This is a genomic window from Thiocystis violacea (assembly GCF_016583565.1).
Classification (GTDB): domain Bacteria; phylum Pseudomonadota; class Gammaproteobacteria; order Chromatiales; family Chromatiaceae; genus Thiorhodococcus; species Thiorhodococcus violaceus_A.
In genome coordinates this window covers 1-57,671 of sequence record NZ_NRRF01000002.1, presented here as the reverse complement: position 1 = coordinate 57,671, position 57,671 = coordinate 1, and the positions used below count along the sequence as shown (strand labels likewise).

Annotated in this window: 35 protein-coding genes; 10 read left to right on the top strand and 25 right to left on the bottom strand. The window is 66.8% G+C overall.

Going from position 1 to position 57,671, the window contains the following annotated elements:
• Window positions 1–7: 7 nt before the first annotated feature.
• From CKO23_RS01065 to CKO23_RS01030, 8 genes are all read right to left on the bottom strand, one after another.
• On the bottom strand, window positions 8–3,487 hold the full coding sequence (locus CKO23_RS01065; RefSeq protein WP_200327894.1) for a class I SAM-dependent DNA methyltransferase: 3,480 nt from the start codon (window positions 3,485–3,487) through the stop codon (window positions 8–10).
• A gap of 97 nt (window positions 3,488–3,584) precedes the next feature.
• A complete protein-coding gene (locus CKO23_RS01060) occupies window positions 3,585–8,420 on the bottom strand; it encodes a PKD domain-containing protein (RefSeq protein WP_200327893.1) in 4,836 nt (1,611 codons plus the stop codon).
• The gene (locus tag CKO23_RS01055) at window positions 8,389–10,731 is read right to left on the bottom strand and encodes a FecR domain-containing protein (RefSeq protein ID WP_200327892.1); all 2,343 of its coding nucleotides are present in this window, start codon (window positions 10,729–10,731) and stop codon (window positions 8,389–8,391) included. The genes CKO23_RS01060 and CKO23_RS01055 overlap by 32 nt, the downstream gene beginning before the upstream one ends.
• 31 nt (window positions 10,732–10,762) lie before the next feature.
• On the bottom strand, window positions 10,763–13,282 hold the full coding sequence (locus CKO23_RS01050; RefSeq protein ID WP_200327891.1) for a putative bifunctional diguanylate cyclase/phosphodiesterase: 2,520 nt from the start codon (window positions 13,280–13,282) through the stop codon (window positions 10,763–10,765).
• Window positions 13,283–13,429: 147 nt separating this feature from the next.
• The gene (locus CKO23_RS26670) at window positions 13,430–14,047 is read right to left on the bottom strand and encodes an ATP-binding protein (RefSeq protein ID WP_369407997.1); all 618 of its coding nucleotides are present in this window, start codon (window positions 14,045–14,047) and stop codon (window positions 13,430–13,432) included.
• A 136-nt stretch (window positions 14,048–14,183) separates the two neighbouring features.
• Entirely contained in the window at window positions 14,184–16,964 is a 2,781-nt protein-coding gene (rapA, locus tag CKO23_RS01040) for an RNA polymerase-associated protein RapA (protein ID WP_200327889.1), read from the bottom strand.
• Between the two features lie 218 nt (window positions 16,965–17,182).
• Window positions 17,183–18,370: a hypothetical protein gene (locus CKO23_RS01035; RefSeq protein ID WP_200327888.1), complete on the bottom strand. Its 1,188-nt coding sequence runs from the start codon at window positions 18,368–18,370 to the stop codon at window positions 17,183–17,185.
• Between the two features lie 76 nt (window positions 18,371–18,446).
• Entirely contained in the window at window positions 18,447–21,770 is a 3,324-nt protein-coding gene (locus CKO23_RS01030; RefSeq protein ID WP_200327887.1) for a DEAD/DEAH box helicase, read from the bottom strand.
• A gap of 343 nt (window positions 21,771–22,113) precedes the next feature.
• Here CKO23_RS01030 and CKO23_RS01025 point away from each other — a divergent pair, with 343 nt between their 5' ends.
• Window positions 22,114–22,848 carry a peptidoglycan-binding protein gene (locus CKO23_RS01025; RefSeq protein WP_200327886.1) on the top strand — a complete coding sequence of 245 codons (735 nt, stop codon included), beginning with the start codon at window positions 22,114–22,116 and terminating at the stop codon, window positions 22,846–22,848.
• Between the two features lie 139 nt (window positions 22,849–22,987).
• On the opposite strand, the gene CKO23_RS01020 is transcribed toward CKO23_RS01025, so the two are convergent.
• On the bottom strand, window positions 22,988–24,328 hold the full coding sequence (locus CKO23_RS01020; protein WP_200327885.1) for a sigma 54-interacting transcriptional regulator: 1,341 nt from the start codon (window positions 24,326–24,328) through the stop codon (window positions 22,988–22,990).
• Between the two features lie 252 nt (window positions 24,329–24,580).
• Here CKO23_RS01020 and CKO23_RS01015 point away from each other — a divergent pair, with 252 nt between their 5' ends.
• Window positions 24,581–25,456, top strand: a complete 876-nt coding sequence (locus tag CKO23_RS01015) for a TauD/TfdA family dioxygenase (RefSeq protein WP_200327884.1) — start codon at window positions 24,581–24,583, stop codon at window positions 25,454–25,456.
• A gap of 171 nt (window positions 25,457–25,627) precedes the next feature.
• On the opposite strand, the gene CKO23_RS01010 is transcribed toward CKO23_RS01015, so the two are convergent.
• The 5 genes from CKO23_RS01010 to CKO23_RS00990 form a co-directional block, all read right to left on the bottom strand.
• On the bottom strand, window positions 25,628–26,014 hold the full coding sequence (locus tag CKO23_RS01010; protein WP_200327883.1) for a septal ring lytic transglycosylase RlpA family protein: 387 nt from the start codon (window positions 26,012–26,014) through the stop codon (window positions 25,628–25,630).
• A 274-nt stretch (window positions 26,015–26,288) separates the two neighbouring features.
• The gene (locus CKO23_RS01005) at window positions 26,289–28,019 is read right to left on the bottom strand and encodes a L,D-transpeptidase family protein (protein WP_242482142.1); all 1,731 of its coding nucleotides are present in this window, start codon (window positions 28,017–28,019) and stop codon (window positions 26,289–26,291) included.
• 134 nt (window positions 28,020–28,153) lie between these two features.
• Window positions 28,154–29,644, bottom strand: coding sequence for a SpoVR family protein (locus tag CKO23_RS01000; protein WP_200327881.1), 1,491 nt, complete (start codon window positions 29,642–29,644; stop codon window positions 28,154–28,156).
• Entirely contained in the window at window positions 29,641–30,909 is a 1,269-nt protein-coding gene (locus tag CKO23_RS00995; protein WP_200327880.1) for a YeaH/YhbH family protein, read from the bottom strand. Before CKO23_RS00995 ends, CKO23_RS01000 begins: the two co-directional genes overlap by 4 nt.
• A gap of 90 nt (window positions 30,910–30,999) precedes the next feature.
• Window positions 31,000–32,922 carry a PrkA family serine protein kinase gene (locus CKO23_RS00990; RefSeq protein WP_200327879.1) on the bottom strand — a complete coding sequence of 641 codons (1,923 nt, stop codon included), beginning with the start codon at window positions 32,920–32,922 and terminating at the stop codon, window positions 31,000–31,002.
• A gap of 731 nt (window positions 32,923–33,653) precedes the next feature.
• Between CKO23_RS00990 and ilvA the strand changes: the two genes are divergently transcribed.
• Both ilvA and CKO23_RS00980 read left to right on the top strand, forming a co-directional pair.
• Window positions 33,654–35,204 carry a threonine ammonia-lyase, biosynthetic gene (ilvA, locus tag CKO23_RS00985; protein WP_200327878.1) on the top strand — a complete coding sequence of 517 codons (1,551 nt, stop codon included), beginning with the start codon at window positions 33,654–33,656 and terminating at the stop codon, window positions 35,202–35,204.
• Window positions 35,205–35,388: 184 nt separating this feature from the next.
• Entirely contained in the window at window positions 35,389–36,042 is a 654-nt protein-coding gene (locus CKO23_RS00980) for an SOUL family heme-binding protein (protein ID WP_346014538.1), read from the top strand.
• Window positions 36,043–36,087: 45 nt separating this feature from the next.
• Here CKO23_RS00980 and hrpA read toward each other — a convergent pair whose 3' ends face one another.
• From hrpA to nifH, 11 genes are all read right to left on the bottom strand, one after another.
• A complete protein-coding gene (gene hrpA / locus CKO23_RS00975) occupies window positions 36,088–40,062 on the bottom strand; it encodes an ATP-dependent RNA helicase HrpA (RefSeq protein ID WP_200327877.1) in 3,975 nt (1,324 codons plus the stop codon).
• A gap of 64 nt (window positions 40,063–40,126) precedes the next feature.
• Complete coding sequence (locus tag CKO23_RS00970) at window positions 40,127–42,181, bottom strand: EAL domain-containing protein (protein ID WP_200327876.1); 2,055 nt, start codon at window positions 42,179–42,181, stop codon at window positions 40,127–40,129.
• 621 nt (window positions 42,182–42,802) lie between these two features.
• On the bottom strand, window positions 42,803–43,765 hold the full coding sequence (locus tag CKO23_RS00965; protein ID WP_200327875.1) for a hypothetical protein: 963 nt from the start codon (window positions 43,763–43,765) through the stop codon (window positions 42,803–42,805).
• 10 nt (window positions 43,766–43,775) lie between these two features.
• Window positions 43,776–44,552: a 4Fe4S-binding leucine-rich repeat protein gene (locus CKO23_RS00960; RefSeq protein WP_200327874.1), complete on the bottom strand. Its 777-nt coding sequence runs from the start codon at window positions 44,550–44,552 to the stop codon at window positions 43,776–43,778.
• 20 nt (window positions 44,553–44,572) lie between these two features.
• On the bottom strand, window positions 44,573–44,842 hold the full coding sequence (locus CKO23_RS00955; protein ID WP_200327873.1) for a DUF6129 family protein: 270 nt from the start codon (window positions 44,840–44,842) through the stop codon (window positions 44,573–44,575).
• On the bottom strand, window positions 44,839–45,546 hold the full coding sequence (locus CKO23_RS00950) for a dinitrogenase iron-molybdenum cofactor biosynthesis protein (protein ID WP_200327872.1): 708 nt from the start codon (window positions 45,544–45,546) through the stop codon (window positions 44,839–44,841). Before CKO23_RS00950 ends, CKO23_RS00955 begins: the two co-directional genes overlap by 4 nt.
• Before the next feature lie 153 nt (window positions 45,547–45,699).
• Window positions 45,700–45,900 (bottom strand): 4Fe-4S binding protein, encoded by a 201-nt coding sequence (locus CKO23_RS00945; protein WP_200327871.1) that lies wholly within the window; start codon window positions 45,898–45,900, stop codon window positions 45,700–45,702.
• 107 nt (window positions 45,901–46,007) lie between these two features.
• A complete protein-coding gene (gene nifT / locus CKO23_RS00940; protein WP_200327870.1) occupies window positions 46,008–46,226 on the bottom strand; it encodes a putative nitrogen fixation protein NifT in 219 nt (72 codons plus the stop codon).
• Between the two features lie 84 nt (window positions 46,227–46,310).
• Complete coding sequence (gene nifK, locus CKO23_RS00935; RefSeq protein ID WP_200327869.1) at window positions 46,311–47,882, bottom strand: nitrogenase molybdenum-iron protein subunit beta; 1,572 nt, start codon at window positions 47,880–47,882, stop codon at window positions 46,311–46,313.
• Between the two features lie 169 nt (window positions 47,883–48,051).
• A complete protein-coding gene (gene nifD, locus CKO23_RS00930) occupies window positions 48,052–49,536 on the bottom strand; it encodes a nitrogenase molybdenum-iron protein alpha chain (protein ID WP_200327868.1) in 1,485 nt (494 codons plus the stop codon).
• A gap of 118 nt (window positions 49,537–49,654) precedes the next feature.
• Complete coding sequence (gene nifH / locus CKO23_RS00925) at window positions 49,655–50,536, bottom strand: nitrogenase iron protein (protein ID WP_200327867.1); 882 nt, start codon at window positions 50,534–50,536, stop codon at window positions 49,655–49,657.
• Between the two features lie 177 nt (window positions 50,537–50,713).
• Here nifH and CKO23_RS00920 point away from each other — a divergent pair, with 177 nt between their 5' ends.
• The 6 genes from CKO23_RS00920 (at window position 50,714) to secF (ending at window position 57,353) form a co-directional block, all read left to right on the top strand.
• Window positions 50,714–51,568 carry an NAD(+)--dinitrogen-reductase ADP-D-ribosyltransferase gene (locus CKO23_RS00920; RefSeq protein WP_200327866.1) on the top strand — a complete coding sequence of 285 codons (855 nt, stop codon included), beginning with the start codon at window positions 50,714–50,716 and terminating at the stop codon, window positions 51,566–51,568.
• Between the two features lie 229 nt (window positions 51,569–51,797).
• Complete coding sequence (locus tag CKO23_RS00915; RefSeq protein WP_200327865.1) at window positions 51,798–52,583, top strand: HAD family hydrolase; 786 nt, start codon at window positions 51,798–51,800, stop codon at window positions 52,581–52,583.
• Complete coding sequence (gene tgt / locus CKO23_RS00910; RefSeq protein ID WP_200327864.1) at window positions 52,573–53,679, top strand: tRNA guanosine(34) transglycosylase Tgt; 1,107 nt, start codon at window positions 52,573–52,575, stop codon at window positions 53,677–53,679. Before CKO23_RS00915 ends, tgt begins: the two co-directional genes overlap by 11 nt.
• Before the next feature lie 352 nt (window positions 53,680–54,031).
• The gene (yajC, locus tag CKO23_RS00905; protein WP_200327863.1) at window positions 54,032–54,364 is read left to right on the top strand and encodes a preprotein translocase subunit YajC; all 333 of its coding nucleotides are present in this window, start codon (window positions 54,032–54,034) and stop codon (window positions 54,362–54,364) included.
• A gap of 168 nt (window positions 54,365–54,532) precedes the next feature.
• A complete protein-coding gene (secD, locus tag CKO23_RS00900; protein ID WP_200327862.1) occupies window positions 54,533–56,389 on the top strand; it encodes a protein translocase subunit SecD in 1,857 nt (618 codons plus the stop codon).
• Between the two features lie 13 nt (window positions 56,390–56,402).
• Complete coding sequence (gene secF / locus CKO23_RS00895) at window positions 56,403–57,353, top strand: protein translocase subunit SecF (protein WP_200327861.1); 951 nt, start codon at window positions 56,403–56,405, stop codon at window positions 57,351–57,353.
• The last annotated feature ends 318 nt before the right edge of the window (window positions 57,354–57,671 follow it).

Genomic DNA, 57,671 nt, shown 5'->3' with positions numbered 1-57,671 from the left:
TGTTTGCTCAGCCAGGGAGGTAGCGGCCGTCGTCCAGGCAGCGGGCGTGGCCGAGGCTGGCGAGGGTGTCGAGCAGCTCGGCGACCTTGGCCTTGGGGGCGCGGGTGAACCGCTTGGCCAGCTCGACGGGGGTGGCGGGGCCGGGACTGGCGGTCAGGGCCGCGCGCAGGGCCTGGAACTGCTCCGGCAGGGTCTTGGGCCAGGCGGGCTTGGGACCGGCGGCGGCGGGTACGATCGGCGGCACGGCCTCCTGTCCGGCCGCGCCGGCCTCCTCCGCGCCCTGGCTCGGACGCTGGAATTCCGGGCGCAGCCAGCGGACCAGGCCGCGCCGCTCCTCGGCCGCGCGCTCGGCGTTGAGCGCGACCAGGCGTTGCAGGATGCCCTCTTCCACCTCGGCCGCGGCCTCGCTGCCCGGCGCGGCGCCGAGCAGGGCGTCGGTCAGGTCGGACCAGCCGTAGGCGTCGAGCACGGCCGCGTCCAGCTCGTCGTGGAGCTGGCGGAGCACGGCGACCAGGCCCTGCGCGTGGATGGTCTTTTCCTTGGCGGTCAGCGGCTCGCCCCGGCGCAGACGGTCGAGGACGTTGTACATCCCGGTCATGGTCAGGTCCGGATGCAGGGCCTGACGCTGTTTGCGGTGGGCGTCGAGGTCTTCGCCGAGCTGGCGGATGCGGGACTTGATGGGTTCGGAGGCGTCGGGGAAGGGGAAGGTCTCGAAGCAGCGGGTTTTGACGTATACAGGGTCGTTGCCGACGCCAAGACGGCTGCCGGTCGCAAGCGCCCAGAAGACATGGATTCGGCTGGATAGCACACCCAGCTTCCAGGCGCCGGAAAGGGCGATGGCGATCAGCTTGTTGTCGGGCAGGATGGACTGGTCGAGGAAGACGAACGTGCGGTGCTTGGCGGTCTCGACCGTGGCGATGTAACGCGGCAGCCCGACCAGCGTGGGGCGGAAATCATTGCGCGGCTCGCCAAAGACCCACCAGTTCTCTCGATAGGCGGCTCGGTTGTTTGCATCCCGCTCCGGCTTCACCCGCTCCAGCACCCACTGATAGACCTCGGGGTAACGTACCCGGACCTCCTCGGCGGCAAGTCCGAAGAGGTCGATGACCATGACCCCGCGCGGACTCTGGGTCAGATCGCGACCGTTAAGATAGGCGCGAATGTGCCGTTCCAGCCCTAGCAGCCGGCCGAGCCCCAGCGAGGCGGCCTCCTCGCGCGTGACGATGAAGCCGGCGCCATGCAGCTTGACGCCGGGCGAACTGATGCCCTGATTGGCCCGCAGCGGCAGCGCGGCGGTGACATTGGCCCCAATCCGCAGATCGGCGTGGATAAATCCCGCCGTCCGCTCCAGATCCACATCCAACCCCTCGCCCTGACCGCCGCGCTCCGCCGTTACCCGGTCGAGCAAACCGTGCAGCTCGCCCGCCTGGCCGACCGTCATGCCGATGCGCACCGCCGCGCCGTCGGCGGCGTCCACCCAGGGATGATCCGGCACGGCGTAGAGCAGCGAGAGCGGCTCGGCGGCGGTCAGATGCCGCTCAAGCACCCGCCGATTGAAGGTCTGGCGTAGGCTGTTGGTGGTGATGAAGCCAAAGCGGCGAATCTGTGCGGCGCGGGCCAGCCCGGCCGCCTGGTCCCACCAATACATGACGTAGTCGGCGGACTCGGGAACTTCCGACCGCACCCCGCGCAGCGCGTCCACATAGCCGTCACCCAAGGCACGGCGCATGTTGGAGGCGCCAATAAACGGCGGATTCCCCACCACGAAATCCGCCTCCGGCCACTCGGCCCGGCGCGGATTGACATAGCGCTCCAGCGGCGTCCGCGCGGTCTCGTCCGGCACCGGCTCGCCGGTAATGGGATGAGTCTTCATGGTCCGACCGTCCCAGCGCGAGACGGGCTGGCCGGTCGCGTCCGTCACCCATTCCATGCGGTCGTAGGCGAGCACGGCGTCGCGGCACTGGATGTTGCGGAAGTCGCGGATGATGGGCTCGGGCGGGTGGACGCTGCCGTGGGTGCGCACGTGCCATTGCAGGTAGCCGATCCAGAGGACCATCTCGGCGATGGTGGCGGCGCGCGGGTTGAGCTCCAGCCCGAGGAGCTGATGCGGGTCGACGCTGACGCCTTCCATGTCCAGCAGGGTCTGGCCGGCGCCGAGGGATTCCAGGGTGTCCAGCACCTCGCCCTCCAGACGCTTGAGGTGCTCCAGGGTGACGTAGAGGAAGTTGCCGGAGCCGCAGGCGGGATCCAGCACCCGGACGTTGGCGAGCCGGACCTGGAAGCCGCGGGCGAGGCGCGCGGCCTCAACGTCCTTGCCCTGCTCGTGCAGGCTGACGGCGGCGCTCTGCACGGCGGTCCACTCCTCGCGCAGGGGCTCGATGACGGTGGGCAGGACCAGGCGCTCGACATAGGCGCGCGGGGTGTAGTGGGCGCCGAGCTTGTGCCGCTCCAGGGGGTCGAGCGCGCGCTCCAGCAGGGTGCCGAAGATGGCGGGCTCGACCTGGCGCCAGTCGGCGCGGCCAGCCTCGATGAGCAGGTCGATCTGGTCGCGGTCCAGCGGCAGGGCGCTGGGGTCGGCGAAGAGCCCGCCGTTGAAGCGCGGCACGCGCTCGCGCAGGATCGGCGAGAAGGGGCTGCCGGCGTTCATGTCGCGCCACAGGTGCTCGGCGAGCGGCACGAATTGGACGGGGTTGTCGCGCACTGACGCGAGCAGCTCGGTGAAGCCGGCCTGCTTGATGAGGCCCACGTCCTCGGCGAAGAGGGTGAAGAGACAGCGGATGAGGAAGGCGGCGGTCAGCTCGGGCGGGTGTCCGGCCGCTTCCAGCGAGACGGCGAGCCGCGCCAGGCGCGCGGCGATCTCACGGGTGACGCGGGCGGCGCGGCGGCTGGGGTCCAGGCTGAGCGGGTCGAGCCAGACGGCACGCAGGCGCGCGCGGATCTCGGCGTCGCGCAGGTCGGCGAGGCGGATGCGGTGGCCGCGCGGGTCCGGGAAGGGGATGTAGGCCCCGCCGCTGCGGCTGAACTCGCTGTAGAGCTCGATGCTGCGGCCGACGTCCACGGCGATGACGAAGGGCGGGCGGCCCTCTTCGCTCGGCAGGGCGCGGACGTACTGCACGGCCTGGCCGTGCGCGCGCAGCATGGCCTTGTCCCAGCCGGGGGTGTCCAGGTGCAGGCCGGACTGTTTGGCCTCAAGGACGTAGCAGGCGCGGCGGTAGAGGTCGATGAAGCCGTGGCTCTGGGTGCCGTCGCCGTGGTGGAAGACGACGCGGCGCTCGAAGCAATAGGCGTTGTCCTGATTGTCCTCGCGAGCGGGATCGGGCTGAGGCAGCTCCAGCAGGGCGCAGAGTTCGGTGAGGAAGAGCTGGTAGTTGGCGCGCTCGGTCCCGGTGGCACTGGCCCAGCGGGCGATGAAGGCGTCGACCGGCGCGGGCTGGGCGGCCGAGTTGTCGCGGATCTCGGGGTTGGCCGGTTTGGCGGTGTCATCCATGGCGAGTCGGCGGTGCTCCGTGGCGGACGCGGGCGATGCGAGGTTGGGCCGGCATGCTAGCGGCGGGCGAGTGCAGGCTCAAGCGCGGGCGTCGGCATCAAGGGGCCGGTCGCGCGTCTTCGACGCGGATCTGGGTCTGAGCCGTGGCCTCCGCGCAGTCCGTTCCCGAGTCGTCCCTGACCCTCAAGGTCACCTGATAGCGTCCCGCCTGGGTGAAGCGATGGGCGACCTTGGGTCCGCGCCCGCTGCCGCCGTCGCCGAAGTCCCAGAGGTAGACGAGCGGGTCGGCGTCCGGGTCGCTGGAGGCGGTGGCATCGAATTGGATGGCCTCGTGGGCGCCGTCCAGGTAGGCCACCTCGGACGAGGCTTGAATCCGCGCCGTCGGGGCGGCGTTGACGACCGCCTCCGCGAGGGCGCGGCCACGCGCGCAGCCACTCCCCGAATCATCGGTCACGATCAGCTCGACGGGATAGCGTCCGACGGCGGCGTAGCTGTGCGTCGCGGTGGCGCCGACACCCTGGTCGCCATCCCCGAAGCGCCAGTCGTAGCCGGTGATGCGGCCGTCGGAGTCGAGCGAATCCGAGGCGTCGAATCCGATCGACTGGCCGGGGCATGCGCTCAGCGGGCGGCGGATCGCGGCGATCGGCGCCCGATTGACCTGAATGTCGCGCACGGCCGTCGCCGTGGCGTTCGCGAGCCCGCTGTCGTCGGATAGCGCGAGGCTGAGGCTGTAGCGTCCGGGCTGCGTATAGCGATGCGCGGCACGCACACCCTCCCAGCGGGCACCGTCGCCGAAGTCCCAGACCCAGGCCGTCAGGCTCCCGTCCGGGTCGGTCGAGGCGCCGGCATCCACGCCGACCTCCTCGTCGGGACAGGGCGCCGCCGGACTGACGGCGATGCGCGGCACGGGCGGCGCATTCACCCGGACCTCCAGCCGATCGCTGTCCGCCGCGTTGGCGAGCCCGGAGTCGTCCGTCACACTCAGCTCGACGGTGTAGACGCCCGGCGTCTGGTAGCGATGCGTGAGCCGAACCCCCTCGCCCCGCGCGCCGTCGCCGAAGTCCCACCGATAGCCCTTGATCACGCCATCCGGGTCCAGGCTGGCGGAACCGTCCAGGACCAGGGGCTCGCCCTGGGCGACCTGCAGATCCGGCCCCGCGACCGCCTCGGGCGGGGCGTTCACCAAGACGGAATGCAATCGCCGGGTCTGACTGCAGAGCCCACCGAGGCCGTCGTCGACGCTGAGTACGACCTGATAACGCCCGGCCGTGGCGTAGGCATGGGTGACCCTGTCGCCCTCGCCCCGCGAGCCGTCGCCGAAGTCCCAGCGCACCGAGAGACCAGGATCCAGCTCGCCCGCCTGGTCATCGGCGGGGACGGCCTGGAGCGCGAGTTCGTGCTGGACGGGGACGGCGACAGGCCCGCGAATCGCGACCCGCGGGGCTTGCAGGACCCGCACCTGGAGCTGGTCGCTGTTGCGGTTGCTGCAATCCCCGACCCGATCCCCGGTGATGGTGAGCGTGACGCGGTAGTCGCCGGCACCCGCATAGAGATGGGTCGGCTGAGCGCCGCCGCCCTGCTCGCCGTCACCGAAATCCCATTGATAGGCGTTGACGACGCCGTCGAAGTCGCGCGAGGCGGTGCCGTCGAAGGTGATCGGCTGACCCGCGCAGACACGCCTGTCCTCGCCCGCGACGGCAACCGGCGCATCCACGACCGTCAGGCCGATACGCGCCTGAGCCCGGTTGCAGGACAGGGCCGAGTCGTCCTGCACGCCGAGGGTGACGGCATAGTGTCCGCCGGCGTCATAGCGCTTGACGGGACTCACCGTCTGCGCCGATGAGCCGTCCCCGAAGTCCCAGGCGTAGAGCAGCTGGCCGCCGTCCGGATCCTGCGAGCGCGTGCCGTTGAAGAGGACGAGATCGCCCGCGCACACCAGATCGGGCGCCTCGGCGACGGCGACCGGCGGGCGGTGGATCCAGATCTCCGCTGCCGCGCTGTCCGTGGCGTTCGCGAGCCCGGTCCCGTCGTCCACCCTCAGGGTCACGGGATAGCGCCCAGCCTGCGCGAAGCGGTGGACGACCCGCGCGCCGTGCCCGGGCGGGCTCGCGTCGCCGAAGTCCCAGAGAAAGCGCAGCGGATCCGCATCCGGATCGGAGGAGTCGCTGCCGTCGAGCCGCACCCGCAGCTCGCATTGGTCGATACGCGGGGCGAGCACGGCGCTCGGCGGATGGTTGACGCGGATACTGAGCGCGCCCTGGCTGCGTGCGTTGGCCGCGCCGCTATCGTCCGTCACCTCGAGCCTGGCCGTGACGACACCGGGCGTGTCGAAGCTCAGCTCGGCCTTGGGCGCTGCGATGGGGTCGGCGTCGTCGAGACGCCAGACAGCGGAGCGGATCTCACCGTCCGGGTCATAGGAAGCGCCCGCATCCAGCCAGACCGGGTCGCCGGGCGCGACCAGCTGGTCTGGCCCGGCGACGGCGACGGGCGCCGCGTTGATGCGCACCAGCGCATCCGCCGTCGCGAAGGCCGTGGCGTGGCCCGAGTCGTCGCGCACCTCGAGGCCCACATCGTAGCGACCGGGCCTGTCGTAGACATGCGTGACCCGGACCCCGCTCGCGCCCGAGCCGTCGCCGAAGTCCCAGCGATACTCGACCAGGCGGCCGTCCGGATCGAAGGAGCCGGCGCCGTCGAAGGTCAGCGTCTGGCCGGGCACGCCGAGCTGGTCCGGTCCGGCATCCGCCACCGGCCGTTCATTGAGGCGGACCTGCATGCCGTCCTCGGTCGTCGCCGAGGGGGTACCGGAATCGTCCGTCACACTGAGCCTGACGGCATAGGTGCCAGGTGCCGCATAGACGTGCCTTGGCGTCGCGCCCTCGCCGCTCTCGCCGTCGCCGAAGTCCCACCGCCAGGATTGGATCCGGCCATCCGGATCACGCGAGCCGCCGCCATCGAAGCGGACCTCGCTCGCGGTGACCCACTGATCCGGACCGGCGTCCGCGACCGGCGGATCATTGACGACGATCTTCAGCAGGGTCTCGTCCACCGCCGAGCTGGCCCCGGAGTCGTCGCGGACCCGCAGCGTGACGACATAGGTGCCCGGTGCCGCATAGCGGTGGACGACTGTCACGCCCTCGGCCGTCGCGCCGTCGCCGAAGTCCCAGCGGTGCTCGATCAGCGCGCCATCCGGGTCCTGGGAGGCGGCGGCGTCGAAGTTCAGCGGCTCGTCGACGGCGCCGCGCTCCGCACCCGTGGCGGCGGCGACGGGCGGGGCGTTCACCCAGACGCCGAGCCGATCCTGTGCCTCGCTGTTGCCGACACCGGCATCGTCGGTCGTCGTCAGCACGACCTGGTAGCGGCCTGGGCGCTCATAGGCGTGCTCGACGCGCGCGCCATCGGCGGCGGCACCGTCCCCGAAGTCCCAGCGGTAGCCCTGGATCTTGCCATCCGGGTCGCGGCTGGCCCCGGCGTCGAGGCGCACCGGCTCGCCGACCGCCACGACCTGATCCGGCCCGGCCTCGGGCAGCGGGGCGGCATTCACCCAGACCTGGGTCTTGGCCTCCGACTGGGTGCAAGGCCCGGGTCCGTCATCCTCGGCGCTCAGCGTCACCGGGTAGCGGCCGGGCTGGGCGTAGCTGTGACTGGCCTCCCGCCCGCCCGCGCCGCTGCCATCGCCGAAGTCCCAGCGATAGCCGATGAGTCGGCCGTCGGGATCGCGCGATGCCCCGGCATCGAAGTCCGCCCGCTCACCGGGCGCGAGCGTTCGCCGTGGACCGGGCACGGCCTGCGGGGGCCGATTGATCTTGACCTGGGCGCGGGTGCGCGCGCGATCGGCCGCCCGCCCCGAATCGTCGATGACCGTGAGGGCGACCTCATAGGTACCTGGCTGGTCGTAGCCGTGCTCGATACGCGCCCCCGCGCCCTGGCGGCCGTCGCCGAAGTCCCAGCGGTAGTCGGTCAAGTGGTCGTCCACGCCCTCGGAAGCGCCGCCATCGAAGGCGACGGAGCGGCAATCCGGCTGAAAGGTGAAGTCGATGCTGGGTCTCGGCAGAATCGGCTCGGACACCATCCGCACCGGAAGCCGGAACGCCAGGGGACGGCCGTCCTGGTCCGCGACTTCCAGAACGAGGTCGTTGAAGAGGGTGCGGCCGCCCCGGATGAGGACGGCGGCCGCTGGCGGCGAGGCGTCGGCGGGGATCTCGATCTCGTCCTGCTGCCAGCGCGCGTCCCCCGAGGAGCGCAGGGTCTTGGCCGCGACGAAGGGCATCTCCAGGAGGGCGCGGGCACGGTCGAGGTCGAAGCCGCGGATGCTGAGCGCCCTGGTGCCAACCGGGACCTGGAGCCTCGCCTCCGCGAAGCGCGTCGGATCCGGCGGGACCGCGAGCGCCGGGCGGACGTCCAGGATCTCCACCCCGGTCGCTGGACGCTCCTGCGCATCCCCAGCCGCGCGCACCTGGATGTCGTAGAGATTGCCATCGTCCCCGCTGACGCCCTGAACCAGCAGCCTGAAGACGGAGACATCGCCATCCGCGTCGCCCTGCCGCGGGTCGATGCGTGCGAGTCGGCGCCAACGCCCGTCGAGGCCCGGATCCTCGCCGAAGACCGCCTCGGCCAGGCGCTCGCCGCCGCCGGTGCGCGCGGCACCCGCGCCGCCGAAGAGGGTGAATCGCGTGCGGGTATTCCAGTTGCCGTTGGGCTCGTCCTCGCTCCCGCCGACGTCCGGGTCGAAGAGCTGGACATCGAGCGGACCCGTGAGATCGCTCGGCACCCGCAGGAAGAGCTCTTCGGAGTAGTCGTCGTCGCCCTTGCCCGGCGCCGCCTCCGGCCCGAAGGTGACGAGCCGGACCGGCGCGGCAGGGAGGGCACTCGCGCAGAGCGCCAGCGCCAAGAGAAAGGGACCTCTAATCCTCGCGACCATCCAGCCGAACCTCACGACGATTCCCGAGATAATCCTGCAGAATCACGGCACTGAGGCGGGCGTGCCGCGCCTGCCCGGCGGGCAGCACGAGCCTGTCCCTGTGGCAGACCCTGTCCGCACAGCGTTGGGCGATGCCCTCACGCACCAGGCTGCCGGCCTCGATCCGATAGGGCACCGCGGCGACCAGCCCGCTCTCGTCCCGCGCCTCGATCTCGACCAGCAGCACAGACTGCGCGCCCTGCTGCTCGTCGACCAGACGATAGGTCTCCAGTCGAGGCGGCTCCTGGTCGAGCACGACGCTGCGCTCCCAGCGCACGGCATTGCCAGCCCGGTCGCGTGCGATCAGCGTCAAGTCATTGACCCCAGGCTGCAGGTCGAGATCGAGCGAGAAGCGCCCGCCCGCCTGCAGCTGCACCTCGCGATCGCCGAGCGAGAGCCGTTCGCCGTCTTCGACCTGACCGCTCAGGCTCAGCCTGGTCGCGGCGCTGCGATCCGGCGGCTCGGCGTCCAGGCGGATGCGGGGTGGCGTCCGATCCAAGACCACCGCGAAGGTCTCCTGATACCGCTGCCCCTGCGGCCCCTCGGCCGACAGCTCGAAGTGCGTCAATGGCGCATCCAGATGCAGCATCACGCCGAAGCGGCCAGCGGCGTCGGCGATCCCGGCAGCGACGAAGGCAGCCGCCTTGGGGGTGGTGACACGCACGGCGGAGCCCGGCGGGGCCTGGCCCTCAAGCGTCAGCCAGGGCCGGCTCGCGAGCAGTTGGCCGGCGGCGTCGCGCGGCGTCTGCGGCGCCAGCGTCAGGGGGAGTTCGCCCTGCGGCCGCAGATGGACGACACGCTCCAGCCGACGCAGGTTTCCGGCCCGATCACGCACCTCGAACTCCACCCGGTTGACGCCCGGCGTGAGCTGAAGGGTATGGCGATACTCTCCGTCCGGCCCCAACGGGACGGCCACGCCGTTGATGGAGAGACTGGCGCCGACCTCGGTGCGGCCCTCGACGACGAGCGCCGGGTCGTCCGTCCGCAGCCCGGCGCCGGGCTGCCGCACGAGCAGGTAGGGCGGCGTCTCGTCACGGGTCTTCTGGAAGTGCCGCGCGGGCGCCGCCGCGCCGGGCAGGCCCGAGTGGTCGACCGAGGCGACGCGCCAGTAGTAGAGCCCCTCGTCACCCAGCCCGAGTGCGAAGTGCATCCCCATCACGTGGGTTTCGCTCAGGACCAGCGCGGTGAATTCAGGGTCGCGCGCCACTTCCACCCAGTAGGCCGCGGCGCCCGCCACCTCGGACCAGCGCAGCTCGGCCTCGATCCCGAACAGCGCCGCGCCATCCTCGGGACCAAGCAGCGCGGGGGGCTCCAGCAGATCGACGGGGTCCAGCGGCGGCTTGCTCGGCGCGACCAGGGTTCCCTGGTTGCGGCCCAGGGTCACGGTACTGCCCTCGGCCGTGATGGCGAGCTCGCCGTCGAAGTTCGCCAAGCGCGTGGTCTCCGGCGTCTTCTGGACCCAGTAGTCCCTGGACGTCGCCGCCGTCTCGACACCCTCGGCCGTCACACTGAGCGTCTGGCGGCTGGCCCCCGCGCCCATGAGCGCGCGCACGTCGCCACCGTAGAGGATGACGCCGACCTCCTCGCGCCGGGTCAGTCGGTCCTCGCGCAAGCGGCGGATCGCCAGCTGAGCCTGCTCGCCCATACGCAGTGTGCTGGCGTCGCGAAAACGCACGACGGCGAACGACGCCGAGAGGGTGCGCAGGCGCTCCTCCTCGGCAAGCAGGGTATCGACGGCGATCGCGCTCCAGTCCAGCTCGGCCGGGCGGCGCCGCTCGACCCGTCCGCCGGCGCTGTCCAGCACGGCCTGCGCGGCGAGATCCCGATTCGCGAGGCTCAGCGTCAGGGCGCTCCTGGCCGCGCGGATCCCCTGCTCCGCCAGTTGCCTGGCCTCCTCCAGGGTCGCCGCACTCCGCGCGCTGGCGGCCGCCGCCTGGTTCGAGAGGGCCGCCTCGATCATGTGGTCCGCAAAGACGAGCGCGCCGGCCGCGGTGGCTCGATAGATGAGCTGGCGCAGCTCGGTCAGGGCGCGCGCGAGTTCGAGACTGGCCGCGACCGGAATGCGCAGCTGGGTGCCCGGCTGCAGCTGATCGACCGCGTCGAGCCCGTTCGCGCGGAGGATCTCGGGCCAGGCATCCGCGTCATCCAGATAGCGCTCGGCCAGCGTGCGCAGGTTGGTGCCCGGCTCCACCAGGACAGAGACGCTCTCGGGCGGGGCCGCGGCGACCCACTGGGTCAGCGGCCAGCAGAGGAGGCAAAGCAGGAGAAGCGTCCGATGCTGAGTCATGTGCATCCTGTCAGGCTGCCCAAGGCAGGCGTCAGCCGGTGCCCCCGGACTGGCGCGCCCGGGGCATGATCGTCTGGTGCCGCGCCTCGCCGCTGACCAGCTCCTGGAAGCGCATCGCGGCGACCGGACGGCCGAAGTAGAAACCTTGGATGAGATCGCAATCGCGCTCGCTGAGGAATGCGAGCTGCTCGCCCGTCTCCACACCCTCGGCAATGATCTTCAAGCCCAGGCTCTTCGCCAGGGCGATCACCGCGCCCACGATGGCGGCATCGTGGGAATTGCTGCCGATCCCCGTGACGAACTCCTGAGCCACCTTGAGGTAATCCAGCGGAAAGCGGCGCAGATAGGCCAGGGAGGAGTAGCCGGTCCCGAAGTCGTCGATCATGATCTGAACACCCATTTCCTTGAGCATCGACATGAGTCGGATGGCGCGCTCCGTGTCTTCCAGCAAGACCCCCTCGGTCAGCTCCAGCCCGACATGACGGGCGTCGAGGTTGGCGCATTCGAGAGTCTGGCAGACCTGCTCGAAGAAGTCCTGCCGCCTGAACTGCATGGCCGACACATTGATGGAGACGTCGAGCGTGGGCAGACCCGCCAGCTGCCACTCGCGCACCTGGCGGCACACCCGCTCCATGACCCAGTTGCCGATCGGGACGATGAGCCCGGTCTCCTCGGCCAAGGCGATGAACTCGGTCGGACCGGCGACGAAACCGCCCCTGCGATCCGGCCAACGGATCAGGGCCTCCGTGGCGACGATGCGGCCGTGGCCCAGCTCCACCTGCGGCTGGTAGTAGACCTCGAGCTCGTCGCGCTCCAGCGCCTTGCGCAGCTGGCTGTCCAGCGCGAGCTTGCGGACGGCCCGGCGTTTGAGGTCGGCGCTGAAGAATTGGAAGTGGCCACGCCCCCGCTCCTTGCCCCAGTACATCGCCATGTCGGACATATCCAGCAGTTCGGCGACCTCCGCGCCTTCCTCCGGCACCAGGCTGATGCCGATGGTACCGCCGACATAGAGTTCGTAGTCCATCAAATGGAAGGGCTCGCTCATGGCCTGGATCAGCGCCCTGGCGACCGCGGCGATGGCCGCCTCCTCGCGCAGGCCGCACAGCACGATCAAGAACTCGTCACCGCCGAGACGCGCCACCGTGGAGACATCATCCACGCAGTCCACCAGGCGCTTCGCCGCCATCTTGAGCAGCTGATCGCCGACGGCATGGCCGAGACTGTCGTTGACGGCCTTGAAGCGGTCGAGGTCGATGAAGAGGAGCGCGACACCCGCCTGCCGCCACTGTGGATCCGCGACCAGCTGCTGGAGATGCTTGAGGATGAAGCGGCGATTCGGCAGACCGGTGAGGAAGTCATGGTGCGCCTGCCGGTCGAGCCGGCGATGGCTCTCGGCCAGCCCCTCGATCATCTGGTTGAGCCGGCGCCCCAGGGTGCCGATCTCGTCGCAGCGCTCGGGCCCCTCGAAACGCACCATGAAATCGCCGCCACCCACCTGCTCGGTCACCGCGGCCATGTCACGGATCGGCTTGCTGATGCGGTAGGCGAGCAGCAGCGCGCCCAGCACGGCGACCGTCAGCCCCAGCAGCAACCAGAGGCCGAGGTCGCGCAGCATGCGGCGGACGATGCCGTAGGCCTCCCGGCTGGAGAGGGTCGCGACCAGCGTCCAGCGCGGCTGCTCAAGGGTGCCGACGGCGCCCAGCATGTCCTCGCCGGCGTCGTCCCGATAGGGCGTCACCAACAAGGAGCGGGCGCCGGACGCCTGCGCCTTGGTCAGCAGCGTCATCAACTCCGACACCAGGGGCTGGGGCGCGAACGCGAAGAGCGGCTGGCCGCGCGCGTCCAGGAGCCATCGCCCCGCGTTCGCGTCGAAGGCGTGTCGTTCGAGCAAGGCATGCAGCGGAGTGACGTCGAGGTAGCCGACCAGCACCCGGCCCGCGTCCGCGCCGGGGATCTGCACGCGCGTCGCGATGGGCACCAGCCAGAGATCCGCGGCGGCGAGCTTGAAGGGCGCCATGACCTCGACCCCGGCGGCGTCAGGCCCCAGGGACAGGGGTGCCGCCCCAGGACCCACAACCTGCTCCGGGGCGAGGCCGGCGCGGTCGAGCCGTTCCTTGAAGGCCGGCGCCAGGAAAAAGGCGGGCCGCAGATCCTCGCCGAGGAGCTGCAGGGCCTCCAGGCCATCCGAGCCGCGGATCCCGGCAGCCAGGATCGCCTGCTTGGTCTCGGGGTCGAGCTGCGGATCGGCCAGCGCCGCACCCAGCGCGGAGAGGATCTGCACGGCCGGGGCCATGGCGCCCTGGATTCGGTCCAACAGCTGAGTGACCTCGGCGAGCAGACTGTCGTTGACGGCGCTCTTCAGCTCGTCCCTGGTCTCCGACACCATGGAGAGACTGGAGGCCAGGAGTGGCAGGACGGCAAGCAGGACGGCGAAAACCAGGATCTTGGCACCCAGGCTCAGCCGCATGCGTGGCGCGGCCGGAGCCCTCGCCGGCCGCAGCAGGGGGGCTAGAGAAGAGGGCTCCGATAACCGCACGGGATCGTTGTCCATCCGACCTTCCCAGGCTGTCGTCAAGCGACGAGTGTACTGCGATTTCCCAGACCCCATACGCAACGAGACGTCCCAATCGACGGGCGGTCCGTCAGACAGAGGGCAGCGCTCGCAGCGGACCGAGGGGACGCTCGGCGAGGTCCGTGATTAAGAATAACAGGTTGACGGCGTTCGACGCGTTGCCTGCCCATCATCCCCGCCCCCGAGATGAGATCGATCGTCTTGCCAAAACGCGCCAGCCGCTCGAGCGCCTGGTTCCCATTGCGTGCCGTGAAGAGCGTGTCGATACCCAGCTGGCGCAGCAGAAGACCGACCATCTGGAGGATGAGCGGGTCGTCGTCCACGACCAGGACCTTCTGCCCCTCGCTGGCGTCGGCCCTGGGGGAGGTGGAGCGCGTCTCCTGGAGCGCGATGATTCAGGTCGAGACCGCCTGGGAGACGGCCTGCGCCAGCCCCGGCGAAGTCGAGCTCGACCCAGAAGAGGCTGCCGACCCCAGGCGCGCGCTCCATGCCGATCTCCCCACCCATGAGGCGGACCAACTGCTCGCTCAGCGAGAAACCGATGCCGGTCCCCTCGACACCCAAGCGGTCGGCCCCGAGCCGGCTGAAGGGCTCGAAGAACTCGGGCAAGCGGGCAGGCTCGATACCGCGGCCGGCATCCCGGATGCTCAGCCGCAGGCGCTCGCCGCGCATGTCGCTGAGCACCTCCAGCTCACCCTGCTCGCGGTTGTACTTGATGGCGTTGGAGAGCAGGTTGAGGACCACTTGGCGGGACCCGTTCACTAACGCAGGTCGGATGCCGAAGGGATCCTGTGCAACCAAGGGATGCGGATTGCAGTCACCGACGAGGCAGCGGGAACGACACGCCCACGTCGGTGGCCGGGATGATGAGCGGGTCCGCTCAGGTGGTGACCATGACCCTGAGCGCGTCGATGCGCAGGTGCGTCTTGCCGAGGTAGTCGACGAGCCGCTCGCGTCGCTGGGTGAGCCGTTCGATCTCGTCGCGACGCACCGTGGGGTTGACCTTGGACAGGGCCACCAGGCGCTCCAGCTCATCCCCCAGCACGGCGTGCATCCGTGCCGTCGCCTCCTGCTCGAGATGCTGCACTTGGCTGCGCGCCAGGCGCTCGCCGTGCTCCAGCATCACGGTCAGGCGCGGCACCTGGGATGTGATGACGGACCTGGCGAGCTTGAAGTTGCGCGTGAGACAGTCGCCCTTGATCGTGGCATGCGGGATCTCGGCCGCATGGTCCCTGCCCTCGATGTCGAGCAGTAGCCGCACCAGGGTCGGGGGAAGGAAACGGCCAACCTGCAGCTCGGGCGGCGCGGTGCACTCGGCGACGTAGAGCAGCTCGAGCAGCAGGCTGGCGCGCTTGAAACGCCGGTCCTTGATGAGGATCAGCCCGGAGGTCCCCAGATCCGAGGCGGTGAGCAGCTCCATGGCCTCGCGGACCATGGGGTGCTCCCAGGTCAGGAGCTCGCGGTCTTCGTGGGCCAAAGCGTTGGCGCGCTCGAAGGTGGCGGTGAGGCCATCCTCCGGCAGCCGTGGAAAGTGCTCCTGGAGCATCTGGCTCCCGGGGCGGACGACGACCGAACCGCCCGGCCCGGACTCGTGCTCGACACCGAAGGCGTCCCAGAAACGGGTGAGGTAGTCCGCGACCTCCCGGCTGGCGTCGATCTCCTCGATGGCATCGACCAGGGCGAGGTCGGCGGCGGATCTGTGCGAGTGGATTTCGAGCAGGCGGTCGCGCCCGGTCGCCAGCTCGGCGTTGAGCCGCTCGGTCAGGACGCGCGTCTGAGCAATCAGCTGCTCGACCTCGCCGCGTCCCTCCAGCACATCCAGCACGGCGGAACGCTGTTCGGCGAGCACGGCGGCGGCGGCCGGGCAGCTGTGCTCGAAGGCGTTGAGTCCCTCGGCATACCAGCGGAAGAGCGCCTCACTGGGGCTGCCGGTGAAATAGGGCACATGGATGCGAATGGTCTGGGTCTGGCCGATGCGATCGAGCCGACCGATGCGCTGCTCCAGGAGATCGGGCTCCAGCGGCAGATCGAAGAGCACCAGGTGGTGGGCGAACTGGAAATTGCGCCCCTCGCTGCCGATCTCGGAGCAGATGAGGATCTGCGTGCCGTCCTCGACGGCCGCGAAATAGGCGGCGGCGCGATCGCGCTCGACGATCTCCATGCCCTCGTGAAAGACCGCGGCATAGATGCCGGCCCGGCGCAGCAAGGCTTCGCGCAGCTTGAGCACGGTCTGGGCATGCGCACAGATCAGCAGCACCTTGGCCGGACGCAGGCCGCGCAGCGTCTCGATGAGCCAGTCGATACGCGGATCGATCGCCGTCCAGTCCGAGTCGAGGGCACGCTCTGGCGTCAGGCGCCCCAATGCCCCGGTCGGCAGCGCCCGATAGTCCTCGGGCTCCGGGAGCGGATGCGCAATGACCTGGCGCTCGGGGAAGCCAGGAATCGAGGCACGGGTGTTGCGGAAGAGGACGCGGCCGGTCCCGTGGCGATCGACCAGATGGGCGAGGATGTCCTCGCGGGCCTGGCCCTGGACGTCCCCGAGCAGCCTGCCCAACAATGCCTGATCGGCGTCGCTCAGGGGTTCGTCATCGAGCAATCGGGCGGCAAGCGCCGCAATGGGCGCGTATCCCGCCTCTTCCTCGAGAAAGGCGCGGTAGTCATGGAAGCGGTCGGGATCCAGCAGTCGCAGCCGGCCGAAATGCCCGGCCCGGCCGAGCTGCTCCGGGGTCGCCGTGAGCAGCAGGACGCCAGGCGTCACCTGCGCCAGCGCCTCGACGAGGTCGTACTCCAGGCTCGCCTCGGTCTCGGACCAGGCGAGGTGGTGGGCCTCGTCCACCACCAGGAGATCCCACTGCCCCTCCAGGACCGCGCGCGCGGCGTCCGCGTTGCCGGCGATCAGATCCAGACTGCAGAGCACCTGCTGTTCGTCCTGAAAGGGATTGGCGTCGGTGATGGCGTCGAAGCGCTCGCGGTCGTAGAGCGCGAATCTCAGGTTGAAGCGCCGCCGCATCTCCACCAGCCACTGATGCAGCAGCGGCTCCGGCGTGACGATGAGGACGCGGCGCGCCTGGCCGGTGAGCAGCATGCGGTGGAGGATGAGCCCGGCCTCGATGGTCTTGCCGAGCCCGACCTCGTCCGCCAGCAGCACCCGCGGCGCGTCGCGCCCGGCGACCTCGGCCGCGATGTGCAGCTGATGGGGAATGAGTGCGACGCGCGCCCCGACCAGCCCCAAGGCGGGCGAGCCGGCCTCGCGCATGCCCTGCTGCCACGTGCGGTAACGCAGCGAGAACCAGTGATCGCTGTCGATGCGCCCCGAGAGCAGGCGCTGCTGGGGGCGATTGAACCGCAGTCGATCATCCAGCTGGGCCTCCGGCAGGGCGCAGATCCGCCCGTCCAGATCCTCGCAAATGTAGGTGATGAGTCCAGCGTCGACCTGGGCGGCGGTGACGCACAGGCGGCGCCCCTGGTGATCACGGATACGTTCGCCAGGCGCCAGCTCCACGCGCGCCAGGGGCGCCTCACGCATCGCATAGAGCCGGGTCTCACCGGTTGCCGGAAAGGCGATCTGAACACAACGGCCATCTGTGGTCATGACGATACCAAGACCCAGCTCGGCCTGAGTCTCGCTCAGCCAGCGCTGGCCAGGCACGAAGTCTTGCATCTTCTCTAAGCTCACTCGGACGACGATCGCAAAGCGCTCTAGTGTAGCACTGGCGAGGATGCCGACCCAGCGCCGCCGGACAGCGCGACACCGCGCCCATCAAACCGCTGGCTCCGGGCGTGACAGAGGCGGATCTCGCTGGCTGAGGCGGTGGTCGCCCGGGTGCATCGGTCAGGGGACGATTTCATCGGGCGGCGGTCAAGGACGGATCTGAACGCTCAGATCCGTGCCAGGAAGGCTCGCAGGAGCGCCGGATGCGTCTCATCGAGTTGGCGGCGGAGCGCGATATCGCCGTCGCCATGGGCGAGACGGTCCAGCAGGCGGTAGGCCTCACCGCGCTCGTCGGGCGGCGCCTCGTCCGCGGGGAGATGCGCTGTCCCGATGGATTCGTGCAGGAGCAGCCAGGCCGGGAAATCCTCGGTGTCCAGTGGGTCGTGCAGGTCACGGAAGCCGCGCCAGAGGCGCGCCAGCCAGGGATCGGGAAAGCTCGCGGAGCCGAGGGCGCGCTCGGCCTCCACGGGATGCTCCCAACACAACCACATCCAGTCCCGGCGGGCCGTTGCCAAATCGTGGCGTCGCCACGCGGCCTCGGCATGCAGGGTCAGCAGTCGAGGCTGATCACCCCAGGCTGGGGCGGCTTCCACCGAGGCGCGCACCGCTTCCCAGCGGCCGGCACGCGCCCAGGCGTGACTGGCATGGAGCTGGAAGGCGGCCGGCTCGAATGGCCGGTCACCCAGTCTCTCGGCAAGCGCGGCCCACAGGCCCGCGAGAAAGTCACGGGCGAGGTGGCCGAGCACGCCGCGCGCCACGGGCTCGACGGCCTCCAGGTTGACCAACTGCTCGCGCGGCCCCGCGCTCGGCTGGTACCGACCGAGTTCGTCGACCGCCTGGATCAGGCGCAGAAAGTCGCTCAACCGCGGATGACGCGGATTCTCCCGCATGAGCTGTGCGGTCTTCTCCCGGGCGTCGTCGAGGCGCCGCTCGGCGAGTGCGCGGCTGATGGCCGCCTCGATCAACAGCGCGCTCGAATCGTGGAAGAGATCGAACTGCGCGCGGTCGGCGGCTGGCGCCCATTGCTGCGAGCTGGCCTCCGTCAGGGCCTTGTCCGGGCCGATGGCGAGCCGCCTGTCCTCGGCGCCCCAGCCGCGATAGTCGAGGCTGGTGGCCTCCAGCTTCTGGCGTCGCGCGTACTCGGCCGCTCGCCGCAGTGCCTCGGCAACCTCGGTCGGCGCCGCCCGCAGGGCGCCCTGCAGATCGGCGATGCGGCCCGTTCGCCAGGCCTCGTAGTCTTCATAGGCCAGCAGGTCGGCGGCGAGCAGCAGTTCGACCGGCTCGAACCGGCCCTGCTCGAACAGCAGGCGGTCGACGAGGCGCTGCAGCGCTTGGTCAGAGAGGACGGCGATCACGATCAAGACCTTTTGGCGGGGGACATCGAGGCGCTACCCCGAAGCTCAGGGCAGGGGCGCAACTCGGCTCGACACCTCATCCTAGATCCTCGACGGGCGCGAACAGCAGGTCGAGGTCGTCGGCGCTCAAGCCGCCCACGGCGGCGCCTCCTCCGGCGAGCATGGCGTCGGCCAGGGCCTGCTTGCGGGCCTGCAGCTCGGCGACGCGCTGCTCGACGGTGCCCTCGGTCAGGAGCTTGTAGACGAAGACGGGCTTGTCTTGCCCGATGCGGTGGGCGCGGTCGGTGGCTTGACGCTCCGCGGCGGGGTTCCACCAGGGATCATAGTGGATGACGGTGTCCGCCGCGGTGAGGTTGAGCCCGCTGCCGCCGGCCTTGAGACTGATGAGGAAGAGCGGGACCTCGCCGGCCTGGAAGCGGTCGACGGGGATGGCGCGGTTGCGGGTGCGGCCGGTGAGCTTGACGAAGTCCTGATTCTCGCGCATTCCGGTCTCCAGCAGGGCCGCCTGGATGAGGTCGAGCATGCTGGTGAACTGGGAGAAGAGCAGCACCCGACGCCCCTCGTCGAGCAGCTCGGGCAGCAGGGTCATGAGCAGTTCCAGCTTGGCGGAGCCCTTGACCGCGCGGGCGCTCTCCAAGCTCACCAGGCGCGGATCGCAGCAGACCTGGCGCAGCTTCAGCAAGGCGTCCAGGATGATGATGCCGCTCTGCGACATACCCTTGCGCTCGACCTCCGTGCGCACCCGCTCGTGCAGCGCGAGCCGCAGGGTCTCGTAGAGGTCGCGCTGATCCTGTGCCAGCGGCACCTCGCGAAGGATTTCGGTCTTGGGCGGAAGGTCGGCCGCCACGGCGTCCTTGGTACGCCGCAGCAGAAAGGGCGCGATGCGCTGGCGCAGCTGCTCGCCGCGCTCCGCGTCCGCCTGGCGCTCGATGGGGTTGCGGAAGAGTCGGCGGAAACGGCGCTCGTCGCCGAGCAAGTCGGGCATGAGAAAGTCGACCAAGGACCACAGCTCGCCCAGATGGTTCTCCAACGGCGTGCCCGTGAGGCACAGACGGTGGCGGGCGTTCAGACTGCGAACGGCCTGCGCGGCCTTGCTGCGCGGGTTCTTGATCGCCTGAGCCTCGTCGAGGATGAGCAGATGCCACTCTTGCGCGATCAGGATGTCGACATCACGCGGTAGCAGCGGATAGGTCGTCAGCACCAGGTCATAGTGATCGAAGGTCCCAAAGTGCTTGCGGCGGTCGGCGCCATGCAACAGCAGGACCTTGAGCGCGGGGGTAAAACGCTGGGCCTCGCGCCGCCAGTTGAACATGAGGCTGGTGGGCGCGACCACCAGGCTCGGGCGGTCGGCGCGCCCGCTCGCCTGCTCGATCAGCAGGTGCGCGAGCGTTTGCACCGTCTTACCCAGGCCCATGTCATCGGCGAGGATGCCGCCGAGTTCGTACTCGCGCAGGAACTGCAGCCAATCGAGTCCCTCGCGCTGATAGGGCCGCAGCTCGGCCGCCAGGCCGGCGGGCGGCTCCACCGAGACCAGCCCCTGGAAGGACTTGAGGCGTCGCCCCCAGTCACGCGCCGCCTCGCCGCCACGCCAGCGCAGCGCCGGGTCGCCCTCTTCGAGCTCCGCGAGCTGGGCGCTCTGCATGCGCGACAGCCGCACCCGGCCATCCTTGGACAGCGGTCGCTCGGGGTCGTAGAGCTCCACCAGGGTGGCGAGAATCGGCTTGAGCCGCTGCGCGGGCATCATGATGAGACGCCCGTCATCGAGGCGGAGACTGAGCCTGGCATCCTCGTCGAGCTGGGCGAGTTGCGCCGCGGCAAGCCCCCCCGACTGGGTTTGGATCATCTTCACCAGCAGGGGCAGCAGGTCGACGCGCGCGCCGTCCACCTCGATACCCAGGGCGACGTCCAGCCAACGCCCGCCCTCGGGCTGGTCGATCTCCATCTCCCAGTCGCCGACATCGGCCAGGCGGAACTGGAAGTCCGGATCCACCTCGACGCGCCAGCCATCGGCGCTCAGGCAGGGGAGATCGCGCCCGACCAGGGTGATCCAGGCGTCGTCATCCGCCAGATCGAGGCGCAGACCCAAGCCCTCGTCCGGGTCCGTGCACTGGCTGAAGCCGAGCTGCTGGAGCCGTTGGAGCGCGGCACGCTCGGCCGCCGCGTCACGCTCGACGAGGAGCAGCTTGTCGTCCTCGACACGTTGCAGACTCGCCGCCGGGTCATGCGGACTGGTCACCGTTCCCTGGTAATCGAAGCGCAGGTAGGCGGCATGGACCCATTGCGGTTCGACCGGCATGCCCCAGTAGCGGGTCGTCTGCGCCTGAACCAGATCCTGGCTGCGCAGATAGAGCCAAGGCGTCGGCGCGGCCGCCGACACCCGCGCGCGCGCGGGCGGCTCGGGCATGGGTAGCCGCAGTCGCGCGACCCGCGCCCGCGCCGCCTCACCCAGCGCCTCGGCCGACCCGGCCGGCACCGCGGGCGCGGCCGTCAACAGAGCCGCCTCGCGATCCTCCAACCCGGTCTCCAGGGGGCCGCAGTCGCCGCTCTGCGGATCCAGGTACCAGGGCGGGGTCAAGGCGAGCAGCACCAGCCCCGGCCGGTCCGATTCCAGCACCACGCGCATCTGCGCATCCGCGCCCAGGCGCCAACCGAGGACGCCTTGCAGTGGTCCGGCGAAGCGCAGCGGCGGACCCTCCGTCTGAAGGTAATAGCCGCGTCCGCTGCGGGCGATGGCCTGCAGCGCGTCCCCGCCCGTGTGCCCGTCGAGACGCGCCTGCTTGGGGAGGTCAGTGCTATGCGGACTGGCTTGCACCAGGGCCATGATGCGCTGATCCTCCGAGGTGACGAAATCGGCGCGCGACTGACCCAGGATGTTGAACTCCTGCGGTTTGCCCCAGCCCCCTTCCGCCAGCCGACGCGCCTTCAGGGCACGGACAGTCGTCACGCGCAGCCCGTGCTGCCAGTCTTGCTGCAGCAGATAGAGGATGCGGTAGGGGGTGTCGGTCGCCTCGACCTGGTTCGCAAGCCGCTCGACGCGATTGAGCCAGCCCTGAAGATCGAGCGGCAGCCGCTCGCCGATCGGGCGGGGCTTGACGTCCTTGGACGCCCGCTCGGTCAGCACCAGGAGCACGGCCGCGACATGCTTGCAGTTGCGCCCGACGGGGCAGGAGCACTGCCCCACGATGCCATGCCCACCGTCCGGTGATGGAAAGCAGCGCACGATGCACTGATAGACCCGCCCGGCCGAGCCGAGCACGCGCCCCATCGCCATCGTCCGCGCCTGATCGAGGTCGGCGGAGAGCACATTCCCGTTGCGCGCGTAGCGCTGCCCCCGCTCCAGATAGGCCGGAGGGATTGCCCGTTCGATGGTTTCCAGATCCGTCAGGTACGAAAGCGACATCGTTCACTTGCTGCTTGCGAGGAGGGAAAACGCGACAGGGTAACCGTGCCGCGAGACGAACGAAAGGCGTGGAGGAGGTTCTCAGGAGGAGGCTCTCAACAGCGCGCGTCGCGATCCACGGGGTCCATGGCCTAACGCGCCCGCCCCGACTCGCGTCAGCGGGTCACAGTGAGCCGAAGGGTCCACATCGAGCCGGTCAGGCGCATCCGTGGCGATGCAACAGGGTGGCGGGGCGTCAGCCGACGGCGGCCCGCACCGCGGGTTTGCCGGCGATGCGGCGCCATGGCCCGGTTCATGCTGTTCGACTGCGAGCACACAACATAAGCGACCGGAGGATGATGCCATGCAGAATCTCAAGTGGGGGTCCAACGGCCCCGCCGTCCGTGATCTTCAGGCGCGGCTCAACCTGGTGCAGAAGCCGCTGCCGCCCCTGGTCGTCGACGGCATCTTCGGCCCCAAGACGGACGCGGCCGTCCGCGCCTTCCAGACACGCGCCTGCCCGCCGGTCGACGGTATCGTCGGCCCCAAGACCCGGGCCGCACTCGCCGCCGCCAAGCCGAACGTGACGCCCCCGATCCAACTGCACTATGTCGTGCCCGCCTATCTGCACATCGCCCAGGACAAGACCATGTCCTGCTGGTATGCCTCGGCGCAGATGCTGATTCAGTGGAAGCGCGAACGCACCCGCATGACCGACCCGCGCCATCCGGACCCCTCGGAATCACCCAAGTGGTCGAAGCTCTACAGCGACAACACGGGGATCACCAACGCCAAGATCCGGGAGTTCGCCCGCGACATGGGTTTCGCCCATGTCCCGCCGATGTCGCCAACCCCGGAGGCCATTCTCGGCTGGCTCAGGATCCATGGACCGCTCTGGGTCAATGGTGTCAGGCACATCACGGTCATCGCCGGCATCCGCGGGCCGCGCGACGACACCGAAGTCCTGGTCCTGGACCCGGGCCGCAAGACCGAGATCAAGGGAGCCTGGCGCAACCTGCGGCAATGGTACGTGCTCGACAAACACTCGGGACGGGACACCAGCAAGGAGGTGGAGGCCGTCTTTCTACGTCTGCCTTAAGGCGGTAAACAGCCGGCTCCAGGGTACCGAGGCGATTTTCGGGAGTCTCGATCAGTGGGAGCGGCGCCTCGCCGCGACCGGGCGACGTCGCGCCGGGGCGGCGCTCCCACGGCGGCGAGCCGCGGCAATCACAGAGCCGTCAGAGGTCGTACTCGGCGATGCGGCGTTTCAGGGTCGAGAGCGGGATACCCAACTCGCGGGCGACGGCGGTCTTGTTGTTGCGGTTGCGCGTCATGGCCTCACCGATCATCCGCCGCTCCATCGCCTTGAGCTGTGCCGGCGAGGTCGCGGCGGAGGCGGCTGCCCCAATCGCGAGGGGTTCCACCGGCGCCGCGGGCTGAACCGCCGCGACGTCCATCAGGCGCAGGTGCTCGGGCCGGATCTCCTGACCGCCGCAGAGGACCGCGGCGCGCTCCAGCACGTTGCGCAGCTCGCGGACGTTGCCAGGCCAGTGGTAGCCCCCCAGCGCCCGCTCGGCCTCCGGCGAGAGGCGACAGGGCATGCCCATTTTGTCGGCGAAGTTCTGGACCAGCAGCGGGACGTCGGCCGTGATGTCGCGCAGCGGCGGAACCCGCAGACTGATGACGGACAGGCGGTAGTAGAGGTCGGCGCGAAAGTCTCCGGACTCGACCATCGCCTCCAGATTGCGGTGGGTGGCCGCAACCACGCGCACATCGACCTTGACGGGCTGATCCGAGCCCACCGGCACGACCTCTCTACTTTCGAGCACGCGCAGCAGTCGCGGCTGCAGGTCCAGCGGCAGCTCGCCGATCTCGTCGATGAAGAGCGTGCCGCCATCGGCGCGGCGAAAGGCCCCGTCCCGCGCGCCCGTCGCGCCGGTGAAGGCCCCCTTGATGTGGCCGAAGAGATCGTTGCGGACCATCTCGGGATCCGTCACCGAGGCGTCGAAGACCACCAGCGGACCGGATCGCCCCGACAGCCCATGCAGGGTGCTCGCAACCATTTCCTTGCCCGAGCCGGACTCGCCGGTGATGAGCACCGTGGTCGGAGTCGGCGCCACCACCTTGATCAGCCCATAGAGCTCGCGCATGGGCTCGGTGCCGCCCACCAGGCAGCCGAGGCGGCTCTCTTGCGCGATCTCGTAGGGGTGCTCCTCGGTGCCGGTGCGGATGCGCATCTCCGTGGAGCCGAGCGAGAGCACGGAATCCGGCACCAGAAAGGCCTCATTGACCCGCAGCCCATTGAGGAAGGTCCCATTGGTGGAGCCGAGATCGCTGACCAACAGGCCGTCGTGCGTCACGCGGATCTCGGCGTGATGTCGCGAGACCGTGCGATCCGTCAGCATCACATCGTTGTCGGATGCGGTGCCGAGCGTGACACCGGCGAGCGCCAGTTTGACCTCGCGACCGGCGTCCGGGCCGGAGAGGACCTTCAGCTCAATCCGCTCGAGTCGAATCTTGCGGGCCGTCTGCGCAGCGGCAGGCATGATCTGAGTAGAGCCGGGGTCAGGCATCGACATGGGCGGCGGGCTCGCTCCGAATCGGTGAGTCATTGTCGGTTATCTTAGCAAGCGTCCGCGCCCTGATGCGCATCCAATCCTGACACGGCAGCGGCACAACCGCCGTCGTGACCAGAGACTGACGGGCATCAATGCCCCGAGACGCCAGCCGCATTAGCGTTCCCCGTTCGACCCGAGCCGCCCGCCCTACCCCGGGAGGATTGGACGTGCATGATCAAAACAGGCGCACCGCGCCAGATAGGAGCCGCCGACATGATGGATTCGCCCTTCGATCTCGCCAACCCGGATGCCTACGAGCGTTGGCGCGAGCGCAAGCTCGCTCAAGCGCCGACGGAGCTGTCCGACCTGCTGGTGGAGATCACCGACCCGCGCTGTCTGACGGATGCCGAGCATGAGGCCATCCTCGCGCGCTGCCGGCGCGCCAACATGGCCATCTACATCGGCCGCACGGGAGACGACCCGGACAAGGCCATTCCCGCCGCGCTCGGCGCGCGTTTCGGCCTCAACCGCCTGGACCACAATCGCGGCGCGGATGAAGACGCCATCACCTCGCTCACCGTGCAGACCGATGCCCAGCATCGCGAATACATCCCCTACTCCAATCGTCCGATCGACTGGCACACGGATGGCTATTACAACAGCCCAGAGCGCGAGATCCTCGCCCTGCTGCTGCACTGCGTCCAGCCAGCGGAGACGGGCGGCGAGAACGCCCTGCTCGACCACGAGATCGCCTACATCCTGGTGCGCGACCAGTCCCCCGACTTCATCCGGGCCTTGATGCATCCGCAGTGCATGACCATCCCGGCGAGCTATGTGGACGGCGAGCAGATGCGACCGGACCAGTCAGGCCCCGTGTTCTCGGTACGCTCCGATGGACAGCTGCACATGCGCTACACCAATCGCGCGCGCAACATCCGCTGGCGCGACGACGCCGTCACGACCGAGGCCGTGACCTCGCTGAAAGCCATGCTCAAGAGCGAGACGCCATGGCACTTCAAGGGACGGCTCGAATCAGGCTGGGGATTGGTGAGCAACAACGTGCCGCACACGCGAACGGGCTTTACGGATGGCGCCGCGCCACGGCTGCTCTATCGCGCACGCTATTACGATCGCATCGAGGGAAGCTAAGGAAGGATCCCGAGCCAGTCCCAGGCGCGGGGACGGTCGATCGACCGGAGGATCAGTCGCTGGTTTTCCCTGAGTCAAGAAAAAACCGCTTCCAGGCACGCCCCCAACGTCGACGACTTCGGGCCTGAAAGCGGTTCTGCTGCGAGCTGAATAGCGGTGACGGACCCGCTCTTAGAAGAGATCGATCATGATCTGCTGGGCTTGGGCCACGGTGAGCTTCTCAGGGTTGCGCGCGACGGCGGTAGAGGCTTTGCCGACCACCGCGAGTTCGACGCGGGCGACGCCCTTGCCGAGCATGCCAAGCTCTTTGGCGGCGCCTTTCGACAAGTCGATTGCCCTGCCTTTCACATAGGGACCGCGGTCGTTGATGGTGACCTCGACCGAGCGTCCGTTCGACTTGTTGGTGACCATGACGCGGGTTCCAAAACCCAGTGTCCGGTGGGCCGCGGTGAGATCGTGCATATCGAAGCGTTCGCCGCTGGCCGTGACTCTGCCGTGGAAACGGCCCCCGTAGTAGGAGGCGACACCGTCCGTGGCGATGGCGTGAGCCTCGGTCATTGCCAGGAATGAGGCCGCAAGGACCAAGGGTGATAACCAGATACGTTTGCTAACCAAAAGGCTTCCTCCACATGTCGTTTGGTGTTCGAGCCTGAGCTTGAGCTGCTGAAGCGATCAGCAGTACGCGGATTTTAACCGACGACCTCGCTCATAAGCCAGACTTGATACATGAGCCGACACCTAGGAAAGACAGCCAATTCTTTGTAAAAATTAAGGAACGTCAAGCGGACTGCATTCAGCTGAGCGGAAGCCCCTCAACGAGAGGGGCCGATCTTCAATTCTCCATCGCGTCGGCCTGAGTCAGCCGTACACTGGATTGAGGCGGCTGGACATCCAAACCTTCATCATCGGGATCCTGATCCTGCTGCGGCCCATCACCCTTGGCATCGCCGGTTGGACGCGGAGTGGCGTCGTCGACGGCGATCGGGGATGGCTCGGGAAACGCGATCCTCGTTCGAAGCACGGGCTCGGCGAAGGCGTCCTTGAGCGCCGCGTCTCGGCCGTAGATGTCACGCCGAAAGGACACCGTACCCTGCTGGTTCGCGCGCGCCGTGAGGTAATAGAGGAGCACCGGCAGTTCTTCCTCAAGGTTGACGTATCTGGTCTGATTGTTCCCAACGACGCGCTCGATCTTGGATCGGTCCCAAGACTTGTCACCGAGCAAGAGTTCCGCGAGCTTGTATGGATTCTGCACGCGCACGCAGCCGTGACTCAATGCACGGCTGGAGCGGCTGAACAGTCCCCGGCTGGAGGTGTCGTGCAGGTAGACCGCATGGCGGTTGGGGAACATGAACTTCACCCGTCCCAAGGCATTGCCTGGACCCGGCTTCTGGACCACGCGGTAGCGCTTATAGTCCCCGGCGTTGCCGCCGCTCACCTTGCGGCCAGTCCGTCGATCGACGAGCGTGTATTTGGCGGACACGTTGCCCATCTTCTTTTGAATCGAGACCGGGACGGTCCAGGTCGGATTGAAGACGACGTGATCCATTGAGTCGCGGAACATCGGGGTCTGATCTTTTTCGCTACCGACGATGACGCGCGTGCTCCAGGCGACCTCACCGCCGCGCACCAGATAGCCGATGTAGTCGGCGATATCCACGAAGATGTAATCCTTCGGCAGGTCGTTGAAAAGCCAGCGCATGCGCTCGAGGTTGATGCGCACCTGCTGGACGCTGCGCTGATCGAGCGGGTTGTTGATGGTGGCAAGCGTGCGCGGTCCAACCACGCCGTCGGGCGCCAGACCCACCTTCCGCTGGAACTCCATCACCGCGGCGGCGAGGCTGTCGTCGAACACTTCCAGATCTTGCGGCGGCGCGGCATCCGCGTGGCCGGCGAGTTGTAAGCGCTCACGCAACAAGGCGACCCGCGCGCCGCGACTCCCCTTCGCCAAGCTCGGCCCCGCGGGCAGGGGCGCCAGACCCTGCAGGTCCGCCATCGTGCTCAGGCCCGCCAGGGCCTTCTTGAGATCCTCATACCAGAAGGGTGAGTCCATGCGCGCCGCCAGAAAGCGACCCATGTCGGGCGCGTCCAAGGCGCCTTGCATGTCCGCAATCAGCAGCTCCGAGGGGACGGGGGCGCGATCGTTCCACTTGCGGTCGACGGCGACGGGATCGAGCTTGCCGAACCTGGTGTGGTGCACATAGCGCAGCAGCGCGTCGGAGAGCTTGAGATCGAGCGCCAGGCGCTCGGCATCGCTCTGGGCGTCGGCGGAGCCAGCCTTAGCGGCGCTGCGCAGGATCTCGACGTGGAAATCGGCTGGCGCGAACCCCTCTGCCGTGCTCGCTTCGACCAGCTCCAGCAGGGCGGCGATCCGACCCGGATCGGTCCACACTGGCTCATTGCCGCGTTGCGCGTAGAAATCCGCGAGGAGGCGTCCAGAGAGCAGCGGCACACCGTCGATGGCCGGCGTTGCGGCGTCACTGACGGCATCCAGCGACCTGGTGAGAAGGACATTCGGGTAGCCGGACAACGGCACCAAGGTCAGAAGTAAGGTGACGAGTCTCAAGGAAACAGACAATCTCATCGGGCGCCCCCAAACGGACACAGTCATCGTTATGCGTGGGTCGAGTACACGCAGGACCAAAGGCGTAGACGCGCCCATCACGCCGAACGCGCTGGCACATCAAGCTAGCCGATGTGTCAAGCCTCTGCAATCAACTCGACGCGCCCCTCGGCATCCACAGTCTCGAGACGCACCGTGAAACCCCACAATCGCCGGATATGACGGAGCATCTCGTCGTGCGTCTCCCCCAAGGGCCGGCGATTGTGGACGAAGTGGCGCAGCGTCATGGAGCGATCGCCGCGGCGATCGACGTTGAAGACCTGAATATTGGGCTCGCGTGTCCCGAGGTTGTACTGCTCGGCGAGCGCTTGGCGCAGGGCGCGGTAGCCTTGCTCTTCGTGGATCGCGGTGACTTCGAGGTGCTCCTCGCGATCGTCGTCCGTGATGGAGAAGAGGCGGAACTCGCGCATCAGACTCGGCGAGAGGAATTGGGCGATGAAGCTCTCGTCCTTGAAGTTGCGCATCGCAAAGTCCAGCACCTTCGTCCAGTCGCCACCCGCGATGTCAGGGAACCAGTAACGGTCCTCCTCCGTGGGCGCCTCGCAGATCCGCCGGATGTCGCGCATCATGGCGAAGCCGAGCGCATAGGGATTGATGCCGGAATAGTAAGAGGCATCGAAGGGCGGCTGAAAGACGACGCCGGTATGGGACTGAAGGAACTCCATCATGAACCCATCGGTGACGAAGCCCTCGTCGTAGAGGTGATTCATGAGCGTGTAGTGCCAGAAGGTCGCCCAGCCTTCGTTCATGACCTGGGTCTGGCGCTGCGGATAGAAGTACTGGCCGATCTTGCGCACGATGCGCACGACCTCGCGCTGCCAGGGCTCGAGCAGCGGCGCGTTCTTCTCGATGAAATAGAGCAGGTTCTCCTGCGGCTCTTCCGGCCAGCGCGCCTCTTGGCGCGCCTCTTCCGAGTCCTCGACCAAGGGCAGGGTTCGCCAGAGGTCGTTCACCTGGGACTGCAGATAGGTCGCGCGCTCGCGCTGGCGGCGCTGCTCCTCCGCCATGCTGAGCGGCGCGGGACGCTTGTAGCGGTCCACGCCATGATTCATCAGCGCATGACAGGAATCGAGCAGGAGTTCCACCTCGTCCTGCCCGTAGCGCTCCTCGCAATGCGCGATGTATTTCCGAGCGAACACCAGGTAATCGATGATGGCGTCCGCGCTCGTCCAGGTGCGAAAGAGATAGTTGCCCTTGAAGAAGCTGTTGTGACCGTAGCAGGCATGCGCGATCACCAGTGCCTGCATGGGTAGGCTGTTCTCCTCCATGAGATAGGAGATGCAGGGATCGGAGTTGATCACGATCTCATAGGCGAGGCCCATCTGACCGCGCCTGTAGGTCTGCTCGGTGGAGACGAACTGCTTGCCGAATGACCAATGGTGGTAGTAGATCGGCAGCCCGACCGATGAATAGGCATCGATCATCTGCTCGGAGCCGATCACCTCGATCTGATTGGCATAGGTATCCAGACCATAGACGTTCCGTGCCAAATGGCCGATCTCTTTATCCAAGCGCTCCAGCAGCGGAAAGGACCACTCGGAGGAATCGGTGATGAGTTTTTTCGTCATGCCTCCTGCCTCTTGAACAGCTCTCTGAAGACGGGATAGATGCCATCCGCGCCATCGATCTCCTGCATGGCGAAGTGCGCGTGCGCCGCCATCACCTCCTGGTAGGCATACCAGAGGCTCTGGTGCTGGCGCGGTGTGATTTCGACGTAGGCGTAATAACGCATCAGGGGCATGAGCTTGTCGATAAGGATGTCACGGCAGACGTTGGAGTCGGAGTCCCAGTTGTCGCCATCGGAGGCCTGCGCGGCATAGATGTTCCAGACCGCGGGGTCGTAGCGCGCCTTGAGGATGTCATAGGCCAGATTCAAGGCGCTGGAGACGACGGTGCCGCCCGTCTCGCGGGAGTAGAAGAATTCTTCCTCGTCGACTTCTTGCGCGATGGTGTGGTGGCGAATGAAGACGACCTCGATCTTGTCATAATTGCGCTGCAGGAAGAGGTACAGCAGGATGAAGAAGCGCTTGGCCAGGTTCTTGCGCACCTGATCCATGGAGCCGGAGACGTCCATGATGCAGAGCATGACGGCCTTGCTGGTCGGCTCCGGCAGCTTGACGAAGCTTTGGAAGCGCAGATCGAAGGTGTCGATGAAGGGCAGTGCCGCAATTCGCGTCTTGAGGCGATCGATCTCCTCGCGCAGCGCCTGGATTTGTGCGTGCCCCTCCGCAAGCCCGGAGGCGAGCAAGCCTTGGATCTCCTCCTCCAGCTCGCGGATCTTCCCGCGCAGCGGCGCGCCCAGTGCCGTGCGCCGCGCGATCGCACCCTTGAGCGAACGCACGACGTCGATATTGGTCGGCGCGCCCTGGGTCGAATAACCGGCGCGAACCGTCTTGAACTCAGTCGTCCCGATGAGCTGGTTGCGCACCAGATTGGGCAGCTCCAGGTCATCGAAGAGCAGGTCCATGAACTCCGCGCGGGAGAGTTCGAAGACGAAGTCGTCCTCGCCCTTGCCGCCCTTCCCCGCCTTTCCCTGACCCGAGCCCTGGCCACCACCTTCCGGTCGGCGGATGCGATCGCCGGGCATGAACTCCTTGTTGCCGGGATGGACCATGTCGCGCGTGCCACCCTGGCCGTGGTGAAACACGGGCTCGCTGATGTCCTTGGACGGGATACCGACCCGCTCGCCCGAGTCGATATCCGTAATGCTGCGTTTATTGACCGCGTCTGCGACGGCGCGCTTGAGCTGGGTCTTGTAGCGCTTCAAGAAGCGCTGACGATTGACCGTGCTCTTGTTCTTGCCGTTCAGGCGCCGGTCGATGAAATGTGACATAGAGGCTGCGCTCTCTGAGGATCGGCGATTGACTGGGCGGCCATGGCCCGGGGATGGAGAGACCCCCGGACCCGACCCAAGGTGCGATGCTTACTGCGACTTCCGGACGCGCAGGTACCACTCCGACAGCAAACGGACCTGTTTCGGCGTGTAACCCTTATCGGTCATGCGGTCGACGAACTGGTCATGCTTCTTCTGCTCGTCGACGGACGCCTTGGCGTTGAAGGAGATGACCGGCAGCAGATCCTCGGTGTTGGAGAACATCTTCTTCTCGATCACCACCCGCAGCTTCTCGTAGCTGGTCCACTTCGGATTGGCGCCGCCGTTATTGGCCCGCGCCCGCAGCACGAAGTTGACGATCTCGTTGCGGAAATCCTTGGGATTGGAGATACCCGCGGGCTTCTCGATCTTCTCCAGCTCCTCGTTCAAGGCCCCGCGGTTCATCATCTCGCCGGTGTCCGGATCGCGGTATTCCTGATCCTGGATCCAGTAATCGGCGTAGATCACGTAGCGGTCGAAGATGTTCTGACCGTACTCGGCATAGGACTCCAGGTAAGCGGTCTGGAGTTCCTTGCCGATGAACTCCGCATACCGCGGCGCCAGGTATTGCTTGAGATAGCTGAGATAGCGCTCCTGCGTATCGGGCGGCAGCTGCTCGCGCGCGACCTGCCGCTCCAAGATGTAGAGCAGGTGCACGGGGTTTGCCGCCACCTCGGTGTGGTCGAAGTTGAAGACCTGCGACAGGATCTTGAAGGCGAACCGGGTCGAGATGCCGGACATGCCCTCATCGACCCCCGCATAGTCGTGGTACTCCTGCACCGACTTGGCCTTGGGATCCGTATCCTTGAGGTTCTCGCCGTTGTAGACACGCATCTTGGAGAACATGCTCGAATTCTCCGGCTCCTTCAGACGCGTGAGCACCGAGAAGCGCGCCATCATTTCGAGCGTGCCGGGGGCGCAGGGCGCCTCGGAGAGCGAACTGTTGCGCAACAGCTTCTCGTAGATGTGGACCTCCTCGTTCACCCGCAGGCAATAAGGCACCTTCACGATGAAGACGCGGTCGAGAAAGGCCTCGTTGTTCTTGTTGTTGCGGAAGGTCTGCCATTCCGACTCATTGGAGTGGGCCAGGATGATGCCTTGGAACGGCAGGGCGGACAGGCCCTCGGTGCCGTTGTAGTTGCCTTCCTGGGTCGCCGTGAGCAGCGGATGCAGCACCTTGATCGGCGCCTTGAACATCTCGACGAACTCCATCAGGCCCTGATTGGCCCGGCAAAGCGCGCCGGAGTAGCTATAGGCATCGGCGTCGTGCTGGGCGAATCGCTCCAACTGGCGGATGTCGACCTTGCCGACCAGCGAGGAGATGTCCTGGTTGTTCTCGTCGCCAGGCTCGGTCTTCGCGATCGCCACCTGCTCGAGGATCGAGGGATAGAGCTTGACGACCTTGAACTTGGTGATGTCGCCGTGGAACTCCTGCAATCGCTTCACGGCCCAGGGCGACATGATGGTCCGCAGGTACCGATCGGGGATCCCGTAGTCCTCTGCGAGGATCGGACCGTCTTCTTCCGGCGAGAAGAGACTGAGCGGTGACTCGAACACGGGCGAGCCATGTATGGCGTAGAAGGGGCGCTCCTGCATGAGCTCCTTGAGCTTCTCGGCCAGGGAGGACTTGCCGCCGCCGACCGGGCCGAGCAGATAGAGGATCTGCTTCTTCTCCTCCAGTCCCTGGGAGGCGTGTTTCAAATAGGAGACCAGATGCTCGATCGACTCCTCCATGCCGTAGAACTCGGCGAAGGCGGGATAGCGGCGCAGCACCTTATTTTGAAAGATCCGACTCAACCGAGGGTCGTCCCGCGTATCGACCAGCTCGGCCTCTCCGATCGCCATCAACAACCGCTCCGCCGAGCCGGCGTAGGCGGTTGGATCGGCTTTACAGAGCTCCAGATACTCGTTCAGGCTCATCACCTCCTCGCGGGAGGCTTCATAACGTGCCTGATAGCGTTCGAAGATCGACATTTCTCGATTACCTCACTCGGAAGCTGATGATGCTCACACCCGACCCGGCGTCGATCGCGACGCGCATTCAGGATCCAAATGCTCGGGGCGAGGAGGGGAAAAGACAAGTCGCACCGGAATTTAAGCAACAAGCAAGCCACGGCGTTGTTTGGCCTCGGCGCAACACCGCACTCAATCGTCGCGCACTCCGGTCGCGCGCCCGTGTCGCGCGACCCAACGCTAATCCGCACTGATTTAGTGCATCAAGCACCCCAAGGCACCCGGCCTTCGAACACCGCGCTTGCCCTTTGAGTCAGGGCGCCTTTCGAGCGATTGCGGATCACTGCGAGGCAAGCCCAATCCCGTTCGCCCCAGATTGGGGCACGTTGCCCGTCCGCTTCGGCGGCATCTGGACCTGAGACTCGTTCAGTCAAATGGCTGCCGCAAGGCCCGGTGAAAAGGGCGAGTCGCAAAATCGAGACAAGGGTCGTCACAGAAGGGCTGCACACCGCGATTGCGTTGGGCACCCTCATCATGGGGTCCTGCCCGAGCAGGTTAGACAAGCGAAAGACCGAATCGTCTCGCGCGCAATCAGCCATCGGCCTCGCTCATGAGACCGACCAAGCCGTCGGGTCGCATTCAATCGCCGTGACAGGGCGCATCCCGTACACCGCGCCGCGGGCGGCCACGCCGGGCCGAGGCGGAATCCTGTAACATAGCCGAACATAGCGCCGTGCCCGAGATCACCCCGCATGCCCGATTCCTACATCGAACGAATCCTCAAGGCACGCGTCTACGACGTCGCCCAGGAGACGCCCCTCACCCGTGCCCCCCAGCTCTCCACCCGCCTGGGCAACGAGGTCTTCCTGAAGCGCGAAGATCTCCAGCCGGTCTTCTCCTTCAAGCTGCGCGGGGCCTACAACAAGCTGATCCACCTCGGGGCGATCGCGCGCGAGCGCGGCGTCATCGCCGCCAGCGCTGGCAACCACGCCCAGGGCGTCGCGCTGGGCGCCAACCGCCTGGGCATCCAGGCCACCATCGTCATGCCCCGCACCACGCCAGGCATCAAAGTCCGCTCGGTGCGCGCCCATGGCGGCAAGGTGGTGCTGCACGGGGACTCCTATGACGAGGCCTACACGCACGCCATGGAGCTGGTCGCCGACAGGGGTCTGACCTTCATCCACCCCTTCGACGATCCGGACGTGATCGCCGGACAAGGGACCATCGGCATGGAGATCCTGCGCCAGCATCCGCGGCCGCCCTACGCCATCTTCGTCCCCGTCGGCGGGGGCGGACTCATCGCCGGCATCGCCGCCTACGTGAAGTGGCTCTACCCCGAGGTCAGGATCATCGGCGTCGAGCCGGAAGAGGCACCCACGCTGCATGCGGCGCTCGCGGCCGGCGAACGCGTGACCCTGCCGCAGGTCGGCCTCTTCGCCGATGGCGTGGCGGTGCGATTGATCGGGGAGGAGACCTTCAGGGTCGCCCGCGCGCGCGTCGACGACGTGGTGCTGGTCAGCACGGACGAGATCTGCGCCGCCATCAAGGACATCTTCGACGACACCCGCGGCATCGCCGAGCCCGCCGGCGCCCTGGCCGTCGCCGGGCTCAAGCGCTGGGTCGAGAAGACGGGCACGCGCGGCGCCCATCTGGTTGCGATCGAGAGCGGCGCCAACATCAACTTCGATCGCCTGCGCCACGTCGCGGAGCGCGCCGAGCTCGGCGAGCATCGCGAGGCCCTGCTGGCGGTGGAGATCCCCGAGCGCCCCGGCAGCTTCCTCGCCTTCTGCAAGACCCTGGGCAAGCGCCAGATCACCGAGTTCAACTACCGCTACGCCGACGCGCGCCGCGCGCAGGTGTTCGTCGGCATCGAGCTCTCCAAGGGACACGACGAGCGCGCCGAGCTGATCGCCCGCCTCATCGACAAGGACTTCAAGGTGCTCGACATGACGGACAACGAGACCGCCAAGCAGCACATCCGGTTCATGGTCGGTGGCCACGCCCCAGGGATCGAGCAGGAGACCCTGGTCCGTTTCGAGTTCCCCGAGCGCCCGGGCGCCCTGCTCAATTTCCTCACCGCGCTCGGCAAGCGCTGGAACATCAGCCTCTTCCACTACCGCAACCACGGCGCCGCCTATGGCCGCGTGCTCATGGGCGCGCAGATCCCGGCCGCCGACCAGGCCGAGTTCCGCCGCTCGCTCGACACCCTGGGCTACCCCTACTGGGAAGAGACGGACAACCCCGCCTATCAGGTCTTTGCCGGTGTCGGCAGCGATGACTCTGAGAGCGCCGCCCCAGCGTAAGCGGCGCCGTTCTGGCCGACCGGTCGCGGCGGGGCGCCGCTCCCACCAGGACCGGTCGATGCCGAGCCGCAGCCCTGCGTTCGCGCGACGCTGTCGCGGGCGGCGACACTCCAGCGCCTCGTCGCGGTCTCTACCTCTAGCGTCTGATCTTCAGCGCCTTATCTTCAGCGAGGTCCACCAGAGAATGCTCAACCACAGAAACGCCCGCATCGCGCTCAAGAGTCTCCTGATCTTGGCGCTGCTGGCCGGAGGCACTGCGATGGCCATCGAAGAGCCAAAGTACGAGGTCGTGCGCACCTATCCCCTGTTCGAGCTGCGGCAATACGCGCCCTATCTCGTTGCGGAGACGGAGGTGACGGGCGACTTCGAGGACGTCGGCAACCAGGCCTTTGGCATCCTGGCCGACTACATCTTCGGCAACAACCGCTCCAAGACCAAGCTGGCGATGACGGCGCCGGTCAATCAGCGCCCCGCCGAGGGCGAGAAGATCCCGATGACCGCCCCGGTCAGCCAGCGGACCAGCGCAAGCGATGCGGGCAGCTACGTGTTCAGCTTCGTCATGCCGTCCGGATACCGTCTCGACACCTTGCCGACACCCAATAATCCGCGTATCGCGCTGCGCGAAGAGCCCGCCAAACGCATGGCCGTCAGGCGGTACTCCGGGCGCTGGACCCGGAGCAACTACGAGGAGAATCGACGCATCTTGTTGATGGCGGTCCAGGAGGCCGGCCTCAAACCGATCGGCGACCCCCTGTATGCCCGCTACAACCCGCCCTTCACGCCCTGGTTCCTGCGGCGCAACGAGGTAATGGTGGAGATCGGGTCACAGGCGGATTGAGGCTGCGCGCCTCTGTTCGGGACTTTGAGCCAGCCAGCCGCTGGCTCAAAGCCCCAGCTCCTTCCAGCGCGCCTGGATGCGCTTGACCGAGACCGGACCCGCCGTCCCCAGCTGCTGGGCGAACAGCGAGACCCGCAGCTCCTCCAGCAGCCAGCGGATCTCCTCGAGCCGCGGATCCTGACGCCCGGCCGATCGGGCAGCCTGAGCGCGCTCACTCCAACGGCGCTGGATCTCGGCGATCTCGGTCATCCATTGCCGGTCTCGGGTCGGGGCGTGCGCCAGCCGATCGATGCGCTGCTCGATGGCCTTGAGATAGCGCGGGTAGTCCTTGAGATGCACATAGGGAATCTGCTGGGCAAAGCCGCGAAAGACCAACGCATCGAGCTGGCCGCGGATGTCCATGACCGAGGGCATCCAGTTGACCTGGGTGATGTTCGCGAGCCGCTTGCGCAAACCTTGATAGGCGCCGAGGATCCCGTCGAGCAGGGCGCACACCTCGGCCGCCATGCCAAAGAGCCGCCCCTTGCGCTCGGCGAGCCGCGCCTCGAACGCCTGCTGGGTACGGATCGGCGCCAGCCCCTCCGCGAAGGTCAGATCCAGGATGAGGGCGACCAGCTCGTCGGCGAGATCCGGCTCCTTGGTGGTCGGGGCCTTGCCCGTCAGTTTGGCCCCTGCATCGTCCTGCTTGGGCGCCTTGGCATATTGAAGCCGCATGCGGCCGAGATTGGGCAGATCCTTGCGCAGCCGGCGCAGATCCGCACCCAGGTGCAGCATGAAGAGCCGTCGAAGCCCGCCGCGCTGCGCCGCTGCCGCGCCCTCCGCGGAGTCCAGCACCTGGATCGCCACGCTGTCGCCGGCATCCAGCAGGGCCGGGAAGCCACGCAGCTTGATGCCGGCCCGCGTCAGCTCGACGTGTTCGGGCAGGTCGCCGAAATCCCACCGGGTGAGGCCCTCGCGCTCGAGGTGACTGGTCGGGATGTGCGCGAAACCCTGCTGGGCCTGATCGGCGAACTCGCGCTTGAGCCTGACCGGATCATCGCCGACGGCGATGCGCTTGCCGGACTCGTCCACGAGCCGAATCTTCATCCGCAGGTGCTCGGGAACCGCGGTCGCGTCCCAGGCGTCTTCGGGAATCTGAACGCCGGTGAGATCCTTGAGCGCCTCGCCGAGCGCCTGCAGAAGCGGCCGATCCGAGGGCGCGAGACGCGCCGCCAGCTTGGCCGCCGTGTCCGGGATCGGCACGAAGGACTTGCGCAGCGGCTTGGGCAAGCCGCGCAGCAGGGCCGTGATGCGCTCCTCGATGAGACCGGGCACCAGCCACTCGAGCCGGTCCGCGGAGACCTGATTGATGAGCGGCAGCGGGACCACCAGGGTCACGCCATCGACCGCCTGCCCAGGCTCGAAGTGATACTCCAGCGGCAGCGCCGTGGCGCCGACCTGGAGGCTGTCCGGGAAGGCCTGCTGGGTGACGTCGGCCGCGGCGTGCGCCATGAGGTCGGACATGCGCATGTGCAGGATCTTGGGATCCTTGCGGCTGGCCTGCCGAAGCCACTGCTCAAGCTGGGGTGTCGAGTAGATGCCGCTTGGAACCCGCTGCGCATAGAAGGCATGGATGGCCTCCTCGTCGACCAGGATGTCGCGGCGGCGGGACTTGGCCTCCAGGTGGCGGACATACTCGATGAGATCCTGGTTGTGCCGCCAGAATGGCGCCCGGGTCTGGAAGTCGCCCTCGGCCAAACCGAAGCGCAGAAAGATCTCGCGCGACTCGGCCGGATTGATGGGGCCGTAATTGACGCGCCGCTTGGGGACGAGCGTCACGCCATAGAGGGTGACCTTCTCGTAGGCCCCGACCTGACCGGATTTCGACTGCCAGTGCGGCTCCGAGTAGCTGCGCTGGATCAGGTGGCTGGCGGCCCCCTCGACCCAGGCAGGCTGGATCTTGGCGGCGATGCGACCGTACTGCCGGGTCGTCTCGACCCGCTCGGCCACCATCACCCACTTGGGTGGCTTGGCGAAGAGTCCCGAGCTTGGATGGACGAAGAAGCGGCTGTTGCGCGCGCCCTGGAATTCCCGCTCGCCCTCGCGGAAGCCGATGTTGCTCAGGAGCCCGGCGAGCAAGGCCCGGTGGATCTTGTCATGGCTGTCGGACGCCGGCTTGCCGTCCGCCGGTGGCTGGTGCCTGGCCGTCGATGACTGAAAGCCCATCTCCAACATCTGCTCACGCAGCTGGGTGTGGATGTCATGCCACTCCTGCACCCGATTCCAGGACAGGAAATGCCGCTGGCAGAGCTTGATGAACTTGTTGCGGGACAGCTCCTTGCGTTCCTTCTCAAGGAAGTCCCAGAGGTTGAGAAAGGTGAGAAAGTCGGAGTCCGGATGGGCGAAGGTCGCGTGGATCTCGTCCGCGGCCTGCTGCTTGTCGAGCGGACGCTCGCGCGGATCCTGCACGCTCAGCGCGGCGGCGATGATCAGCACCTCGTCGAGACACGGCTGCTCGGTCGCCGCGAGCAGCATCCGCGCGATGCGCGGGTCGACCGGCAGGCGGGCGAGCTGCCGGCCAAGGGGGGTGAGTCCGCCCTCGGCGTCGATCGCCGCCAGCTCCTCAAGCGTCCGGTAGCCGTCCGAGACCAGCCTGGAATCGGGCGGATCGACGAAGGGGAAGCGCTCGATCGCCCCGAAGCCGAGCAGCTTCATCTGCAGGATGACGGACGCCAGGTTGGTCCGCGCGATCTCGGGCTCGGTGAAGGCGGCGCGAGACTGGAAATTGTCTTCCGTATAGAGCCGGATGCAGACACCCGCGGCCACCCGTCCGCAGCGGCCCTGGCGCTGATTGGCGCTGGCCTGGGAGACGCGCTCGACCGGGAGGCGCTGGACCTTGGTGCGGTGGCTGTAGCGGCTGATGCGCGCGAAGCCCGGGTCGATCACGTAGCGGATGCCGGGCACCGTGAGCGAGGTCTCGGCCACATTGGTGGCGAGCACCACGCGCCGGGTGCCGTGCGATTGGAAGATCCGCGCCTGCTCCCGCGGCCCCTGCCGGGCGAACAGGGGCAGGATCTCGGTCGAGGGCGGATGCTGCTTGCGCAGGGTCTCGGCGGTCTCGCGGATCTCGCGCTCGCCGGACAGGAAGACCAGCACGTCCCCCGCCCCGACGCGCGCCAGCTCACCGACGGCGTCGGAGATCGCTTGCTGCATGGCGTCGTCGCGCTCGGAGGCGTTCTCGTCCTCCGGCGGGCGATAACGCACCTCGACCGGATAGGTGCGCCCGGAGATCTCGATAATGGGTGCCGGCGTGCCCTGCCCGTCGGCAAAGTGCTTGGCGAAGCGCTCGGGGTCGATGGTCGCCGAGGTCACGATAACCTTGAGGTCCGGACGCTTGGGCAGAATGCCGCGCAAATAGCCAAGCAGGAAGTCGATGTTGAGGCTGCGCTCGTGGGCCTCGTCGATGATGAGGGTGTCGTACTCGGTGAGGAAGCGGTCATGCTGAATCTCGGCGAGCAGCATGCCGTCGGTCATCAGCTTGATCGCGGTCTCGGGGCGGATCCGATCATGGAAGCGCACCTTGTAGCCGACCAGGCCGCCCATCTCCACGCCCAGCTCCTGAGCGACGCGACTCGCCAGGCTGCGCGCGGCGATACGACGCGGCTGAGTGTGGCCGATGCGCCCCAGGATGCCGCGCCCCAGCTCCAGGCAGATCTTGGGCAGCTGCGTCGACTTGCCGGAGCCGGTCTCGCCACAGAGCACCAGCACCTGGTGACGGGCGATGAGGTCCGCCACCTGTTCGCGCCGCTCGCTGACCGGCAGCTCCGGTGGATAGTCGATGGCCGGGACCAGGGTCTTGCGTCGCTCGACCAGCGCCTGTGACGCGCGCACGGATTGCCAGAGCTGTGCCAGACCCTGGTCGAACGGCTGGCCCGCCTCAGCGCGGCGGCGCAGTCCCCGCAGACGCCCTCGCAACCCGTGGCGATCACGGATCAGACAGCGCTCGACGTCACGCTCGTTGGGAAAATCGGATGGGTTCACGCTGGTTCCAGGCGCGCGGTGGCAGGTGTCGGTGCTGTCGTTCGCTTCTGAGTCGGACAGGCGCCTAGACGCCCGAGGTGTCCGTCACGGCGAACTCGAAATCCATCGCAACGGACGGAGGTTGAACATAGGGGCCCTGGATGAGATCCACACCCGCGCCAAAGAGCCGCGCGATGGCCGCCGGACCATCCACGCCGGTCGCGATGACCCGGGCGCCGCAGGCCTTGATGGATTGAATCAGCCAGGCGATGGAATCCGCATCCGGCCCATGGATGACGCTGCGGCTGATGCGCACGTAGGCCGAGGGGACGGCATGCAGCACGCGCATGCTGCGCTCGCTGAAGTCGATGCCATTCAGACACACCCGAATGCCGAGCTTGTGGAGCTGACGGGCGCGCTGGATGGCGAGCTCCAGGCGCTGATCCGCCTCCGCGATCTCGAATTGCAGCACCGGGCGCAGACGCACCAGATCCCGGTCATTGATCTGGTCCCTCACCCAATCGACCCAGTCTTCCTTCGCGAGGCCAAGCAAGGTCTGGTGGATGAAGAGCAGCACGGGCTCGCCGGCGTCGAGCTTCGCCTTGAGCACGTCCAGACCGGCGCTGAGCAACCAGCGATCGAAGCGGTTTGCGAGCCCCGCCTGGAGCACGATCGGCAGGAACTCAGCCGGCGGCAGCAGCTCGCCGTCGCCGACGATGACGCGCGGCGTCAGCTCATAGCGCTCGCCCACGACGCCGGTGAGGGTCATCATGGGCTGGTAGAGAATCTCGAAACGCTGGGTGCGAATCGCCTCCAGGATGCTCAGCCGATGGTCTTCCGCATCGTCGGCCAACTTCGCCGCCTCGTAGCGCCCGAGCTGATCGGAACCTCCACGCAAAGACCAGCGCGCCGCCTTGCCGGCCCGCGAGAGCAGCGTCACGGCATCCTTGCAGGCGCCGGTGATGGGATACCAGCCGCCGCCGACATCCGCCCCCATGGTCCGCTCGTCCAGCAGCTTGCCGACACCGAAGACGAGACTCTGGGCGAACTCGGCAATCAACTGGTGGCTCTCGCGCCAGACCAGCACCGCAATGGAGCGATCAGAGGTTCGCGCGGCCAGGTCCCCGGGGCGGATGTGCGCCGCGACCTCCGCCGCCGCCAATTCCAGCGTCTCCGCGATCCCCATGATGTCGAGATAGACGATGGCCCGCTGGCCCATTCGTCGCCCATCGATCGCAACGGGGTTGGCGGCGGAATGCGCCGGATACGACTGCCCCAGGAGCCAATCCAAACGCTTGAGCAGACACTCGCGCGTCGCCAGCCGCGTCAGGGGGTCGATGCTGTCCGGGCCCTGCCAACGGCGTTTGCGCTCGTCAGCGCGCTTGAGGCGATTGCGCACGCTCTCGACCAGTCGGTCCGGCGCCACGGGCTTGGAGAGGAAGTCGTCCCCGCCGATCCGCAGCGCGGCCATCTGCAGGCTCGGGTCCAGCTCGGACGACAGGAAAATGATGGGAACCTCCGCGAACCTGTCTTGGCTGCGGATGATGCCGGTCAGCTCGATCCCCGAGGCGCCCGGCATGTGCAGGTCCATGAGCACCAGATCCGGCGCGAAGCGATCCAGCGCCTCCATGACCTGCAGCGGATTGGTGACACGCTCCGTCACCATGCCGGCACCCTGGAGAACGCGCGAGGCGAAGAGCGCCGCGACCGGCTGATCGTCGACCACGAGCACCCTGACAGACTCCTCAGGCCGCACCCCCAGCATTCCCGCCACCCGCTCCGCCAGCTCCGCGACCGGATCGGAGAGCAGCAACAACGCCTCCGCGCCGGCGCGCATGGCCGCGAGCCGATAGCGAATATCGTCCACGTGGGCCAAGACCGCGAGCCGCGTCGGCGTTGACAATCCGAGTGCGCGCAGCTCGGCGGGCAGCGACTCGATCTCGCCGGGGTCCGCGAAGGAGCGCGTATCCAGCAACAGCAAGTCCACGCGCTGGGATCGGACGAGCGCGAGCGCCTCCGCCAGCCGCGGGCAGAGGTCGCACTCGATGGCGAGCGCCGCAAGCGCCTGGCGCACGTCCTCGGCCTTTTCCGTGTCCGCCATCAGGAGCAGGACTGTACCGGTGGATGGGTCTTCGCGCATGGTCGGGTTCGTTTCCTCTGAACTGGGTCGGCATCGGCATCGGGTCGCGCCAGGCTGAGATGAGCGACATCGCACACACCCAGAGCCAGTCGATGCATTCAGTGCCCGCAAGGGATCTCCGACGTCACACCTCGCACGGAGCGTCCCAACGCACCTTTCTGGCGCCGATTATCGACCCTATCAACCGAAATACGAAACATCTCCCTGAACGGGCGTGTAACTACCACGGATGTCTAGGTGGATTGGGCCGAGGGAGGAGGTCCAACGAAAGGGTGCATGTTGGGCCTCCTGAAGTCGGCCTAACGCGCATGCAGGAGTGGCTGCACCCCCGGAAAAGCTGGGCGGTGCGCATCTCTGATGATCGCAACCCTGACAGGCGTCCGGAGGCGCAATCATGGCGGGTTCAGCGGAATGGAACAATCGGGCAGCAGCGCGGGGGAATCGGCCATCGAAGGACCGCCGACAACCAGAAGGAGTCTGGCTGCCGAGGTCCGTCGATCGGCGAGGAGCATCGATCAGGGGGACAGACAGCAACCGCCGGACGCTTACCGAGCGCGAATCATCGACCCAGCCGACGCGCTCACCGATGACTCAGGGGCTGCGCCAGAAGCCCCCCGTGCCTCAGAGCCCATAGGGGGTTTGGTACCACTCTCGCAGCACCTTGAGGTCGCGGGCCGGCAGATAGTCATAGGCCCCCATGAGGTCGGCATGGACCGCCTCGGCCAGCTGATGCGAAACCTTCCGGTTGGTCAGCATGTGGAAATACCAGGCGAAGGGGTAGCCCATCTCCCGGTCGAAGCCGTGGATCTGATTTGCCAGCTTGGCGCCGCGGGCGACTTCCGCGCCGGGCAGCTCGGGCACCTGCTCGGGCATGACGGGCACCGGCTTTGCCATGAGATGGCCGTCGCCGTCGCGATCCTGGTACTCGCGGATGGAGAGCACCCAGTGGTGGCAGAAGCCATCGGACTCACCGGCCGAGCTGCGGTCCCAGTCGTCGAGGAAGCGCACCAGCTTCGGCCCCGCGTCCGGTGAAGCCACGAGGTCCGGCACCCGGACCAGGCGCCGAAACAACAGCCGCGGCGCCCCCACGGGCTCGTGCTCGACGCGGGGAAAATCGATGGGGTCGACGAAGTCGGCAATGCTGTCCGGAAACCAATCCGGGTCCGAGATGGTGCGGTCCAGAACCTCCTGGAGCTGCTCGACCTCGATCTGGATGAAATCACGCGCCAGGGGTCCGGTCCGGGCAACCAGATAGTGGGTGCGGCCGTTCATGCGGGTCGCGAAGTACTGGACGTCGGCGAGCTTGAACATCAGCTCGTCGATATCGCCACCAGACTCCGCCTCGGCCCACTCGGTGATGTTGTGGGCGATACGCTTGCCGTCGAGATCCACCACGCCTCCGAGGCGGTGCCAGCCGGCGCGGGTCATGGCATGGCGCACGCTCAGATCCGGCAACTCGGCCTGGATGGCGGCGACGATGGCCTCGATGCTGTCCGGCACCGCGACCGCCTGGCACGCCTGCGCCACGCGCAGCTCCAGATCGGCGACCAAAGCGGGCTCCTGGGTACGCGCTGTCTTCACCATAGGACTCGACTCACGATTCGTCTGCTGCATGTGGATCTTTTCTGGATTGGGCGGCACGGCCCTCGGCGATGGCACGAACATCGGGGTCCGAGTCCTCGATCAATGCCCCAAGCATCTCGAGCGGCAAGCGCTCGGCGAGCCGCGCCCGGACGCGCCAATCGGGGTCGGCCAGCAGGGACTGGGCTTCCTCGAAGCGGATGCGCTCCGCCACCTTCAACCGAACCTCGGGCTCAGGATCATCGCGCATCAGCCCCAGGCTCTCGACGGGGAGGCGCTCGGCCACGGTGACGCGCACCTGCCGGTCCGGATCGCGGATCATGCGAAACAGCCGTCCGGGCGCGAGTCTGCGCGCCACGTACTGGCGCACCAGGTAGTCCGGATCCGTGGCCAGGCGCTCCACCCGATCCGGCGGCAGACGGTCGGCAACGGTGACACGGACCTCGCGATCGGGATCACCGATGAGCGCATCCAGTGCCTCGATCGGCAGCCGATAGGCAAGCACCCGGCGCACCACCTCATCCGGGTCCTGAATCAGGGGCAGGAGCTTCTTCTGCGACAGATAGCGGGCCGCGATCGCGCGACGCTCCCAGAAGCTGTCGCCGGCATAGTCGTCGGCCAGCGCTGGATTGACGCGGAAGAAACGCTCGATCTGGCGCCCGCTCATGGCCCGCACACAGACGTCGCCGGGTGTGCAGCGGCCATTGGTGAGCAGGTCGCGGCGGTGCGGGCAGCCGCTGCAGTTACCCGCCGATGCGCGCGCTGTCTGAAGGTCTTGTGTCGACTTCATGATCGCGTGCACTCGCTTGCTCAAACCTCATCGTCGACCTGGGCGAGCAGGAGTCCCGTCGCCGCCTCGAGGTCGCGCGTGAGCTTCATGCAGTGCTCGCGGCCGTCGACGAGGTAGATGTTGAAGCCGTCGTCCTCGAGAAAGGGCGCATCGGTGCCGACCTCATCCTCGAGGCAGCGGGTGAAATGCAGACCGGAGAGGCTCTCGCGCAGGGCGGCCAGGGTCTGGTCGTTCAGACCGGCGCGGCGGACGATCTCGGCGACCTGCTGGACCCGGCGCTCCTCGATCATGCCTCGCTCTCCTCACGCTCGAAGCGAACCCGCTCCTCCGGGGACTTGCCCATGACCTTGGCGAGCCAGGGCGGGATCTTGCCGGCCAGCACCCGCTGGAGCGCGACGATGCGCTCGCGGGCACTGCCGCCATCGGGATCCTTGATGGGGTGGATATCCTTCTTGACGACCTTGGCGGCGGGCGGACCGCCGATCGAGGCGACATAGAGCACCTGACAGTCGGCGATGAGATCGGCCCGGTAGGCGTTCTTGTCGTCGTCCGCCTGGGAGTCGTCGATCTCGCGGACGTCGATGAGCCGGCTTTCGGTCGCGGAGACCTGATAGACCAGGAAGCGGCGGGCGGAGCCGAAGTGGCCGTCGAGATCCTCGGCGTGATTGGAGGCGCAGGCGACGCGGATGGAATCGGGCAGATCGCCCTCGGCATAGGGCTCGACCGGCGGTGGCGGCTCCAGGTCCTCGATGCCCTCGCCCTTGAGGATGGCGAGCGCGACCTTGAGGTCTTCCTGGTCGAGATCGGCCAGTTCACCCTCGGCGGCGTGCTTGAGATCCCTGACCTTGAGGCCAGCCAGACTCTCGGCGGTGGGCGGAAGGCCGACGGCGTCCGCGAGAACGCGGATCAGGCGGGCGGGGTCCATATCGGGAAGGGTCCGAGCGGCGAGCCCGATCCGCAGGGCGATGTCTTCGGAGAGAGAGCCGTTGGCCATGGCGCGTTTCCTCAGGTCTCTAGGTCGCTGTCTTTGAGTGTTCTCACGGCACCGCTCGGGGGTGTCGCGGATGTTGGTATAACGGCCTCCCCGGCGTTTCGCGCCCTGGGGAGCGTGACACCGCACGGCGGTGTCACGCGAAGCAAGGACGCCTCAGACCGGAACGATGCAGTCGTCTTCCATGCAGGCTTCCAGGCACTGGGGGGTTCCCGGCTCGCCGTCCCCCTCGCACTCGCTGCAGGTGTTGGCGTCGATCTTGTAGACGCCCTTGAAGGGGGTGATGGACTGGGTCGGGCAGACCGGCTCGCAGTCACCGCAGGCGGTGCACAGTTCACGAACGATTTTCAGGGCCATTTGAATACTCCAGATCATGCTGTAAGGAGATCGTGCTCTCACGGAGATCGCGCTCGAAGCTCGGGACTGGGCTCAGGCGTCACCCGCTCCGAGGATCCGTGAAACGATCAGTCATCGGCGCGCTTGAAGCGCAGCGTCGTCGGAAACGCCGGCGGCGGGCTGATGGGGTCGATGTACCAGCGCGAGCCATCGGTCAGCTCCACCTCGCCGCCCCAGGTCTCCGGGGTATCCGTCTGCACGGAGGCGATGGTCTCCTCCATGTCTTTCTTGGCGACGTAGAAGAGCAGACCACCGGCTTCGTTCTTGCGAATCATCACATTGGGCATGGGGATCTCGCCGTCTTGAGGGGCTTCGATCAGGACCAGCCGCCAACCACCACGGGGGGGGGGCCGGAGGCTGGTCGCTGGCCGCTACCTGACCAGGTCGTAGTTGTAGTCCGTCACGCCCATTTCGCGGGTCTCCTCGTCCAGGCGCTCCAGGACGGCGTTGACCAGCGTGGTGAGAATGTACATGGCGCCCTCGTAGCCCAGCGTCGTCATGCGATGCAGGTGATGACGATCGAAGATCGGGAAGCCGATGCGGATCAACGGAACCTCGAACTCCTTGCCCTTGTGCAGGGTGTCGCGCTGGATGAACTTGCCGTAGCTGTTGCCGATCAGGAAGTCCGGCTTGTCGGTGAAGCACAGCGAGCGCAGGTGCCAGAGGTCGCAGCCGATGTGGACCTGACCATTGGCGCCGTAGGGCGACTCGGAGAGGATCTGTTCCACCGCCTTCTTCCAGCGCTTGTTGGCGTGGTTGCAGAGGATGTGGGTCGGCTCGGCGCCCAGCTCCATCAGGAACTTGACCATGCCCAGGACGTAGTCGGCATCGCCGTAGAGGGCGAACTTCTTGCCGTGCAGCCAGGTGTGGCTGTCGGTCATCATGTCCACCAGACGGCCGCGCTCCTTGGCGAGCGACTCCGGAATCTCCTTGCCGGTCAGCTCGGAGACCTTCATCAGGAACTCGTCGGTCCACTCCAGGCCCATGGGGATGTTGAGCGCCGGGACGTCATGCTTCCAGGTGATCTGCGCGAACTTCTTGGTCTTCGGCAGCTGCCAGGGCTGCAGCAGGACGGTGTCGATGGCGTTCGGGGCGTCCTTCATGTCCGCAACCGGGGTGCCGCCGTCATACATGCGGAACTCGCCGTCGGCCGGGGTATCCAGCACCTCGGTCGGATCGCACAGCAGGCTGTAGCCGACACCCATCTCCTTCATCATGCGGTGCATGACGCGGTAGTTGCCGAGATAGGTCTCGAAGCCCGGCACGATGTTGATCTTGGCTTTGGAGCCAACGACCTTGTCGTCCATGTAGTTCAGCGTGAAATAGCGCTGGATGCCCTCGAACATGTTGTCCCAGCCGGTGGTGTGGCTGCCGACGAAGCTCGGGGTGTGGGCAAAAGGCGTCGGGAACTCGGCCGGGATGTAACCTTCCTTCTTGGCATTGCCGATGAAGGCGTTGAGGTCGTCACCGATGACCTCGGCCATGCAGGTGGTGCTGACCGCGATCATCTCGGGCTTGTAGAGCGCCTTGGCGTTCTCCAGACCGTCGAACATGTTCTTCTGACCGCCGAAGACCGCCGCGTCCTCGGTCATGGAGTCGGACACGCAGGCAACCGGCTCCTTGAAATGACGGTTGAAGTAGGTGCGGAAGTAGGCGACGCAGCCCTGCGAGCCGTGCACGTAAGGCAGGGTCTTCTCGAAGCCCAGGGCGCAGAGCACGGCGCCGAGCGGCTGACAGGCCTTGGCCGGGTTGACCGTCAGGGCCTCGCGCTTGAAGTTCAGCTCCTGATATTCCTTGGTCGTCGTCCACTGGAAGGTCTCCTCGATCTTATCGAGCGAGGGAACCTCTTCCACCGTGTCGCGTTTCGCCGCGAGGTTCGCCTTGTAGTCATCGTCGCGGAACAAGGGGTAGCAAGGCTTGATGTTATCGACTGTCTGGCTCATGAGTATGCTCCTGTCGCGCCGCTAATCCGCGGACGGCGACATGAATGGGAAAGTTCGGTCGTATCCTGGCCGGTCGGTGGGCGTGGGAGCGACACCTCGCCGCGGGTCGAATCGCGACGAGGCGCCGCTCCCACTACCGCACCCAGTCGGGCTCTCGGCCCGCCGGTGATTAGCTGGCCGCGGCGATCGCCTCGGCCTCACCCGCGGCCGGCTTCTGCCAGGGCGCCTGCATGCTCTTCCAGCAGGGGTTGTTGATCGTCATGTCCATGTCGCGCGCGAAGATGGCAAAGCCGTCGTAGCCGTGATAAGGACCCGAGTAATCCCAGGAGTGCATCTGACGGAAAGGCACGCCCATCTTCTGGAAGATGTACTTTTCCTTGATGCCGGAGCCGATCAGATCGGGCTTGACCTTCTTGACGAACTCCTCGAACTCGTAGCCGGTGACGTCGTCGTAGAGCAGGGTCGCGTTGCCCATCTCCTTGATGGTGCGGTCGTAGTCGTCGTTATGCGCGAACTCGTAGCCCGTGCCGACCACTTCCATGCCCAGGTCCTCATAGGCGCCGATGACGTGGCGCGGACGCAGGCCGCCGACGTAGAGCATGACGCGCTTGCCTTCCAGGCGCGGACGGTACTTGGTGATGACCGCGGCGTACTCGGCCTCGTACTTGGCGATGACCTTCTCGGCGTTGGCCTGGATGGTCTCGTCGAAGAAGGCGGCGATCTTGCGCAACGACTCGGCGATCTTGGTCGGGCCGAAGAAGTTGTACTCCATCCATGGCACCCCGTACTTCTCTTCCATGAAGCGGCTGATGTAGTTCATGGAGCGGTAGCAGTGGATGAGGTTGAGCTTGACCTTGGGGGTCAGCTCCATCTCCGCCAGGGTGCCGTCGCCGGACCACTGGGCCACCACGCGCAGACCCATCTCCTCGAGCAGGATGCGCGAGGCCCAGGCGTCGCCGCCGATGTTGTAGTCACCGATGACCGCCACGTCGTAGGGCGTGGTCGCGAAGGACTCGTCGCCGTCGCGGTTGCCGATGACCCAGTCACGGATGGCGTCATTGGCGATGTGGTGACCCAGCGACTGGGACACGCCACGGAAGCCCTCGCAACGCACTGGAACGATCGGCTTCTCGAGCTCCTTGCTCATCTTCTTGGAGACGGCCTCGATGTCGTCACCGATGAGACCGATCGGGCACTCGGACTGAACGCTGATGCCCTTGACCAGCGGGAAGAGCTGCTCGATCTCGGCGATCAGCTTGGCGAGCTTCTTGTCGCCGCCGAAGACGATGTCCTTCTCCTGGAAGTCCGAGGTGAAGTTCATGGTGCCGAAGGTGTTCACACCCGTATGACCGACGTAGTAGTTGCGGCGACCGGCGCGCGAATACTGACCGCAGCCGACCGGACCATGGGAGATATGAACCATGTCCTTGATCGGACCCCAGACCACACCCTTGGAGCCGGCATAGGCACAACCGCGAACGGTCATGACGCCCGGCAGGGACTTACGGTTGGAGGTGATGCACTTCTTGGACTGTTCGATCGATTGATCGTTGACGGCCAAGTGCTTGGCGCGATCCTTCTTGGCCTTGTCCGGGTAGACCTCGAGCACCTCTTGGATGAGGTTCTGGGTCTCTTCGCGAGTCAATGCTGTCATACGGGCTTTCCTCACAATCGGCGCCGTGACCAATCCGTCAACGAGCGCGCGTCGAGAAATCTAAGGCGATGGACGCTGGCGCCGAGGCACCGCGCCCCCTGAACGGGCGATCGGAGCCTTAAGCGGCCACCTCGGCATCCGCGCTCTTGCCGATGATGCTCTCGTCTTCCTCGTCCATCAGACCGAAGTCCATCAGCAGGTCTTCGAGTGCATCCATGGTGATCGGGGTCGGAATGACGAAGTTCTTGTTGTCGATGATCTTCTGCGCGAGCTGACGGTACTCGTCGGCCTGCTTGGCCTTGGGGTCGTACTCGATGACGGTCATGCGACGGATCTCGGCGCGCTGCACCACGTTGTCACGCGGCACGAAGTGGATCATCTGCGTGCCCAACTGACGGGCCAACTCCATGATCAGCTCATCTTCGCGGGCGGTGTTGCGGCTGTTGCAGATGAGGCCGGCGAGACGCACGCTGCCGGAGCTGGCGTACTTCACGATGCCCTTGGAGATGTTGTTGGCCGCGTACATGGCCATCATCTCGCCGGAGCAGACGATGTAGATCTCCTGCGCCTTGTTCTCGCGGATCGGCATGGCGAAGCCACCGCACACGACGTCGCCGAGCACGTCATAGAAGACGAAGTCGAGATCAGCCTCGTACGCGCCTTCCTCTTCGAGGAAGTTGATGGCGGTGATAACGCCGCGGCCGGCGCAGCCGACGCCCGGCTCGGGACCACCGGACTCGACGCACTTGATGTTGCCGTAACCGACCTTCAGCACGTCTTCCAGCTCGAGGTCTTCGACCGAGCCAGCCTCGGCCGCCATCTCCATGATGGTGTTCTGCGCCTTGGAGTGCAGGATCAGGCGGGTGGAGTCGGCCTTGGGGTCACAACCGACGATCATGACCTTCTTGCCCAGCTCGGCCAGACCGGCAACGAGGTTCTGGGTGGTGGTGGACTTGCCGATACCGCCTTTGCCGTAGATGGCGCATTGACGCATTGCCATGGTAGTTTCTCCTGTTGGCTCACTGTTGCAAGCGTTGAACGAATCTTCACTCGCAAGCTATCTAGCAACCAGCGTGCCAAACAATAAAAAAACCTAAGCGCCTGTTTATAAATGGCACTTAACACGCCACCACGCCTGATCGACTGGTAGCATCCCCGACAAAGCCGGAGGGGCTGTATGGATAACAACAGACAAATCGAACAAGACAGCCAACCGCCCCCCTCGCTCCCGGCAAACGCCCGCCTGCCGATCAACCGTTGCAACCTGCCCGCCGTCATCCTCGGCAGCCTGACCTTTCAGGAGCACCCGGTCGCGCTGGAGATCGACGGCATCCGCGACTTCCACGCGGACCTCTTCCGCGCGCTCGAAACGCTGCCCGAGCAGCCGGATCGCGCGCAGCGTTTCATGGACTACATGACCGTGCGCTTCTTGCTGGAAGAGCTGGAGGGAGCTGGACTGACGCCGGGGCGCAAGCGCAAGTCGCGCGCGAACGCCAACTATCTGCGCATGGTGCGAGGCTGGTCGTTCGACTCGGACGGACGCGAGGGTGCCGTGCTCAAGCGCTGGGTCGAGAGCCGCTTCGGCCTGCTCGCGAGACACCACGCAGGCTCATTGATCGACCGCCACGGCGACGCCTATCAGGACTACGTCCTCCAGGGCGCGCGCGGTCTCTACGCGACCAACGCGCTGGAGGCGCAGCTCGACCTGCTCTATACCTATTGTCAGTACGAGCTGCCGCGCGAGTACCCCGAGACCAGCCACCTGCGGCTCTACCGCGGGATCAACCGCATCGACGAGCATGAAGTCCTGGAGCGGCGCGTCTGCGGTCGGCACCGTGTGCTGCTGAACAATCTCAACAGCTTCACCAGCAACCGCGAGCGCGCGGACGAGTTCGGCGACTACATCCTCGTGGCCGAGGTGCCCCTGTCGAAGATCTTCTTCTCCAACCGACTGCTGCCCGGAATGCTGAAGGGAGAAGACGAATACGTGGTGATCGGCGGCGCCTACGAGGTCTGCATCAGCACCATCTGATGCCGGCATCGGCACACTCGATCCCACGCACCCTATAGAGAGGCGCGCCGCCGTAGGATGGGCAAAGCCCGTGCTCGGTGGCTCCACCGGAGTGCTGGCGTTGGACGGGCGTGCCCATCGTTCGCATCTCGGCGCTGGCAAGATGGGCACGCCGCGCCTGGCCCATCCCACGGGGACGGTGTTTTTCGGAAATCGCCCAAGGCCGATTGTCGCGTCTGCGACAAAGCAGATGTCCGCGCATCGCCGCCGATTGGTCCCAGGCGGCGAATCCGGGCAGAATGACGGTCTCCATGAGCACAGCGACAGCAACCACGTGGACGCCATCCGCCTCATCACCCTGGATCTCGACGATACCCTGTGGCCTTGCCAGCCCGTCATCCAAGCGGCGAAGGAGGCGCTCCACGCCTGGCTGCGCGAACGGGCGCCGCGACTGACGGACGCACACGACATCGCCAGCATGCGCCTGCATCGGCAGGGCATCATGAAACGGGAGCCCGAGATCGCCCATGACCTCGGGCGGGTGCGCCACCACGCATTGGTCGAGCTGCTCGAGCGCTTCGACTACGACAGGGCACTCGCGGACCAGGCGCTGGCCCTGTTCATCGAGCACCGTTGCCGCGTCGAGCCCTATGCCGATGTGCTGCCAGCGCTGCGCGTCCTATCAACGAGGTATCGCCTGGTCTCGCTGACCAACGGCAACTCCAATATCGAGGTCACCCCTCTGAACGGTCTTTTCAAACACAGCCTCTCAGCCGCCGATGTGGGCGCCGCCAAGCCGGACCCCGCCATGTTCGCGCAGGCGCTCGCCCTCACCGACTGCCAACCGAACGAGTGCCTGCATCTGGGCGACGACCCCTGGATGGATGTCGATGCCGCGCGTCGCGCGGGTTTGCACGCCGCATGGATCAATCGCACCGACCGCGACTGGCCGCAGGCGCTGCAACGGCCGACGCTGACGATCAAGACGCTCGACGCGCTCGTCGACTGGCTGGAAGGCATCGAGCATGGACTTTGAGCTGATCGCACGTGACGGGCTGGCGCGACGCGGGCGCTTGACGTTCGCGCGCGGAACGGTCGAAACCCCGGCCTTCATGCCCGTCGGCACCTATGGCACGGTCAAGGCCATGACGCCGGAGGAGCTGCTGGAGGTCGGCGCCGAGATCGTGCTCGGGAACACCTTTCATCTCATGCTGCGTCCGGGCACCGACATCGTCCGGCTGTGCGGCGACCTCCATGGCTTCATGCACTGGGAGCGCCCCATCCTCACCGACTCGGGCGGCTTTCAGGTCTTCAGCCTGGGCGATCTGCGCAAGATCACCGAGGAGGGGGTCCACTTCCAATCGCCTATCGACGGCAGCCCCGTCTTTCTGAGCCCCGAGGTCTCGATGCAGGTCCAGCGCGCGCTGGGCTCCGACATCGTCATGATCTTCGACGAGTGCACGCCCTATCCCGCCGACGAGGCACGGGCGCGCGCGTCCATGGAGCTGTCGCTGCGCTGGGCCGCCCGCTCGCGCGAGGCGCACGGCGACAATCCCTCGGCCTTGTTCGGCATCGTCCAGGGCGGGATGCACGCGGGTCCGCGCGCCGAATCGCTGGAGGGTCTGATGCGCATCGGTTTCGATGGCTATGCCATCGGCGGCCTCTCCGTCGGCGAGCCGGAAGAGGACCGGCTCGGCGTCCTGGATTTCCTCTCCGACAAGCTGCCGACCGAGCGGCCGCGCTATCTCATGGGCGTCGGCACCCCGGACGACATCGTCGCCGCCGTTCAGCGCGGTATCGACATGTTCGACTGCGTCATGCCCACCCGCAACGCGCGTAACGGCTACCTCTTCACGCACCACGGCATCGTCAAGATCCGCAACGCCGCCAATCGGACCAACGAGGGTCCGCTCGACCCCCTGTGCGACTGCTACACCTGCCGCAACTACAGCCGCGCCTACCTCCACCACCTGGACAAGTGCAAGGAGATCCTGGGCGCGCGCCTGGGCACCATCCACAACCTGCGCTACTACCAGACGCTGATGCGCGGCCTGCGAGAGGCCATCGCGACCGAACAGCTCGACACGTTCGTCCGCGAGCGCCGCGCCTTTCAAGCGGCAAGCAGAGCTTGAGAGGAACCCCCTCCCTGGCGGAGGGGCCACGCCCGCCGGCCAGCAGATCGGCCTCCCACACAGCCACGACCTCGCCCCGAACCCGGCGTTCGAGGCGCCCTCGACCGCCACAGGGTGCTGGCGCCATGCGCCGCGTATCAGGGCGTGCGTGAACGACCTGTAACCTTCCCGAGCGGATTTCCACTCTCACGATCGGCGGCGGTGTGCGATAATTCCGGGCCATCTTCTTGGGGCCGAACCCTATTTCGACAGTGCTTGATCTCACCCGAACGATTGGATAGGTCGACACGACGGCCCGCATGACACGACGGCCCGCTCAACACGACGGTCCGCATAACACTAGGGAAACACTATGAGCTTCTTCATCACCGACGCCCTCGCGCAAGGCGAGCCCGCCGCCTCTGCCGGCGATCCCTTCATGGCCTTGCTGCCCTTGGTGCTCTTCGCCGTGATCTTCTATTTCCTGCTGATCCGCCCTCAGGCGAAGCGTCAGAAGGAGCACCGCAAGATGGTCGAGAGCCTCGCCAAGGGCGACGAGGTCATCACCATGGGCGGCATCGCCGGGCGCATCGGCGACATCGGCGAGAACTTCGCGCTGGTCGAAATCGCCGACGGCGTTCAGGTCAAGATCCGTCGCGCGGCCGTCGAGTCCGTGCTGCCGAAGGGCACCTTGAAGGAGCTCTGAAGCACGGTCGGCGATCCGACACGACTGCGGCTTGGGCTGCCCCGCACCCAAGCCCATCCCTTTTCGGCACAGGGTCATCGGGCATCGGCTGAGAGCCCACGCGCCGCCCTCCTATCCGACACCCCACCCTGCCTCTCGCGACCAGCGACGTTCAGATTTGGAACAACAATGAACCGATACCCTCTGTGGAAGAATCTCCTGATTCTGGGCGTGATCCTGGTCGGCCTCCTCCTGGCCTGGCCGAATCTCTACTCCCAGGATCCATCCATCGAAATCACTGCCGCGCGTGGCGCCGAGATCACCGATGCCAGCGCCGGAGAGCTGCGCGCCGCGCTCGAGAACGCCAAGGTCCCCTTCAAGACCACCGAGCCCCGCGAGGGCGGTAAGCTCTTGATCCGCTTCGCCACGCCCGGCGACCAGCTCAAGGGGCAGGAGGCCATCGAGCAAACCCTGTCCGAGCGCTACCGCACCGCACTCACCCAGGTTGCCGACCTGCCTGGCTGGATGCGCGCAATGGGCATGAGCCAGATGTCCCTGGGCCTGGATCTGCGCGGGGGCATTCACGTCGTGATCGACGTCGATATGGAGGCCGCCCTGGATCAGGCGCTGGAGCGTTACGTCGGCGATATCCGCACCCAGCTGCGCGAGGACAAGATCCGTTACCTGACGGTGAACCGCGACGGCGGCAGCCTGCAGATCAAGTTCAACGACGCCGAGACCCGCGACGCCGGCGAGAAGGCGCTCAAGCGCGAGTTTCGCGATCTCGACATCCAACCGGCTGACAATGGCGGCGAATTCACGCTGCTCGCCAGCCTGCCCGAGGCCCAGCAACAGCAGATCAAGGACTTCGCGCTGGAGCAGAACATCACGACCCTGCGCAACCGCGTCAACGCGCTTGGCGTGGCAGAGCCCAGCATCGCCCGTCAGGGTGAGCGGCGCATCGTCGTCGAGCTGCCCGGCGCCCAGGATCCGGGACGCCTGAAAGAGATCCTCGGCGCGACCGCGACGCTGGAGTACCGCCTGGTCGACACCGAGAACAGCGTTGCCGATGCGGTCGGCGGACGTGTCCCCGTCGGCAGCAAGCTCTACTCCGAACGCAACGGCACGCCCATCCTGCTCAAGCGCCGCGTCATCGTCACCGGCGATCAGATCACCGACGCCTCCGCCGGCTTCGACAGCCAGAGCGGCACACCGGCGGTCTTCGTCAATCTCGACGGCCAGGGCGCGCGCCGCATGCGCGACGTCACCACCGAGAACGTCGGCAAGCCCATGGCGGTCGTCTTCATCGAGAACCGCACCACCACCCAGATGGTCGACGGCGAGCCGGTCAAGACCAACCGCAAGGTCGAAGAGGTCATCAGCGTCGCCAACATCCGCGAGCCCTTTGGCCGACGCTTCCAGACCACCGGCCTCGACAGCAGCGATGAGGCGCACAACACCGCCCTGCTGCTGCGCTCCGGCGCCTTGGCCGCCCCGATTCAGATCGTCGAGGAGCGCACCATCGGCCCCAGCCTTGGTCAGGACAACATCGACCAGGGCTTCATCTCCGTCGTCATCGGCCTGGCGCTCGTCGTTGGCTTCATGGCGCTCTACTACCGCATGTTCGGCCTGGTCGCGGACCTGGTCCTGGTGGTCAACCTGGTGCTGATCGTGGCGGTGCTCTCCATGCTGCAGGCCACCCTCACCCTGCCGGGTATCGCCGGCATCGTGCTCACCGTCGGCATGGCGGTGGACGCCAACGTGCTCATCTTCGAGCGCATCCGCGAGGAGATCCGCAACGGCAACTCTCCGCAGGCCAGCATCCACGCGGGCTATGACAAGGCCCTGTCGACCATCGTCGACGCCAATGTGACGACGCTCATCGCCGCGGTGGTGCTCTTCAGCTTCGGCACCGGCCCCATCAAGGGCTTCGCCGTGACACTCTTCATCGGTATCGTCACCTCCATGTTTACCGCCATCCTCGGATCGCGCGCCCTGATCAACCTGATCTACGGCGGCCGGCGACTGAGCAAACTGGCCATCTGAGCGAGTGAACCGCATGACCAGAAAAGGCACCATCAACGACCTGAACATCGACTTCATGGGCAAGACCAAACTCGCCGGGATCCTCTCGGCGAGCGCGCTCGTCATCTGCCTGCTCTCGATCCTGATCCGAGGCTTCGATTTCGGACTGGACTTCACGGGCGGAACCCTCATCGAGCTCGGCTACGAGCAGCCCGCCGAGCTGAGCGACATCCGCGCCGCGCTTGAGACAGAGGGGCTGAACGCCGGGACCATCCAATACTTCGGCGCGCGCTCGGACGTGCTCATCCGCATGGCGCCGCAGGAGGACGCCGAAGAGGACAGCGCCCACCTCAGCGACCGCGTCTATCGCACCCTGAGCAAGGCCTCCGCGGGCGCCATCGAGCTTCGCCGCGTCGAATTCGTCGGCCCCCAAGTCGGCGAGGAACTGCGCGAGCAGGGCGGCCTCGCGATCCTCTTCTCGCTCATCGGCATCCTCATCTACGTCGCCCTGCGCTTCGAGTGGCGTTTCGCCGTGGGCGCCGTCGTCGCGCTCATCCATGACGTGCTCTTCACCGTCGGCATGTTCTCCATCTTCCAGATCCCCTTCGATCTGACCGTGCTCGCCGCGGTGCTGGCCGTCATCGGCTACTCCCTGAACGACACCATCGTCATCTTCGACCGCATCCGCGAGAACTTCCGCCGCATGCGCAAGGGCACCGTCCTCGGCATCACCAACAGCTCCATCAACCAGACCCTCTCGCGCACCATCGTCACCTCCGGAACGACCCTCCTGGTGCTTTTCGCCCTCTACTTCCTGGGCGGCGAGGCGATCAGCGGCTTCTCACTCGCGCTCATCATCGGCATCGTGATCGGCACCTATTCCACCATCTACGTCGCCACCGCCGTCGTCATCTGGCTAGGACTCAGCCGAGGGGACCTGATGCCCGTCAAGAAGGAAGGTGCCGAGTTGGGGGCCTTGCCTTAGCAGCGGCCATCCTGCGCCCACTTGCGCCGAACCAGGCGCAAGGGCGCCCAACCGACGAACCCCGCAAGGGCCATCTGTGCGTGCAGATGGCCCTTTTCCGTTGTCTGCGCGCCTGTCCGACGGGGCGGGATCGAAGCGAGAGCGACTCGCCGGACCGGCTCCTGAGCAGACCCCGGGAAGATCGGCGCCCCCGGATCATCCGTCGTCGCAATGCGCGCTGTCGCGAAGAGACTTGATCGGCATGCGGTCGTGAAAGATAGTGGCGTATGAGGATCGGCCAGTGGACGCTCAGATGACGCAGACTCACACCCCCCCGCC

What these genes read in the sequence shown, in the direction of transcription:
- CKO23_RS01065 (WP_200327894.1), bottom strand. Translation starts at nt 3,487, where the DNA reads ATGGATGACACCGCCAAACCGGCCAACCCCGAGATCCGCGACAACTCG.
- CKO23_RS01055 (WP_200327892.1), bottom strand. Translation starts at nt 10,731, where the DNA reads ATGACTCAGCATCGGACGCTTCTCCTGCTTTGCCTCCTCTGCTGGCCG.
- CKO23_RS01050 (WP_200327891.1), bottom strand. Translation starts at nt 13,282, where the DNA reads ATGGACAACGATCCCGTGCGGTTATCGGAGCCCTCTTCTCTAGCCCCC.
- rapA (WP_200327889.1), bottom strand. Translation starts at nt 16,964, where the DNA reads ATGCAAGACTTCGTGCCTGGCCAGCGCTGGCTGAGCGAGACTCAGGCC.
- CKO23_RS01030 (WP_200327887.1), bottom strand. Translation starts at nt 21,770, where the DNA reads ATGTCGCTTTCGTACCTGACGGATCTGGAAACCATCGAACGGGCAATC.
- CKO23_RS01025 (WP_200327886.1), top strand. Translation starts at nt 22,114, where the DNA reads ATGCAGAATCTCAAGTGGGGGTCCAACGGCCCCGCCGTCCGTGATCTT.
- CKO23_RS01020 (WP_200327885.1), bottom strand. Translation starts at nt 24,328, where the DNA reads ATGTCGATGCCTGACCCCGGCTCTACTCAGATCATGCCTGCCGCTGCG.
- CKO23_RS01015 (WP_200327884.1), top strand. Translation starts at nt 24,581, where the DNA reads ATGATGGATTCGCCCTTCGATCTCGCCAACCCGGATGCCTACGAGCGT.
- CKO23_RS01010 (WP_200327883.1), bottom strand. Translation starts at nt 26,014, where the DNA reads ATGACCGAGGCTCACGCCATCGCCACGGACGGTGTCGCCTCCTACTAC.
- CKO23_RS01000 (WP_200327881.1), bottom strand. Translation starts at nt 29,644, where the DNA reads ATGACGAAAAAACTCATCACCGATTCCTCCGAGTGGTCCTTTCCGCTG.
- CKO23_RS00995 (WP_200327880.1), bottom strand. Translation starts at nt 30,909, where the DNA reads ATGTCACATTTCATCGACCGGCGCCTGAACGGCAAGAACAAGAGCACG.
- CKO23_RS00990 (WP_200327879.1), bottom strand. Translation starts at nt 32,922, where the DNA reads ATGTCGATCTTCGAACGCTATCAGGCACGTTATGAAGCCTCCCGCGAG.
- ilvA (WP_200327878.1), top strand. Translation starts at nt 33,654, where the DNA reads ATGCCCGATTCCTACATCGAACGAATCCTCAAGGCACGCGTCTACGAC.
- CKO23_RS00980 (WP_346014538.1), top strand. Translation starts at nt 35,389, where the DNA reads ATGCTCAACCACAGAAACGCCCGCATCGCGCTCAAGAGTCTCCTGATC.
- CKO23_RS00970 (WP_200327876.1), bottom strand. Translation starts at nt 42,181, where the DNA reads ATGCGCGAAGACCCATCCACCGGTACAGTCCTGCTCCTGATGGCGGAC.
- CKO23_RS00965 (WP_200327875.1), bottom strand. Translation starts at nt 43,765, where the DNA reads ATGGTGAAGACAGCGCGTACCCAGGAGCCCGCTTTGGTCGCCGATCTG.
- CKO23_RS00960 (WP_200327874.1), bottom strand. Translation starts at nt 44,552, where the DNA reads ATGAAGTCGACACAAGACCTTCAGACAGCGCGCGCATCGGCGGGTAAC.
- CKO23_RS00955 (WP_200327873.1), bottom strand. Translation starts at nt 44,842, where the DNA reads ATGATCGAGGAGCGCCGGGTCCAGCAGGTCGCCGAGATCGTCCGCCGC.
- CKO23_RS00950 (WP_200327872.1), bottom strand. Translation starts at nt 45,546, where the DNA reads ATGGCCAACGGCTCTCTCTCCGAAGACATCGCCCTGCGGATCGGGCTC.
- CKO23_RS00945 (WP_200327871.1), bottom strand. Translation starts at nt 45,900, where the DNA reads ATGGCCCTGAAAATCGTTCGTGAACTGTGCACCGCCTGCGGTGACTGC.
- nifT (WP_200327870.1), bottom strand. Translation starts at nt 46,226, where the DNA reads ATGCCCAATGTGATGATTCGCAAGAACGAAGCCGGTGGTCTGCTCTTC.
- nifK (WP_200327869.1), bottom strand. Translation starts at nt 47,882, where the DNA reads ATGAGCCAGACAGTCGATAACATCAAGCCTTGCTACCCCTTGTTCCGC.
- nifD (WP_200327868.1), bottom strand. Translation starts at nt 49,536, where the DNA reads ATGACAGCATTGACTCGCGAAGAGACCCAGAACCTCATCCAAGAGGTG.
- nifH (WP_200327867.1), bottom strand. Translation starts at nt 50,536, where the DNA reads ATGGCAATGCGTCAATGCGCCATCTACGGCAAAGGCGGTATCGGCAAG.
- CKO23_RS00920 (WP_200327866.1), top strand. Translation starts at nt 50,714, where the DNA reads ATGGATAACAACAGACAAATCGAACAAGACAGCCAACCGCCCCCCTCG.
- CKO23_RS00915 (WP_200327865.1), top strand. Translation starts at nt 51,798, where the DNA reads ATGTCCGCGCATCGCCGCCGATTGGTCCCAGGCGGCGAATCCGGGCAG.
- tgt (WP_200327864.1), top strand. Translation starts at nt 52,573, where the DNA reads ATGGACTTTGAGCTGATCGCACGTGACGGGCTGGCGCGACGCGGGCGC.
- yajC (WP_200327863.1), top strand. Translation starts at nt 54,032, where the DNA reads ATGAGCTTCTTCATCACCGACGCCCTCGCGCAAGGCGAGCCCGCCGCC.
- secD (WP_200327862.1), top strand. Translation starts at nt 54,533, where the DNA reads ATGAACCGATACCCTCTGTGGAAGAATCTCCTGATTCTGGGCGTGATC.
- secF (WP_200327861.1), top strand. Translation starts at nt 56,403, where the DNA reads ATGACCAGAAAAGGCACCATCAACGACCTGAACATCGACTTCATGGGC.